A 57671-nucleotide genomic window follows, 5' to 3' on the forward strand; every position below is an offset into this window, starting at 1 on the left:
GCTTGGACTGTTGCATCATTCACTTTGAAATAATGCTTGAGCCCCTGCTCGGAGGTAATCATCTCCTTGTCCGTCGTAGCCGCTGCCCCACTACCGGAATAGGCTGGGTCCATGTATCCCGCTCCGAAGGGCGAAACTATACTTTGCTCCTTCAAAGGGAGTACACCGTCATTCTTCAACATGACGATGCCCTCATCGGTTACCCTCTGGGAGACGGCATCGCTTTTCGTCTTGGCCTCCTGCATAGAATTGGTGGCCTTGGCGTTGTAAGTGGTGTTCCAGGCTGAAGTTCCCGGGGCTTTCTTAACGACCACGTGGCCCCCACCCAGGTAACTGTCAAGCACACTGGCAAAAGAATTGCCAGCCACGGTCAAAGCCACAGCCAGAGCCAGGATGACCACGATAACGGTGATCCATATCCGCTTGAACGTCCGTCCGCTCATCTTCAGTTTCTTTGGTTTTTCCGATTCCACGATTTCTCCTTGCAGTCTCTTCATTGACACTTGGGGAAAGCACCGACGACGGTCATCAGCGATGAGGAATCGCCCAGTACGTTCCCTAACATCTCAGTTGTTTCGAACACGGTCAGAATATCCATCACTTTTCAAGCAATCTTCGGAAAAAGCACAACCTGTCGCTTTGACACCCTAATCTGCTGGCACCTATCGGGGATTCACATAACGATTCTGCCGGTGTAGTAGTTTCTTACAGCAAGCTTCCATGATTAGGCACGAAAACAAATATTGCGGTCTTAGAGCTTGTAATGAGCCGTATCGTAAACAATCAAAATCCGTATAGGGTTGGACTCCAAAAGCGAAGCATTCCCAGACAATACTGGCAACTCGCGTTCTTACTTAACCTGGTCAATGGTCGCTTGCAAATGGCTTGCTCAATTCCGAAACCCAATTACTCAAACAGTGCACGGGATTGCATGTCTGCGTACCTGGCAAAACCAGCAAAAACAGCTGAAAATTTCTCTCTATGGAACAGCATTTCATGTTGGAGAAGGCGCTGCCAACAACCATTTATGCGCTCAATCGAACAGGTTGGTCTCAAAGTGCTGCACATGGAGGTGTAAACACCGATAATACAAACGAAGCAGAACCGAGCCTTTACCAGAAAACTTCGGTGTTTTCTGAACCTGAAGAGAATTTCGACACGGGTCTTGACCTCTCTGGGAGACTGGCCGGTTAACCACCGAAGGAGTCGTGGAGAGAGGGAACACTATGGAAGTCAAGGATCTGACAGTTCTGGAACGGGCATCGCTGCTCTCCGGAAAATCCACCTGGGCGACCCGAGCCTTGAAGAGGGCAGGCATCCCGAGCATGGTCCTAAGCGACGGCCCGCACGGCCTGCGCCGCCAGACCGGATCAGGGGACAACCTGGGCATGGGCAAGTCCAAGCCCGCCACCTGCTTCCCCACAGCGGGCACCGTGGCCTGCTCATGGGACCCGGGGTTGGCAAAGACCATGGGCCAGGCGCTGGGTAGAGAGGCCAGAAGCCTAGGCGTCAACATGGTTCTGGGTCCGGGCATGAACATCAAACGCAACCCCCTGTGCGGCAGAAACTTTGAATACTATTCCGAAGACCCCCAGGTGGCCGGTCGTATGGCTGCAGGCCTGATCGAAGGCATCCAGTCCCAGGGCGTGGCCGCCACCCCCAAACACTTCGCCATGAACAGCCAGGAGCTGCGGCGCCAGGCATCCGATTCCGTGGTGGACGAGCGCACCATGCGCGAGCTCTATCTGACCGGATTCGAGATCGCCGTGCGCCAGGCCCATCCCTGGGCCATCATGACCTCATACAACATGGTCAACGGCACCTATGCCAACGAGAATCCCCACCTGCTCAAGGACATCCTGCGCAAGGAGTGGGGCTTCGACGGAATGGTGGTCTCGGATTGGGGCGGCTCCAACAGTGCGGTCGCCGCAGCCGCCAATGGCTCCTCCCTGGAGATGCCCCAGGCCGGATACGACTCCGTGCGACAGGTCGCCAAGGCCGTGCAGGAGGGCCGCCTGGACGAAGCCGACCTGAATGCCCGGGCCGAAGAGGTGGCACGGCTGGCCAAGCTGACCTACCACTCTGACATGGACCCCGATGGGAACCTGACCGCGGACCAGATACGGGACCACCATCAGGTGGCGAGGAGCATCGCCGAGGGATCCGCCGTCCTTCTGATCAATCGGAAGGGACGCCTGCCACTGGCCGCCGGCACCCGGGTCGCCCTGGTCGGGGATATGGCCGAAACCCCAAGATTCCAAGGATCCGGATCCTCAAAGGTCAACGCAGCCAAGCAGGAGAGCATGCTGGACCTGCTCAGGCAGGACAACGGCGATGGCCTGGAGCTGGCCTCCTACAGCCAGGGCTACGAACGCCATGGCGAGAAGAACCAATCTTTGATCGACCAGGCCGTGGCTGCGGCTGACCAGGCTGACGTGATCGTCGCCTGCGTGGGCCTGGATGAGCGCAGTGAATCCGAGGGCCTGGACCGTTCCCACATGGACATTCCCGGCAACCAGGTCGACCTGATCAAGGCCCTGGGCGCGACGGACAAGCCCCTGGTGGTCGTCCTGGTGGCGGGCTCCCCCGTCACCACCGACTGGATCGACCAGTGCGATGCCGTTCTCTATATAGGACTGTCCGGGCAGGCTGGGGCCTCAGCCACCCTGAACATCCTGACGGGCCGGGTCAACCCCTCCGGCCACCTTGCGGAAACCTGGCCCAAGTCCTATGCCGACTGCCCCAGCGCCGACTGGTACCCCGATCCAGCGCATGAGTCGATCTACCTGGAGGGTCCCTTCGTCGGCTACCGCTACTACCTGACCGCCGAGGTGGAGGAACGCTTCCCCTTCGGCTACGGCCTGTCTTACGCACACTTCGCCTACGCCGATCTGACCGTGGACGACAAGGGGGTCACCTTCACCCTGACTAATGATTCGGACAGGCAGGGGGCCACCGTTCCCCAGCTCTACGTCCAGGCGCCCAAGGGTGGCGTGCTCAGACCAGTCCGCGAGCTGAAGGGCTTCAAGAAGGTCAGCCTGGAGGCCGGCCAGTCAACCCAGGTCCGCATCGACTTCGACCAGACGACCTTCCGGCACTTCGATACGGCCAGCAACTCCTGGCAGGTCGAGTCCGGCGACTGGACCATCATGATCGGCTCCAACGCGCGCAAGATGGAACTAAGTGGACATCTGAGAGTCCAAGGCACCGTCGATCCGCAGGGTCCCGACCCTGCCCTCGGCGCCTATCTGACCGGCCGGGTCAAGGAGGTCGACGATGCCGCTGTGACAGCACTCTTCGGCCACCCGGTGGTCCGACAGGGCGCCGTCAGCACCTTCGGCGTCAACGATCCGCTCTCGTCCTGGAAGGACTCCAGAAGCGCCGTGGCCAGGTTCGTGGCCAACTTCCTGGCCAAGAGCGAGAGCCGCCACGAGGCCAAGACCGGCAACCCCGACCTGAACACCCTCTTCCTGCTCAACATGCCCCCCAGGGCCATGGCCAAGATGACCAACGGGCTGATCGACACGGCCATGGTCGAGGCCATCGTGCGCATCCCCAATGGCCACCTATGGCGGGGGCTGGGCGGATTCATCGCCGGATTCTTCAGGAACATGTCCGCCAACCGCAAGACCGGAAAGGAGCTCAATCATGAGTGATCAGCACAGCCAGCAGGCCGGACAGCCGGCCCAGGGGAAGGCGACGACGGCCTCGCAGTGGGCGATTGTCCGCTGGTGGCGGCGGTTCAGCGACCGGCACACCACCCTGGCCCAGTTCATCGTCTTCTTCATCCTGTCCAACGGGGTCACCGTACTGCAGCTGGTGCTCATGCCCGTGCTCAAGGCCATCTTCAACGGCACCTCCCTGGTCGGCACCAACTTCCAGATCTGGCGCATGGGGACCGTCGGCGGCAAGCCCTACTACCTGTTCGACTACGCGGCCGGATCCATCGGCCACGGCGGCGGGGGCGGCCTGGCCTACTTCCTCGCGGTGGAGATCACCCTGCTGATCGCCCAGGTCATCAACTTCTTCCTCCAGCGCAACATCACCTTCAAGTCCAACTCCTCGGTCTGGAAAGCGGCCTTCTGGTACCTGGTGGCCTATGTGATCATCACCATCATCGCGGCGGCGCTGCAGGGCTGGTACAAGGACCCCATCTACGGCTTCTTCCAGCACACCCTGAACTGGGGCAGCCTGGGGACCACCATTGCTGATCTGGTCACCATGATCATCAACTCGGCCATCTCCTTCTGGGTCTTCTTCCCCATCTTCAAGGTCATCTTCCGTCAGGAGCCCACCGAATCCGAGACGAGCGCCCAGTAAAATTCCGGCCCCACTCCCCCGGCTGTCAATGAACCGGCATGCATCGGCATCCAGAGGGGCGGGGCCTTTTCCTCAAACCCATCATGTACAGTGGTCGCATACAACGGCCGCCGACATACCCGCCGACCCATTCTTTTGCGAAGTGATCGTTCATGACAGCTGACCGCCCGGCCTCCACGAGCCCGCTCGTTCTCACTTTCATCGTCCCTGCCTATAACATGGCCCGGCATCTGCCGACCTGCCTGGATTCGCTTCTAAGCCGGGAGGGGGACGATCTGGAGGTCATCGTGGTCGATGACGGTTCCACCGATGACACAGCGCAGGTGGTGCGGTCATACCGGGAACGCCACCCGCACACTCTCCGTCTGATCAGCCAGACCAACAAGGGCCATGGCGGCGCAGTCAACACGGGTCTGGCAGCTGCCAGGGGCCGCTATGTCAAGGTGGTCGATGCCGACGACTGGGTGGACCCGACATCCCTGGGCCTGGTTCTGGATCAGTTGCGCGACCAGTCGCGACGTACGAATCCGGTGGACATGGTGGTCACCAACTACGTCTACGAGAAGGAAGGCCGCAAGCATAAGCGGGTCATCAACTTCCGCAGCGTCATGGATCCGGGGCGGGTGCTGGACTGGAACCACCTGCGGCGGTTCGGACTGGCCCAGTACATGATCATGCACGCCCTGATCCTGCGCACCGAGGTGCTCCGTCAGGCCCATACCCGCCTGCCCGAGCACACCTACTACGTGGACTTCATCTACTCCTATCAGCCCCTGCCCTGGGTACACACCCTGCTCTACCTGGACACGAATTTCTACCGCTATCACACCGGTCGACAGGGCCAGTCGGTGCAGACCTCGATCATGATCGCCCGTGTTTCACAACTGCTGCTGGTCAACGGGCTCATGGCGGATTCAACTCCTGACCCGGGGACGGTTCCCCGTGGACTCTATCGTTATATGATCCACTATTTGTCCATCAACTGCGTAGTGACCTCGGTCTTCCTGATCCTCTCTCGCAAACCCAGCAACTACCGGAACAAGGACATGCTCTGGCGAAGGCTGGAGCACCGCTCCCCCGTCATCGCTTCCGACGTGCGCTCCACCCTGCTCTGTCGGATAATCAACATGCCGGGCCGGCCGGGCCGCCTGGCCATCCGTCTGGGCTATAAGGTCGCCGATGCCGCCATGGGCTTCAACTGATCGCCCTCCCTCGGCAGGAGCACACAGAGGCTGAACCAGTGATGCTCGGTACGTAGGGTTATCTCGCCCTGGTAACGATGGGCTATGTGCCGGATGGACTTGACCCCGTATCCATGCAGGCCACCGTCTGTCCTGGTCTTGGTGGTGGCCAATTCGCCGTTGCCCTTCCAATTCAGAGGCGAGGCGAAATAGTTTTCGATGCGAATCACCACGAATTGTCCCCGGGCGTACAGAGCCACTTTGATTAGGCGGCGGTCGGGCTCCTTGACCTTCCTCAAAGCCTCGATGGCATTGTCCAAGGCGTTGCCGAAGAGGGTGGAGACATCCATGGGCGACATCCCCTCCAAGAGCGAGCCGTCGGCCACCATGGTCAGGGTGATCCCCTCTTCCGAGCAGATGCGCTCCTTGGTCGACATGACCACATCAAGGATGGGGTTGCCGGTATGCTGCTGCGACCCGTACCGCCCGACCGCAGCCTCCAGCTCCTCGAAGTCCTGGGACTTGCGCTCAGGGTCCATCTGCGAACGCAGGGCGGCAATCTGATGCTTGAGGTCGTGGGCAAGCCTGCCCATGGCCTCCAGATTCTCCTTGGAGCGCATATACTCCCGATGCTGGCTGTAGGCCCGGGCGTTGATTGAGGCCAGCTCGGCGCTGGCATGGCTCTCCCGCAGCTGCTCCTGCTGGGCGTAGAGCATGGCGAACCCACACAGGTCCACAAGGGTGCGGATGTAGAAAATCTCCAGGCCGACCCGACCCGAGAAGGGGGTGTTGGTGGAGACGAAGCTCAGATTGGACATGGCGAAGGTGACCACCGCAATGACCGCGGCCATGAAGACGCTGCGTCCAGGCACCGATGGCTGTGCATCGGCGAAGTTGCGCCGCTCCGCCACCCAGGCCAGCAGCCCTACGCCACCATAGATCAGCACCAACAGGATCAGGGAGGCCGGGTCGTACAGGCTGTGGCTGGCAGGCCGCATGAAAGAGTCCAGCTGCCAGTGCAGGGAGGCAACCAGTTCAGCCAGGACGAAGGCACGGGCCAGCAGATAAGCCCCATCCAACGCGCCCACCCCTGAAGCCAGCATGATGATGGCATACATGCAGGCCACGGCCAGGCACATGCTGATGATCCAGAAGGCGATAGGGAGGGTGCCGGCCCAGTATTGAACGACAACCAGCACGGCCAGACCAGGCAGAAGGACCGCCGCCATCCGAAGGCGGGAGATTCTCGGCCCGATGGCCAACAGATAGACCAGGCAACCCAGCCATTCGCTGATGGCCGTATAGAGCCGGGGTATGTCGGGCAGGGCGTTGAGGATGTGGGTGGTGGTCATGGCCGACCTGCCACGTAGGCGGTTAGAGCCGTCATAAAGGATTTCTTGCGGGGTCGGCTGACCCGCAGCCGCTGACCGGTGGACATAATGCAGTCCTGGTCCTCCATGCCCGTCACATGGGCCAGATTGACCAGGTAGCAGGAGTTGGATCGGAAGAATCCCCGCTGGTCCAGCTGGCCCTCCAGACTCTTCAAGGTGCTGTTCGTGGTCAGCGAGGAGCCCAAGGTATGGATGACGCTGCTGTGGCGGACGGATTCGATGAAGACGATGTCCTTGAGGGGAATCCGGGTGGATCGTGCGCCCTCGGTAATCAGGATGGACAGGTCCACGCGGCCGCGCACCTGGGCGATGGACCGGTCCAGCTCCTGGGAGAAGGCGAACCAGGGCAGGGGCTTGAGCAGGTAGGAGAGTGCGCCCACCTCATAGCCGTTGATGGCGTACTGGGGGGCGGAGGTGATGAAGACGATGACCACCGACTCATCATGGGCGCGCACTCTGCGGGCCACCTCAATCCCGTCCATGGGGGTCATCTGAATGTCCAGAAGAAGGATGTCATACACGGGTCGATAGCCGTCCGCAAAGGCCTTGCCATCGGTGAAGACGCTGACCGACAGCTCTTCCTGGCGTTCCTTGCGGTAGCGGCTCAGGTAATTGACCATGGTCCGGCAGCTGATGGAATCATCATCCACCACTGCGATTCTGATCATCCTGGCGCACACTCCTTACCCCGGCGGCCGAAGACCCATGGCCGTCGTTATCACCGTTCTTCCATGATATCGGAGATGTCCGCATGGCAGACTCCGCTTTCCCGAAGCCGAACTCGGACTCAGTGAGTCTCAACCACCCGTGCGGTCTTGTAGCGCTCGGCCCGGGTCAGAATCAGGAAGCAGATGATTCCCAGCAGGGCAGATACGGCAATAATGCCAAAGCCCACGTTCCAACCCGATTTGCCCACGAGCGCACCGATCCCGTAGGAGGCAGTGGCTTCGCCGAATATGTAGCCGAACAGGCCTACAAACCCGGTAGTACTGCCAATGGCAAAACGCGGCGCCAGATCGATGGTCAGAGCGGCGATCAGCATCTGCGGTCCGTAGACGAAGATGCCCATCAGGGCTATCTCCAGGTCAATGGCCCAAAGGTCACTGGAAGCCCAGTAGCCCAGGAAGACGACCCCCAACAGGGCCATCAGACCTGCGGCCATGCCGGCGCGCTTGCCGTGGAAAAAGTGGTCGCTCATCCAGCCGATCAGGATGGTCCCCGGGATGGCCGCATACTCGAAGAGCGCGAAGCTGGAGCGCGCCTGAGCAAGGGAGAACCCTTTGGCTTCGTTCAGGTAGATGGGAATCCAGTTGAGCACGCCATAGCGCAGAATGTAAACGAAGGCATTGGACAAGGCCAGGACCCAAATGTAGGGGTTGGAGGCCACATACCGTAGGAAAATCTGCACAATGGACAGGTCGGAATGGGTCTGAAGCTTGGCGGCATCAATATTCTCGTCCTCATATTCCTCGGCCTTGTACTCCTGGATGGGCGGCAGGCCTACCGACTCGGGGGTATCGGCTCCCAGCAGCACAACCAGCAGGGCCATAATAAGCGAGATGATCGAGGGGACGAAGAAGATGCTCTTCCACATGTGAGGCCCGAAGGCGGCCAGGGCTACGCCCACAATAGGCGCCACAGTGCCCGAGCCCAGATTGTGGGAGGTGTTCCACATAGACACGAAGGAGCCGCGCTCTTTCTCAGCCCACCAGTTGGACAGCGACTTGTGGGCAGCAGGCGCCCCCATGCCCTGGAAAATACCCAGCAGGACCATGAGCACCATCATGACCCCCTTGCTGGCCGTGGCCCCAAAAATCAGGTTGAGCAGGGCAGACAGGACCAGTCCGGTGGCGATGTAGTAACGAGGGTTGGATTTGTCGGATAGCATGCCCATGACGAACTTGCTGATGCCGTAGGAGACGGCCAGGCAGAGCGTAATCAGTCCGATGTCCGCCGTCGTGAAGCCATAGTTGCGCTTAAGGTAGGGGGAGGCCACAGAGAAGTTGGAGCGGATGATGTAGTACCCTGCATATCCTAGGTAGATGCTGAAGAATACCCGTATGCGATAGGAACGATAAGTCGCAGGAATCTTCTTTTCGGGAACCTTCACCTTGGCAGGAGGGGCTGGTTTGAGAAAAGCAAACATAGTTTGAACTACTCTCTCTCTTTCCTTTTGTAATCAATCGGTCTGCACGCCTATGTGCACAGACTTGACACTGGAACTGCTCAGTCCAGACGCCACATTCGCAGTATAGGACGCCTTGGTGGAACAAGTCGGCATAGGACTCGATAGTCGGATGCATACATGTCTTGCGAATCAATTCTCACTTGTGGACGGGAACGGTTAGAGTCGAAACATGTCTACCTCCGCACCCTCTTCGTCCTGGAAACCCTCCACCTGGCTGGCCCGCCTGATGCTGCTGATGGCCGCGGCCGCCTGGGGAGCCGGATACACCTTCGAAAAGGTTGCCATGGAGACCCTGACCGTGCGCTGGCTGATGGGCATTCGAATCCTGTGCGCCATCGTCATCATGACGCCTTTTCTGTTGCCTCGGCTGCGCAGGACCGGGGCCATACACACCCTGGTGCCGGGACTGATTCTTGGGGTCAGCTACTGGGCGGCCTTCAGCCTGCAGATGATGGGGCTGACCACCATTGCTCCGGGCCGCAACTCCTTCCTGACGGCCACCTACTGCATCTTTGTACCCTTCCTGGTCTGGATCATGGCCCGTCGACGGCCGGCCCTGCGCCACTTCGTCGCTGCCGGCATCTGCATCCTGGGCGTGGCTCTGATCTCGCTGCCGGCCCAAGGCGGGGGACAGGGGCTGTCCTTGAGCACCGGCGACCTGCTGACCCTGGCCGGTGCCCTACTCTACGGGGTCAACCTGGTCATCACCGGCTTCCTGACCAAGAAGTTCGATGCCCCCACGCTGACCTACCTGGAGCTGCTCTTCGGCGGCATCCTCTTCCTGGTCTGTGCGCTGATCTTCGATTCCTTCCCCACTGCGGCCGACTTCACGCCCTCAACCCTGGGCTCCATGATTTATCTGACGCTGATCTCGACCCTGATGGCCCAGAACTTCCAGAACATCGCCTTCTCCAGGGTCCCCGCCGCCCAGGGTTCGCTGATCCTGTGCTCAGAGAGCCTGTTCGGCATGATGGTCTCGGTCCTGGTCCTGCACGAGGAGCTGACGGCCACCCATCTGCTGGGCTTCGCCATCATCTTCGCCGCCATCATCCTGTCCGAGGTCAGGCTTCACCCCCGCCGGTCGTCGGGGGATTCCTCCGCACCTGTGTCCTCCTCCCGGTAGGCTGTCCCGGGCAGGAGGTCGTAGGGCATCTGCCGCTTGATCAGATAGAAGACCAGCAGGAGCAGGGCCAGGATACGCGTTGCAATCTGAACGTTGCCGGTCCAGGGGCCAAAAACGGCCAGGATGATTGCGGTCCGGAACAGATAGAAGAAGAAGCGGGACCAGCCATGCCGCTGCTTGGTCTCGATAGTCATGTGGGTGAAGGTGGCACCCAGCGTCCGTCCCCGGCGGGGCAGGGGAATAAGCAATTCGAAGATCAGCAGCATGACCAGGTCAACTACGGTCCCGAACACATCCAGAGCGGATGTGGCGATCAGCAGCCCGCCAAAGCGGTAGTGACCGTCCAGCTGATAGGTGCCCAAGCGATGGACCACATAGGTCACGCCCATCCCCAGAGACATGGACAGGATGGTGGCCAGGAGCAGATCCAAAGCCAGGGAGACGGCACGGTGTATGAACCCGGGGTTGGTGACCAACTGGGCGGCGTCAGCCTGACGGGTGGGAACGAGTTTGTTGGCCGCCATGGCCACCAGGTAGCCGATTATGGCGCCTGAGGTATTCCAGATCAGGTCGTCTACGTCGAAGAGGCGATAGGCGCAGCCCACGATGCCGAAGACCCCGGTCAGCTGGGCCGTCTCAATGAAGAGGGAGACCAGGATGGCGACCGGCAGGGCCAGGATGAAGCGCCAGCGGAAGACCCGCCCCATAATGAAGCCCAGGGGCAGGAAGAAAGCCACATTGAGCAGAATCTGCAGCATGGCCATCCGTCCGCCTGTGCTCAGGTCGGTTAGGAACTGCAGGGGGTTGAGCTGGGGAGTCAGATGATGGGTGGCACAGAAGGCGGCACGATCGTCGGGCATGGGCCAGAGGGTGAAGAAGACCAAGGCCAGCAGGTATAAGACGGTCAGGTAGGCCGCCATGGCTGCGGTCAGCCGCAGCCGGTGGTAGCGGTTGTAAATCAGGGCAAGGATGGGCAGGGTCAGAATCAGCGAGGCAAGGGGCCAAAAGACCAGAGATATGCCGAAGGAGCCGCTGAAATAGTCCAAGTACGTCGAGAGCATAATTCCAGTCTAAAACGCTCCCGGGTCTATCGGCCGATTGACTGCGCCCAGCAGGTGTTCAGTCGTCGCCCAAGGTCACGTGGATGCCGCCCACCAGGGAGCTGACCAGGTTGTACAGGAAGGCGAAAATGGTGACCAGAACCACTACTATGACAATCTCGAAAATGGAGAAGATGGTCACCGAACTCAGGACCGTCCCCAGACTCAGCACCTGGCCCAGATCGAAACCACCCGCGTCCAGACCTGTCTTGGAAATGACCTGGGTCAGGTTGTCGAAGAGCCCCATGGCGTTGAGCAGGAACCAGAGCAGGGCAGCGGCCACCACTTGTATGATGCCCCCGGCGATGGCCAGCAGGAAGGTGACCTTGGCCACCGACCAGGGCTCCAACCGGGTCAGGGACAGCTGCATGCGCCGGGCCCGAGGCACGTGGGGACGCGCCGCCGAAGCCGAAGCCACAGGCCGGACAGGACGGGATGAGGATACCTTGACCGGACCGGCAGCCGAGGCTGTGGTTCTTGCTGAACGTCCCGATGCCGTCCTGCCGGCTGCAGGAGCCGGGGGAGTGACCGATGATGACCGACGGGACTCGCCCTGTGCGGATTCATCAGCCTTGGTCTTCCCCTTTTGGGACTTACCAGCACCCTGCTTGCCGGCCTTGACCTGCTCCTGATCATCCTGGCTCATCGGCACTCCTTGATCCTTGCGTTCAATGGCCCGCGCATACCGCCGCTGGGCCTGCATGACTTCTTATGAGGCTACCAGTCTTGTCAGACTGGTAGCGGACCAACTCAGTCCTCCTGGGTCAGGCTCTGGCCGTCGCCGGTTCCGGTGGTGGCGATGGGCTGATCCTTGGCTGCCAGGGGAGCGGCGGGAGCCAGGTCACTCTGACCGGCGTCCCCTTCCTGGTCGTCACGTTCGGCATTACGGGCGATGGAGAGAATCTCGTCGCCCTTGTCGGGCTTGGCCAGGGTGACCCCCTGGGTGTTGCGACCGGTCCGCTTGACCTCGGCCACGTCGGAACGGATGACCTTGCCGGACTTCATGATGGCCATGATCTGGTCGTCCTCGTTCACCACCAGGGCGCCGACCAGGGATCCCCGGCCCTCCACCATGGCGATGGCCTTGACGCCGTAGCCGTTGCGGCCCTGCAGGCGGTACTCGCTCAGGGCGGTTCGCTTGGCAAAGCCCTCGTCGGTGACCACCAGCAGGTCATCCTCGGACTCACTGGCGATTACGTCCATGCTCAGCAACTCGTCGCCGGGGCGGAACCGCATGCCCTGGACACCGGCGGTCTGCCGACCCATGGGCCTCAGGGTGGAGTCATCGGCCGGGAAGCGCACACTCATGCCCTTGCGGGAAACCAGAATGATCTCGTCATCGGCATTGCAGAGGGCGGCACCCACCAGCTCGTCGCTCTGGGGCACCTCCTGTCCCTCCTCGTCGGTAACGGTACCCAGCTCCATCAGCCGCACGGCGATCAGACCACCCTGGCGGGGCGAATCATACTCAGCCAGGCGGGTCTTCTTGACCCGTCCGGTTCGGGTGGCCAGAACCAAATAGTCGGCATCGTCGTAGCCGTGTAGGGAAAGGACCTGTTCGATCCGCTCGCCCGGGCCCAGCTGGAGCAGATTGGCCACATGCTGCCCCTTGGAGTCGCGGGAACCCTCAGGCAGTTCATAGGCCTTGAGCCGGTACACCCGGCCCTTGTTGGTGAAGAAGAGCAGCCAGTTGTGGGTGCTGGTCAGGAAGAAGTGGTCCACCACATCGTCCTCGCGCAATCTGGCCCCGCGGATGCCCTTGCCGCCGCGGTGCTGGGCCCGGTACTCGTCGGCCTTGGTCCGCTTGACGAAGCCGGAGTGGGTGACGGTGACCACCACCTGCTCATCGGCGATCAGATCCTCCACGTTCATCTCGCCCGAGTAGGGGACGATCCGGGTACGACGCTCATCGCCGTACTTGTCGACGATCTCGTCCAGCTCGTCGCCCACGATGGTGCGCTGGCGCTCGGGATGGGCCAGGATGTCGTTGTAGTCGGCGATCTTGCGCATGAGATCCTCGTGCTCGTCCAGGATCTTCTGCCGTTCCAGGGCTGCCAGACGACGCAGCTGCATGGCCAGGATGGCATCGGCCTGGACCTCGTCCACGTCCAGCAGCTCCATCAGACCGGTACGGGCCGTCTCCACATCCTTGGAGGCGCGGATCAGGGCGATGACCTGGTCGATCATGTCCAAAGCCTTCAGATAACCCTGCAGGATGTGGTCTCGGTCCTCGGCCTCACGCTTCAGATAGCGGGTGCGCCGCTCGACCACGTCCAGCTGGTGGTCAACCCAGTGGCGGATGAAGGCGTCCAGGCTCAGGGTCCTGGGGACCCCGTCCACCAGAGCCAGCATGTTGGCCCCGAATGTCTGCTGAAGCTGGGTGTGCTTGTAGAGGTTGTTGAGGACCACCTTGGGCACGGCATCGCGCTTGAGCACCAGGACCAGACGCTGGCCGGTGCGGCCCGAGGTCTCGTCGCGCATATCGGCGATGCCCTGGATCTTGCCGTCGCGCACGGCCTCGCGGATGGAGGAGGCCAGCCGGTCGGGGTTGACCTGGTAGGGCAGCTCGGTGACCACCAGGCACATCCTCCCACGGATCTCCTCGGTGTTGACCACTGCCCGCATGGTGATGAGCCCGCGTCCGGTCCGGTAGGCCTGCTCGATGCCCTTGTGACCCAGAATGGTGGCGCCGGTGGGGAAGTCGGGCCCTTTGATGATGGCGATCAGGGCGTTGAGCAACTCCTCCTTGGAAGCCTCGGGATGCTCCAGGGCCCAGTGCACGCCCTTGGCCACCTCACGCAGGTTGTGCGGAGGGATGTTGGTGGCCATGCCCACGGCGATGCCTGCCGACCCGTTGACCAGCAGGTTGGGGAAGCGGGAGGGCAGAACCGTGGGCTCCTGGGTCTTGCCGTCGTAGTTGGGGATGAAGTCGACCGTGTCCTTGTCGATGTCTCGCACCATCTCCATGGCCAGGGGGGCCATGCGGCACTCGGTGTACCTCATGGCGGCCGCCGGGTCGTCGCCTGGAGAGCCGAAGTTGCCCTGGCCGTCCACCAGCGGATAGCGCATGGACCAGGACTGGGCCAGACGCACGATGGTGTCGTAGATGGCCGAATCGCCGTGGGGGTGGTACTTGCCCATGACGTCGCCCACCACGCGCGAGCACTTGTTGTAGCCGCGATCGGGCCGGTATCCGCCGTCGTACATGGCGTAGATGACCCTGCGGTGGACCGGCTTCATGCCGTCGCGGACATCGGGCAGGGCCCGCTCCACGATCACGGACAGGGCATAGGACAGGTAGGATTCCCGCATCTCCTGCTGGAGATCAATGGGCTGAATCCGTTCGCCCTTGAGGAGGCCGTAATCGGTGTTGTCCATCTCCTGGGGGCTGAGCGGCTCGCGAGACCCGTCGGGCAGGTTGAGGCCGTCCTGGTCCGGACTGTTGTCGTTGTTGTTATCGTCTGCCAAAATCGATCCTTAGCTCAAAATGGTGAAAAAGGGAGGCGTCCGTCTCAGGCGTCGATGAAGCGGGCGTCGTGGGCGTTGCGCTGGATGAACAGACGCCGGGGTTCGACCTCGTCGCCCATGAGCATGGTGAAGGTTTCGTCGGCCTGCTCGGCGTCATCGATACGGATCTTCTTGAGGATGCGGTGTTCCGGGTCCATGGTGGTCTCCCAGAGCTCCTGGTAGCTCATCTCGCCCAGACCCTTGTAGCGCTGGATGCCTTCGCCCTTGGGCAGCTGCCGGCCGGAGGCCTTGCCCTCGGCCAGGACCCTGTCGCGCTCGGCATCGGTGTAGACGAAGCTGTGGGGCCCCTTGGTCCACTTGAGCCGGTAGAGCGGTGGCATGGCCACGTAGACGTAGCCGGCCTCGATCATGGGCCGCATGTAGCGGAAGAAGAGGGTCAGATTCAGGGTGGCGATGTGGGCGCCGTCCACATCGGCGTCGGCCATGATGATGACCTTGTGGTAGCGCACCTTGTCGATGTTGAAGTCCTCGCCGTATCCGCCGCCCACGGCCGTGATCAGGGATTCGATGGTGTCGGACTTCATCATGCGGTCCAGGCTGGCCCGCTCTGTGTTGAGAATCTTGCCGCGCAGGGGCAGGATGGCCTGGGTCATGGGGTTGCGCCCCTGGATGGCCGAGCCGCCTGCGGAGTCGCCCTCCACGATGAACAGCTCGCACTCCTCGGGGTCGCTGGACTGGCAGTCCTTGAGCTTGTCGGGCATGCCGGCGGTCTCGAAGATGGACTTGCGACGGGTGTTCTCGCGGGCCTTCTTGGCTGCGATCCGGGCCCGGGAGGCCTCCATGGCCTTCTGGATGATGGACTTGGCCTCGCCTGGGTGGGCGTCGAACCAGTCGCTCAGCCTCTCGGTCATGACCCTCTGGACGAAGGTCTTGGCCTCGGAGTTGCCCAGCTTGGTCTTGGTCTGGCCCTCGAACTGGGGATTGGTCAGCTTGACGGAGACCACGGCGGTCAATCCCTCGCGCACGTCATCGCCAGAGAGGTTGTCATCCTTGTCCTTGAGGATGTTCTTGTCCCGGGCGTAGCGGTTGATCATGCTGGTCAGGGCCGCGCGGAACCCCTCTTCGTGGGTGCCGCCCTCGGTGGTCGCGATGGTGTTGGCGAAGGTGTGGACCGACTCCGAGTAGGCGGTGGTCCACTGCATGGCCACCTCGGCGGAGATGCCCAGCTTCAGGTCCTCGGCCTCGAAATCGATGACCTCGGCCTCCACAGGCGTGGCCTTCCTGACCTTGACCAGGTAGTCCACATAGTCCTTGATGCCGTTGGCATACTGGTAGCTGACGGACTGGCCCTTCTGCTCCGGGGTCTGCTCCTCGCCCGCCACCTCGTCGCCGGCCTGGTCATTGGGACGCAGGTCGGTCAGGGTGATCCGCAGGCCCTTGTTGAGGAAGGCCATCTGCTGGAAGCGGCTGCGCAGGGTCTCGAAGTCATAGACCGTGGTCTCGAAGATTTTGGGATCGGCCCAGAAGGTCACCGAGGTGCCGGTGCTCTCGTCCGGCCCCATGGCCTGGTCCCTGGACAGGGGAGCGGTGGGCTTCTGGTTGTGGAAGTTCTGATGCCAATGGTAACCCTGTCGACGCACCTGGACATCGATCCGGGTGGACAGGGCGTTGACCACGGAGATGCCCACGCCGTGCAGGCCGCCCGAGACCGCGTAGCCGCCGCCACCGAACTTTCCGCCGGCATGCAGCTTGGTCATCACCACCTCGACGCCGCTCTTGCCCTCGCCTGGCACCTCGTCCACAGGGATGCCGCGGCCGTTGTCGTCCACGCGGATGCCGTTGTCGGGCAGGATGGTGACTTCAATATGGTCGGCGTACCCGGCCAGGGCCTCGTCGACCGAGTTGTCGACGATCTCGTAGACCAGGTGATGCAGGCCCCTGGGGCCCGTCGAGCCGATGTACATGCCGGGACGGACGCGGACCGCCTCCAGCCCCTCCAGCACCTTCAGATCGCTGGCGTCATAATGCTCTGGGGAAAGCGAGTCATCCAGCTGCGCGTCGTCCAGCTGATCCTGGCCCGTCATACCGTCATCCTGAGGCTTGTCCTCCTCATGCTCCCGACCCTCTTGCGGGGTCCGGGACGGGTCAGTGTTGAGTTCTGCCACGGATAGTCCTTTCTGCACCCCCATCGTCGGCCACTGACGACAAAGCGGCTTCCGTTCGTAGTCGAGCGGGGGATCGAGTCATGGTCACCAGGTTCCAAATCGTCCATAAAGGGGCCTTGGAAGCGTTTGACCCTATAACCTATAGATTACCAGCGCTAGGGGACTTTAGGCTTACAGAAAGCTGGCAAAACGGTATTCGCAGATTATGGGTTCACCCGTAGGTGTCGCGTACGCCTCGGCCAGGCGGATCGAACCGTGAACGGCGGAAGCTGTAGTTGTGGGGGCCGGTCACCCGGATCTGCTTGACCGGCATGCCCAGCCGCCTGACAATGGTCGCCTTGAGCTGGGGAACCAGGTAGGTCAGCTGGGTGGCCCAGACCGTGGTCTGCGCCTGGATGATCAGCACGCCATCCCGGTAGGAAACCACCCTCGAATGGGCGGCGATGCCGGGTCCCACCACACTGTCCCACTGGTTGCGCAGCCGGGCCACCTTCAGATGGCTGGTCCACCCGTTTCCGGCAGCCAGGCTGGTCACCACGCCTCCAAGTTTGGCTGGGTCGCGGCCGGGCTTGCCAAATGCGTACCAGGCCTTGCGGGAATTGTCCTCCCGCTGCCGACGAGTGGCGGCCCGTCGGGTGCAACCCTCGAAGACCAGGGCCGGCAGCCGACGCTGATCCAGGTGCAGTGTCTCAACCATGGGCGCCTTCATGACAGGTCGTTCCCCTCCGCCTCATCCGACATACCCGAGTCGCCATTGGCCGTCCCTCTGGTTCGACGCAGGTCCTGCATGGCACTGGCGATGGCCGGATCCTGGGCGGCCGGATCGGATGGCTGCACAGGCTTCAGCCCGGACACATCCACCAGCCTGGCTCCCTGTAGGGAGGGAATATCGCTGTCGGCGGCCACGGTGATCAGCACCTGGTCCTGTTGGCGAGCAAAGTCCAGAATCTGGTCCCTGCGGCCCCGATCCAACTGGGCGAAGACATCATCCAGAATGACGATGGGCTCCAGAGAGCGACGATCCTTGACCACCTGCAGCAGAGCCAGCCTCAGAGCCAGGGCCAGGGTCCACATCTCACCGTTGGAGGCGAACTCCCTGGCAGGCATACCGTTAAGGGTGAAAGCCAGATCGTCGCGCTGGGGGCCGATCAGATTGGTGCCCCGGGCCACTTCCCCCGGGTATATCCGTTGAAAGTGACGACTGACGGCCTCGGCGACCTCGGGACCGGTCTGCCTATCGGGCCCGATCTCCTCCAGGGATGGCCGGTAGGTCAATCGGGCATCCTGATCGGGGCCTGCCAGCCGACCATACAAATCGCTGAAGGGCTGGTCCAGGGCCTCTACCAGAGCCGCTCGTCGTCGGCTCAGATCCAGCCCGGTGCGGATGAACTGCCCGGTCCATACCTCAAGGCCTGACAGGGCGGCTTCACGCCCATCACCTGAGGGGTCATGGCCCGCCTGGGAGAGCTGCTTGAGTAGGGCGGCACGCTGTCTGGCCACATGGCGAAAATCCTGCCGAACCTGGAAGTAGTCAGCATCGAGCTGACTGCCGGCCTGATCCAGCACGGCCCGCCTGGCTGCCGGCTCTCCGGAGACCATCAATTGATCCTCGGGGCTGAAGGTCACGCAGGGCACCTGACCTACCAGGTCACGCTGATAGAGGGACGGCCCGCCGTTGATTCTTCCGCGATTGGCTCCCTTGGCGGCAATGGTCAACTCATAGTCGATGGCGGTCCCGTCCTGCTCCAGCCTGGCTCTGATGGTGGCCTTGGACTGCCCACGCTCCACCAGGGGCAGAGAGGACGAGGTCCTATGGCTGCCGCCGGTGGACAGGACCTCGACGGCCTCGACCAGGTTGGTCTTGCCCAGGCCATTGCGCCCCTCCAGAATGGTCACCCCGGGCTCCAGATCGAGGACACAGTGCTCCCAGGAACGGAAGTGATCCAGAACCAGACGGGAGATGTGCACGGCGATTGTTCCTCGAACCTGCCCAGGCGTCAGTTGTTGAAGCGCATGGGCACCAGCAGGTAACGGTAGTCCATGGACTCCTCGGAATCCTGCTCCTGCTGACCGTTGAACTCCACGGCCTTGACCGCCGAGGTCATCTTGATGCGGACAAAGGGCTCAGCGATGGCGCCCAGCCCGTCAATCAGGTAGCTGGGATTGAAGGCCACCGTGATGTCCTCGCCGTCCAGATCCGCCTGCAGAACCTCGTGGGCCTGTGCTTCGTCAGCCGTGCCGGCGCTCAGGGTCACCTCGTTGCCGGAGAAGACCATACGAATGGGGGCATTGCGCTCGGCCACCAGGGCCACACGCTTGATGGCGTCGATCAGATCCTGCCGGGCGATGACCGCCTGGATGGGGTATTCGTCCGAAAAGAGACGATCCACGGCCGGAAATTCCCCGTCAATCAGCTGGGTAGTGGATATCTTGCCGGCGTTTTCCACACCCATGATAGTAGGGTTGTCGACCTCGTAATCCATGGTCACGTTCTGGTGCTCATCCAGGGACCGGGCGATGTCCCGCAACAGGGAGCCACGAATCAGCATGGAGGTGGAGAAGTCGGCATCGCGTGGAGTCCAGGTGAAGCTCGAACGGGACAGCCTGAAACGGTCGGTGGCGGTCATGACCACCTTGTCCCCAGTGATCTCGGTCTTGACGCTGGTCAGGACCGGACGGCTCTCTTCCCGGGAAACAGCGACGATGGATTGGGAGATGGACTGGATAAAGGTTTCGGCATCCACCTGGCCCATGGGCTCGGGCACGGCAGGGAGGTCGGGATATTCGCTGTCGGGCATCAGCTGCAGGGAAAAAGTGGATTTGCCCGAGGTGATGGTCATCTTGGATCCCTCGGTAGACAGGTAGGTCTTCTCTGATGGCAGGGATTTGGTGATGTCCGCCAGCAGTTTGCCCAGCACCAATGCCGTTCCTGATTCGTCAATGCCTGCCTCAATGTGGTTTCTTGCTGAAACCTCGTAGTCGAAGGCGGAAAGCTTCAATGTTCCGTCAGAGGCTTCCATCCTGATGCCTGCCAGAATCGGCGAAGCCGGTCGGGAGGGGATGATGCGCGTGGTCCAGGCCACTGCATCCGAGAGTGCGGATGAATTCACTTCTACTTTCATGGGAGCCTTCTTGTCGACGAATGAACTGGACTCATTCTATCGAATAGGCCGGGTGATGTGGTTGGAGTGAATGGATGTGCTTGAGTGTGAAGATGACTATTGCATAAATATACATAGAGTCATCGTAATAAGCTCGGTGGATGCTGTGGATAAGTTCTCGAATCCTTGCAACGAGGTGGATGGGCATTACCCGGGTGATGTGGATAAGTGGTGAGATTGATGTGAATAAAAGGTTAAGTTATCCACAAACGCGGATTCTCGGCTAGTTGTCCACAAATGTCTGGTGGTTATTCGCTACAAATTCACCACTTGTCCCCGAAAAATCGGTGGGTTATTCCCAGGGTTTGCCCACATCCGGGGATAAGTAGGTGGATATCTTTTTCTGTTAATCCACACAGGTATCTGCGTGTCGTATCAATTCTGAGGTTGCTTGAGCCGGACCGTCAGCTCCATGACGTAGTTGTAAATCTCCCGCTTTTCCTGCATCTCGTTGGATATGCGCGTATAGGCGTGCATGACTGTGGTGTGATCGCGGCCGCCGAAGACCTCGCCGATGTCTACCAAGGACATGCTGGTCATTTCCCGGGCCAGATACATGGCGATCTGCCGTGCCAGGGCGATGTTCTTGGTGCGGGTGCGGCCGACGATGTCATCGAAGGTCAGATGGAAGTACTTGGCCACCTGGGAGATGATGTCAGTGGGCTTAATCTCCACATCCGTGGAGAAAAAGTCCTGCAGTGTCTGTTCGGCCAGGGCCGTGGTAACCGGCTGATTATTGAGGCTGGCCACGGCGGTGACACGGGTCAGGGCACCCTCAAGCTCTCGGATGTTCTCAGTGAAGCGTTCCGCGATCAGATCCAGAACCTCGTTGGGGATGCTGACCCCGTTCATGGAAGCCATCATTCTGAGGATGGCCACCCGAGTCTCCCGGTCTGGCGGCTTGACGTCTACGGTCAGACCCGAGTCGAAGCGCGAAATCAGTCGTGATTCGAAGCCTTTCAGATTCTTGGGCGCCACGTCCGATGCGATGACGATACGCTTGTTGGCGTCATGCAGGGCATTAAAGGTGTGGAAGAACTGGTCCAGGGTGGCTTCCTTGCCCCCCAGAAACTGGATGTCATCGATAAGGAGCACATCCACCTGCCGGTAACGGCGATTGAATTCCGCGATCTGGCCTGATCCCTGGGTGGAGTTCTGCAGGGCATCGATGAACTCGTTGGTGAATTCCTCCGAGTTGACGTATCGGACCTTGAGCGAGGGATCCTTGACCAGGGCATAGTTGCCGATGGCGTTGAGCAGGTGGGTTTTGCCCAGGCCCGAGCTGCCGTAGATACACAAGGGGTTGAAGTCCTGGCCTGATCCTTCGGCCACAGCCAAGGCCACGGTCCGCGCAAAGCGGTTGGAGTCGCCTGGGACGAAGGTGTCGAAGGTGGCGTTCTTGTTCAGGTGGGTCTGCGGGTCGCGCTCCACCCGGTTCTGGCCCATGGGGAAGCGGGGCACGGTGAAGGTGGGCCGGGATGCGGGCCTCTCCTCACTCTGCTGGTCGGCATCGGCGCCCGCCGTTGGCCTCATGGCGGGGGAAGGTTCGGACAGTTCGGCCTGCATGTCCAGGGTCATGGGCACATAGGTACCCTCGTGGAAGTCATTGACGGAAACAATCGGGGACTTGGAGGTTCCAGCATTCTTGGTCCGCCAGCCCGAGCGGACCTCCGAGCTTGATGATCGGTCGGCACCGGCCTGACGCTGATAGTCGCCATAGGGATTCTGAGCTGGACTGGGAACCTGACGGAACTCGCCGCTGCCCGGGGCGGAACCAGCCATGGCTGATGCGTGTTGTTCGTTCGGCTGATCGGCAGCCTTCTGCTTGGCCATCTGCTCTGGGTAGACGATTTTGATGGCCGGGAACATTTCCTGGTTGGTGACCAGCTGCAATGCGTTGAGGAGGGGCTGGCTGAGCGGTCCCTGCACAGCCTCCTGGGTGGCCTTGGAGGAGACCCGCAGAACGATGGTGGTGCCGAAAACCGCCTCGGGGGTGATGTCCTCCAGCCAGCCCTTGTCTCTGGAGGTCAGTGAGCTGCTGTAGCGGAGCACCTGCAGGACCGAATCCCAGATTCTCTTGGCCTGGGCAGCGGCATCCAGCGGATCCTGCGCCATCAGTGTGCTCCTCTCTTCTCGACGACGGATTTCCCGGTCTTCCTGCTTCTCTCAAAGTAGACAGTAGCCCATTGTTACACCGACTTTGCGCGGTTATCCACAGGATAGCGTGTTGTATCTGCGATGAATGTGAATAACAGTGATGTAATTTGTGGATAAGTAAGGAGGCTCGTTCTCCCGCTATGACAGGGTTTGCACAGGGTATGGAGCGGTCCTCGCCAGCTGTATGGCGGAAGCCTGTTTGACTCAGTCCCGGCTCATGTGTACCGTGATATAGCTTGACTCATTACGAGCCGTACTCGAGTATGTCTACACACGGGAGCAACGAATTATGAAGAGGACATTCCAGCCCAACAATCGCCGTCGTCACATGAAGCACGGATTCCGCGCTCGCATGCGCACCCGCTCCGGTCGTGCCCTGATCAACCGCCGCCGGGCCAAGGGCCGTCGGACCCTCTCTGCCTGAGTCGGATCCCAATCCCTTTTCAGAAGGTGGAACGGCTGAGGAGCCACCGGGAGTTCACGGCGGTGCTCAGGCGACGCCATCGGGTCAGCAGCAGGGATCTGGTCATACATTATTCGATACCCGGATCTGACCGGACGGCGACCCCGCTGCCGGTGGCATCGGCTGTGCGCGAAGGGCGGCATGACATCCTGCCTGCAGGCAGACGCCGCATGGGGCTCGCTGTATCCAAAAATGTGGGTAAGGCCGTGACCAGGAACAAGGTCAAGCGGAGATTCAGGCAACTTGCCGGATACAAGGAGGACCTGCTGCCATCCTCCTGTGATTTGGTCATGCGCGCCAAACCCAGCGCTGCCAGAGCCACCTACAAGCAGCTGGAAGAGCAAGTGGACAGGCTCTTCCGCGACCTCATGCGCAAGAGCGGAAAGACTGCCAACGGTCTCGATGTACAGGGACAGTCGGAGTTGCAGCTCGCCGCGGGATCCAAGCGTCAACCGGTTCAACTGCCGGCAGTCAGGGAAGGATGCAGGGCATGAGCGGCCTGGCCTCGCGGGCTCTGCAGGGTGCAGTCCGCTGGTATCAGCGCCACATCTCGCCCCTTTCGCCGCCGAGATGCCGTTACTACCCGACCTGTTCCCAGTATGCTTTGACCGCTCTGAGGAGGTTCGGGGCCTTGCGTGGAACAATCCTGGCCGTTCTGCGGCTCTTGCGTTGCACGCCCTTCAACAATGGCGGGATCGATGACGTGCCCCAAAGATTTTCCATCTTCTATCGGTTCTCGTGGTCCAAGGCCCATGAGGAGGCCCGGCTGACCCCCATGGCCCCAGACAAGGAGACGGCCTGACAATGTTCCAGAACAACGACACCTTTACTTTCGATACGGGCATATACGGCTTCTTCTACAAGATTCTGTACCCCATCGAGTGGCTCATGACCTACATCATGACCTACTGCCACAAGTTCCTGACTCTGATCGGGTTCCATAAGGGTCCCGGCGTGGCCTGGGCGCTTTCGGTAGTGATGCTGGTGCTGGTCGTCAACCTGTGCGTGCTGCCGCTTTTCATCAAGCAGCTGCGATCCATGCAAAAGATGCAGGCCCTGCAGCCCAAGTTGATGAAAATCCAGAACAAGTATCGCAACAAAAAGGATCCGGCCAGCCGAGAGGCCATGAGCCGCGAGACCATGAAGGTCTATCAGGACAACCATGCCAACCCTATGGGGTCCTGTCTGCCCGCGCTGGTCCAGGGCCCGGTCTTCATGACCATGTTCTACGTGCTTTCGGCTGTGCCCTTCATTGCCCGGGGCAAGCGGGCACCTCTGGGAGCATTCAATCGACAGGTGGCACGAGAATTCGAGGAGACCACCTTCTTCGGTCTGAGGATTTCTGACAACTTCATGTCCGCCCAGGGTGCCGGCCGCATAGTCATTGTGGTCTTCATCGTGCTCATGTGCCTGGCCATGTTCTACTCGCAGTTCCACAACGTCCGGCGGAACATGCCCCGGTCGGCCATGCAGGGACAGCAGTACAAGATGCAACAGATGATGGCCTTCATCTTCCCGGTCATGTACATCTTCTCGGGTATCTACTTCCCCTTCGCCGTGCTGATTTACTGGTTGACCAACAACCTTTGGAACCTGGGCCGAACCCTCTTCCAGGTTCGCCATATGCCCACTCCCGGCTCGCCGGCTGCAGAGAGCAAGGAGGAGCGGGATCACCGCCATGAGAACGCTCGTCGCAAGCGCCAGGGGCTGCCCTCTTTGGAGGAGGAGCAGCTGATGGAGGCCAAGCGGTTGGAGGAGGAAGCCCGCAACAACAAGAACGTCTCCCACCAGCGTTCTCAGCCCCACCGCAAACGCCGCGGCCGTTGAGGCGGCTGCTGACAGTGGTGACCGGCGTGGTGACCCAACTTTCGGTCGGGTGGATACTGGAGTAGTCTGCAATCATCACGTCCGTGTATCCTCAATACTGGACACTCGATTGGTGACCAGGAATCCGACCAGGAATCCAGTGGACCTGAGGTTATGAATCGGATGTAAACGCGTGTAAGGAGAGCATAGATGTCTCAGTCTCTGGACCAGGGAAAGACCATCGAGCAACTCAATGAGGAGGCGGATGTCGCCGCCGATTATCTGGAGGGGTTGCTGGACATCGTCGATTACGAGGGTGATATTGAGATGGGGGTGCGCAACCACCGTCCAACCGTGCAGATTGTGGCTGACGACGACACGGATATCAAGCATCTGATCGGCAAGGATGGCGAGGTAGTCGACGCTCTTCAACAGTTGACACGGCTGGCCGTGCAACAGAAGATAGGGGAGCGCTCCCATCTGATCGTGGATGTGGACGGCTTCCTGCGGCGCAAGCGTGAACATCTTCGCGAGCAGGCCCTGGACGTGATTGACGAGGTCCGTGAGACTGGCGAACCAGTCAATATGAAGCCTATGAACTCCTTCGAGCGCAAGATCGTCCATGACATGGTTCGCGAGGAGGGGCTGAAGTCACGCTCCCATGGCGAGGAACCCCACCGTTATGTCACCGTCTACCTGAGGGCCAAGAGCGAAGACGAGGACCTGCCTGACGATGTTGAGGGTGAGCCAGTCGGGTATGAGGCCCCGCTGGAGGCGGATGAAACCGATCAGGTCGATGATGCGGCTGGCTACGCGGCTGATGACGATCCTGCGGATGCCGATAGGGAGTGACTGTAGAGCCACGCAGGGCTGTGCGCCGATGAAGTACTTATGATGTCGGCCTTTTAGATTGGTCCACTGTTTGATGCGGTCGTACTCCCAAGGCTGTTGTGCTATCTACCAAGGTTGTGCCATTTGGCGGGTCTATTGTGCCAGCTACCAGCTATGTCGAGTCGTCTTGTTCACGATGGTGGTTAGTTCGCCATGATGTTCAATCAGAAATGCCCATAGTTGTTGATTCTCTATCGGAGACTGTACCTATGCTGTTTTCGATAGGATACTGATATATGGCTCTCGACGCTCTTTTGCGGTTGAAGACCATATGTTGGTGGCAGTCTTAGGAATCCGAAGGTTTTCGATTCTGACAGTGTTAAGTCCCGCGGACACGAGACAGTATGACACTGTCGCAGTCTTTAGCTGTGACCAGACTGGGCGCCGAAGGTGAATGTAAGGAGTTGAAATGGCTGTTGTGGATGAAGAGCTGAACGATAGTCCCCTCTTGAGGCAGGTGCTCGGCGATGCTCTCTTGCCCATGCAGCGTTTTCATGACAAGCTCTTGCGCGAGGGTGTAGAGAGGGGCATCATTGGTCCTCGCGATGAAGACATTATTTGGGAGCGACACATTCTCAATTCAGCGGCTGTTGTACCTTTCGTGCGAGAGCGATTAACCACTGACAGTCAGACAGCAACGGTGGCGGATATTGGTTCCGGTGGGGGCTTCCCCGGTATTGTACTGGCAGCTTGCCTGCCGCAGTGCAATGTTGTTCTTGTCGAGCCAATGGAGCGGCGTGTGATTTGGTTGCAGGAAGTCGTTGATGAATTGCACTTGACTAATGCGGTTGTGCTTCGCAAACGTGCAGAGGATCTGGTCCGGAAATCATCCCATGCGTCAACGCGGCATAACAAAAAAGGTTTGCATGGCCGGCATCACGATCGCAAGCGAAATGCAGAACAATCTGTTTCCGTTTCCGGCAATGGTTCCTCAGCCTTTGCTACGGCAAGAAATGGTGACAGCCAACAAGATGCAGTTGTAAACAGTCATGACTCCTCGACGGTAACTGGTAGAGAAGGTCCAGTAAACGTCGACTTCTATCCTTCGGTTCGACAGAGTTTTGATGTCGTGACGTGCCGAGCTGTAGCCCCCATGACTAAGCTCTCAGGATGGACTCTACCTCTTTTGAGATCGGGAGGTCAGCTTATTGCTCTTAAGGGTCGTTCGGCACAGGCTGAGATCGAAAAGGCCGCCAAAGAGATAAAAAAATGTCATGGAGAAAATCCACGAGTTTGCCAAGCTCCAGTTGCTCCCGGTCTTGAGGATACTCACGTGGTTCTTGTGGACAAACGCTAAAGCACGACACCGATATGCATTAATGAATGACTGCGGTGTCAGAAACTCGGCTTGATGGCACGTAAGAATCGACTATACAAGATAAAACATTATCTCAATTCAAGATAAAACCATATAGAGTCATTGATCGGAGATTGACTGATTATGTCAGATCAGATTTAGTCGGTCTTTTCCGCGCATCAGCTTGACTGATGCTTAATCAAGATGGATGGATTGATGGATTATAAGGGAATGTAAATAGGCGGGTCATCTTTACTGTCTGCCACGGATGTCCTTTCAGTCTGAAACTTACTAGGTTTTTTGATGTTATAGATTGACCTCAGCATCACAAACCACAGTCCACGCGATATATCATTGCTATATTATTTGAAATATAGATGTTCTATCTCTTGGTTATTCCGAATCGGGCTGCGACTCTTTGGCTTTAGCCTGTCAGTATCATTCCATCCCGATCTAGTATTCCACACAATATTGCTCAAGTAGTATGATGTTTTATCTCGGACTTGGACGTACCGCTATCATTCTGACGTTGTATTTAAATTCTCTGGAGACGTCGTCCTTTAGCTGTTTAGTGATCCATCAATTGACTTGTTTCAATTATTAGACTTTTGTTGCTATGCTCGTCTTACTGTCCCTATATAGATGTTTCCTTCACATCAGGGGAGCCATTGCTTCTTGACCAGTGTGTTGATCTTTGTGCTTCCTCATTAACATTCATAGAGTCATGCAGTTCTAGCGTATGTGCGGAAATCATATGAACCATTGATTAATTAGCACAGAGAAGTCTTCGAATCAGTCCTCGGCATGTAATATTCCTGAGATGTCGGAGTACCGGGACAACTGAATTGAGCATCACGAATCCTATTCACCGGTATCAGATTAGTTCATTTGGTGATGTTTCACGTGAAACATCACCAAACAAATATTGGCTTTGATCCGTTTCAGGTAAACAGTACCCCATTGATTACTGGCTTGGTCGATCCAAATGGCTCAGTGGACCGTTGAAGGTAGGAATTTGCGTATGATTCTATTTTTGAGAAGCGCCATTCAAACCTATTAGATTTTGTAGCATCAACGCACAGAATTTCATACAGTGAGTGCCACTGCTTGTCGAGGGTTTCTAGATAGAGATCGGTTGGAATGTTTCACATGAAACAGTCACTTCAAATAGCAAGAATCTAGATCAAGGTTATTGGAGCATAGGGGAAAGAATATCGCATGCTATTTTAAGTATTAATAAGAAAAGTAGTTCATGGCCCTTTCTTTGGTAGTGATGCTTTAACCATAATCACACAAACTCAAATGAAACATTGATCGGTAAATGTCCTCCCTTTACATGGCGATATGAAAATCCACGCTAGGAATAACTGGTTTTAGTGGTGTTCACTAAAACCATAAGTAGTTAATGCTCTTGGATGAAAAGATGTGAAAATAAAACAGACAAACCAATGTCGCTGGACTGTGTAGAACTGATAATCAGCGGAGCAACTATATTTCTGGGGAAGCCTAGATGTTTCACGTGAAACAATATTCTGTTGTTTTAGTATTGGGCTTGTCGCACAAAGTTCAATCTGGGGATTGCCGCAGTATTTACGACGGCCATCCAATATGTGGATTGTTCATTGATTATAACCATGAATCTTGCTGCTAAAATTGACGACGTAAGCAATTTATCGACTCGCTCCACTCAAGTTATGCACAATTTAGACCCGGTGGTTGAATTATCCACATTATTGTCCGTGAACCATAGCAGGAGTTGTGAGGTGGCAGAATTGTCAATAATTGCAAGGCAAAACTAATAATCTAGAGTAAGGGTCCATTCCATAGGTGTTGATGAAACTATCCACACTTATCCACAGTTATGAACAGTGACGGTGTATAACTTGCGGCCGCTCTGACATGTCCAACGAGGACGGGAAAATTGAATGGTTATCAAAAGGAGGAAGGTTCGTGACCGCATCGAAGAAGGTGAAACCCGTTTCGAGAAATACCCCGGAAGTCGGTGAGCAACCCACGCCGAACACATCAGGTATGGAAACGGCAACGGATATTCTGAATCGAATATTCGCTGACGGGACCGGTTCGGTGTCCGGTGCGGAGATGGCAGATCTATCTGCGCGATATCAGGCCTTGCGTAAGGCAGAATTCCCTCACCCTACAAAAACTCGCTTTATTGCTATTGCAAATCAAAAAGGCGGGGTAGGGAAAACCACGACCACCGTTAATTTGGCATGTTCGTTTGCTGAATTTGATCAACGTGTGTTGGTCATCGATATGGATCCCCAAGGCAACGCATCCACTGCACTGGGTGTGGCTCACGAATCCGGGACGCCGTCAACATATGATGTGCTTGAGGGTCGTCTTGGTATCGACGACGTTAAGGTGGTTTCCCCTGAATTCCCCAACCTTGAGGTCGTCCCATCTTCGATTGATTTAAGTGGTGCTGAGCTCGAAGTTGCGGATATGCCCAACCGCAATCAACTCATGAAAAAAGCAGTTGCCGACTATCTCAAAGTTTGCCATCAGCATTATGACTATGTTCTTGTTGATTGCCCGCCTAGCCTTGGATTGCTGGTTCTGAATGCTATGTGTTCAGTCAATGAGGTATTGATTCCAGTGCAAGCTGAATACTATGCTCTCGAAGGACTGCAACAGTTGCTGCATACCATAGGGCTTGTTCAGCAGAGCTATAATCCTTATCTCGTAATCTCGACCATGTTGTTGACTATGTATGACAGACGGACACTGCTCAGCAAAGAAGTGTTTGATCAGGTCAAGGAACATTATCCAGAGATAGTGCTTAATACGACCATCCCGCGTTCAGTCAAAATCTCTGAAGCTCCCAGCTTCCGACAAAGCGTTGTCACCTACGACCCTAAGGGAGCAGGTGCTATCGCATATGAAGAGGCAGCGTTAGAAATCGCCCAGAGGTCCGAGCAAGTGCTAGAACACATAGCCAATAGAAGACAGGGGGAGTGAGGACATGACAAGCCGTTCACGGTTGGGCAAGGGCTTGGGGGCTCTATTCCCCGCCCTGCCAGGTGAAGATGACGAAACCAATGTTGAAAAAAGTCGACAACAAGATGACAAAGTACCGAATTCAGGTAACGAGCAGCCTACCCTTCAAGGCTTGTCTACGCAATCGGCCGGACAACAGGGCCCACTGACGGATGCCTCAGAAAAAGAAGGAGCCAAAAGAGAACGCAAGACAATGCATTCAGGTCGTGCAAGCTCTCAACTTGCTGCAACGGCAACTTCTTCCAAGAGCGGTCGCAAACGTTCCAAGACGGGACAAGGACGTGTCAGCATTTCTGAGTCTCTCGGCGAGGATGTTTCACGTGAAACATCCACTTTGAAGAGGACTACCAAGCGTCGGTCTGTCCCGTCCATCAGCAGCCTGGAACACCCAAGTGATCTGTTCTTTGGACCTACGACGACAAATGTTTCACGTGAAACATCGTCCATGATGGAATCGGGCGAGAGTGTCGACCGTCAGGCAAACGAGACTCGGCAAAGCACCAACCGTGCAGGTGCTGTTCGCAATGATAGCGAGCCGAATAAGACGGAGGGCAACAGCCAAGAGCTGTTGAAACCTGTCCAGGGTGGGTACTTGGCCGAAGTGCGTGTGGATGATATCAGGCCTAACGCCCAGCAACCACGGCATATCTTCGATGAAGACGAGCTGTTGGAGCTATCCCGCTCCATCAAGGAAGTCGGTGTATTGCAGCCTATAGTAGTGCGTAGGTCGACTCTTGCTGACGGCCCACGGACAATCGAGGATAAGACCACCTCGGTTGGCGATGGGAGAAGTAAATCCAAAGCAATTGATGCTGAGACCGGTGAGGAACGATCGAGTCAGCTTCCAAATCAGAAAGAGGCGAATCTGCGGCAAACAACTCATTATGAAATCATAATGGGTGAGCGTCGTTGGCGAGCTACCCGATTGGCTGGTCTGGATACCATACCTGCAATTGTGAAAACTACGAGCGATGACACCATGCTGCGCGATGCCTTGCTCGAGAATCTTCATAGAGTGGCTCTTAACCCCTTGGAAGAAGCAGCCGCTTATCAGCAGATGATTGATGAGTTTGGCTTGACTCAGGACGGTTTGTCCAAGTCAATCTCTAAGTCCAGACCACAGATCACCAACACACTTCGATTGTTGAAATTGCCCCCGAGTGTGCAGAAAAAGGTTAGCTCAGGCGTGCTGTCAGCCGGACATGCCCGTGCCCTGCTAACTTTGCCGGATGAAAAGTCAATGGCTGCCCTGGCAGACAAGATCATTGCTGAAGGTTTGTCGGTAAGATCTACCGAAGAACTTGTCGCGTTGCAGACAGGGTCGGCGAAGAAGAAAGCAAAAAAGCCTAGAGTAAATGCCTGGGCGGATAGTCCTGTGCGCCAGGATTTGGAAAGTCACTTTGATACCAAGGTGGCTATTAAGGGCACGAAAAAGCACGGGAAGATAGAAATCGTATTTTCTTCACCTGAAGACATGGACCGCATCGTCGCCATTCTCTTGGAGAAGAATCAAACCGCAAGCAATGACGGTCATTCGGGCGATAAAGGCTGGATCTGATCCCGTAGTTTGGTACGATTCTTAAAAAGCGACTGCGGGGGTTGCTCAACCAAACCCCACCGCTCCTGCAAGCGATTGCTTCGTAGCTTAGTCTGGTTTTGTCTGAGCTGTAAGCAATCGCTGCCTTTCTCTTATTTGTCTTAGTGTCGGAATGATTGGGCAGTTATCAGCATGTGCTACTCAAAGAACTCTGTGTTTGTACTGAAAGATAGTGTGCAATACACATATTGCTGGCAAACTGTAGACTGTGACAACCTGCTGACGAACAAGCCTGGTCATTTTGGGAGGTAACTACTCCTGAGTGGATTGTTATCTCCAATCCTCGGTATCTCAAATGCATAGCTGTCGATAAACGGATGGGTATGTTCAAGAAAAAGATATGCAGTGAGGCGTTGACTGGTTGACTAATTGGCTGGTTGGGCATTATCGGATAGTTGCTTAGGTATGTGTCAGATAGCCATAAAAGTCCATATAGCTTGTATACGACTTTTGAGGGAGGATAGCTCTGGCACAAAAGGGAGTTAGCAAACCTCGACAGGCGAGGTTTGTAGGGTTTGCGATGTGTCGATGGGGGAGGGCTGGTCGTGGGGTGCTGTCTCGGCGGAGAGGGGCTTATATGTCAGCGGGGAACGATTGGAGCAGCTTTAGGATTTGTCGTTTTCCTGTTGGGTAGAGGGTCCGGTTGTGGTCAATGAATAACTAAAGGAAACTTGATAGGCAGCTGTGCGTAATCAATAAACAAAGTGCCTGGCATTTACAAACTGCCAGGCACGTAAATTCTTGTTTGTGAAGGCGTATCAAGCCTTATCGGTTATCCAAACTCGTAAGATATTCCTGAGCATCGAGTGCAGCACGGCAACCCATGCCAGCAGCGGAAATGGCCTGACGATAAATCTTGTCGGTGACATCACCAGCGGCAAAGACTCCAGGTACAGAAGTCTTCGTTGACCCACCCTCGACCAGGATATAGCCGTCCTGATCCAGGTCAACTTGGCCATTAAGGAAAGCGGTCTGAGGGGTGAATCCAATGGCGACGAAGACTCCGTTAACTGGAATGGTGGATTGCCGGCCTGTGGCTGTATTGCGTACGTCCAAGGAGGTAACGCCACTATCGTCGCCGTTGATCCGCGTGACGACCGAATCAAGAAGGAAGTTGATCTTGTCATTGGCCTTGGCACGGTCCACCATGATTTTTGAAGCGCGGAAGCCTTGGCGGCGATGGATCAGTGTGACAGAAGAGCCGAAACGGGTCAGGAAGTCCGCGTCACCCATAGCAGAGTCACCGCCGCCAACAACTACGATCGGCTTGTCTTTGAAGAAGAAGCCGTCGCATGTGGCGCAGTAGGATACCCCTCGTCCTGAGAACTCGCGCTCGCCAGGAATGTCCAATTTACGATACTGCGAACCAGTGGTGATGACGACGGATCGAGCTTGGTATTCTTGGCCGCCATCGGTGGTGATCCGCTTGATGTCTCCGTGCAAGTCGACTGAGACGACATCATCGTATTCGATCTGAGCACCAAAATGTTCGGCCTGATCGCGCATCTGATCCATCAAATCGGGACCGAGCACTGCTTTAGGGAATCCTGGGAAGTTTTCAACTTCCGTCGTGTTCATAAGCTGACCGCCGGGCGTTAGAGCTCCAGCAATAACGAGTGGAGCATATCCAGCTCTGCCAAGATAAATGGCGGCGGTGTATCCTGCGGGTCCGGACCCTATAACAATGGCATCATGAACAGTTTGCTTCATAACGCTACTGTATCCATTTAGGATGACTGGGTCACACGCGGTGGGCGAAAAGGGCGCTTGTATCTCAAGGTCACTCGGGTTCAGACAGGAGCAGGCTATCCTTGAACCATGGAGAAAACCGTGATAGTAGCCATTGTAACCAATATTGGGACGATTCTGGTGCTGATTTGGTTTATGCTCCGAGTTAATCGGTTGCTGCGGGAGCACCCCAGCCACCAAATAGAGGACAAGAGTGAGGATGACAGCTGGCATAGCTGGCGTTTTTGGAATCCTCCGAGTCCCGATGAAAATGACGACGACTTGGATGCTGATTCTCCGATAACAGACAAAAGCCTTGATGCTGATGAAGATGTGACTGCTAGGACTACCGACCAGTATGTACCCTCAGCTCAGGACAGACCTGGTGAAAATTCTTCGCACGTATCGGACAAGGGCGAGGGAAGCAGCAGGGACAAGTAAGACATATATAGCCAGGCAGTAACATAGACGGTTCAAACACGGTGGGGCACAGTTTCAACTGATAATTCGAGCCTGCGAAAGTACGGTCTTTCGATAAGCACGGATGCGCCTGGATATGTGTATATGTACCCTCTGATTTGCAGGGGATTGATTGTCTTGATCTATGGACTTTTATTGATAGGCTTTGCAGCGGGCGCGTAGGAGCAAACCGCGTAAGCAATATGACCCGATGGATTAATCCTGATATGAAGATCGCACTCTCAACGATGAGGATGAGCGATTCGACGAATGAATTGGTGCATCAATACTGGTGACAGAATAGCAATTTACTGATGCGGACTCAGCTCTCATTCGAAGTCTTGGTGGCAAGTAAAGAGGCTTCGATTCTTGAAGACACTAAAGCGGCGATGCCTATATATCGATATATGTAGTCACGTCCGCTTGACCAATAACAAGGTAAAACATCCTGTGCTGAATGACGCAGAACTCATGGTGGTTGCGATTCCATGAAGGTTGTGTTCATTTTCATCCGTCCCATATCTTTATTCGACTCGCACTGTTGACGAGCGGGAATCGCTGTCAATCACAGGCGCTGTATCAGTGGGACCTTCGCTGGAGTTGATGAAGTAAGTTGCTATTCCCGGGATGTTTCACGTGAAACATTTGATGCCGGCCACGATTGCATGCAAGGGTATGAAGCGATACAGCTGTCTATTGTGAGTTGAGTCCTGGAGAGTGAACAGCCATTCCGGCATTGGTAATTTATTAGCCTGCATTGCTTCTGCACGTTAGCCTTGTCAACAATACAAAAACCGACACTGAACATCCCTTTGGATCAATCTTGGCTTTGGCTGAGCAGTAAAGATGAGGTGGGGTAGTAAAGGAGAAGCGAGTTAGTAAAGGAAGGTAGTGAAGGAGGGGAGTAAAGGAGGGGAGTAAGTGGAAACGGAGCATAAAGGGGAAACGAAGAGTCGAGCTTGACGCATGGAGGGAGGAAGGAAATAACCGACGAGGGGTGGTGGATGGTGAATGACTGGCATTTGATTGCCGGAGAAGAATGATGATGAGAATTAAGAATAATAAACGCAGAATAATAAACGCAGAATAGAGCATCGGGTTTAATGAATACGAACTGTTAAACCTTACTGTGCCAAACTGTTTATCCGTACTGTGTGTAGGGTACCAGCCATGCGTATTATATGCTCTGCCTGTATTTGCAGGCTACGGCTATTGCAGGTCCGCACGATGTATATCGCGCAAATTGCACACCATACATCGGGCGGATCTTGCTTATGAAAACCGAATGACAGGCAGAACCAGACGGGCCTTGAAGCTTCAGTTAGTCCGTTTTTGATTCAAAACTGATTGAACCAATGCAGTGTATAGCTCCGGTAGCTTGTAGCCGGCAGCCAAGGCTGATTGTGGCAGAAGCGAGGTGTCCGTCATGCCGGGCGCCACGTTGGACTCCAGGAATTGTGGCTGTCCTTGGGCATCAACGATGAAGTCGGTGCGTGAGATGTCGCGGAGCCCCAGAGCCCGGTGGGCGGTCAGCGCGGCATCGTTCACAGCCTGTGTGGTCTTGGCATCCAGTCGGGCTGGAACATAGAACTCCGTCGGGCCGGGTGTAGAACGAGCCTCAAAGTCGTAGGTGCCTGAGGGGGTCCAGATTTCAAGCGGAGGCAGAACCAGGGGGTGTCCGTCGAATTCGAGGATGGACACGGAGACCTCGGTGCCAGTGACGGCCTGTTCGATCAGGGCCACATCACCATAGGCGAAGCAGTTGATCAACGCCTGAGTGAGCTGGCTCTGTTCAGTCACCATGGTGCAGCCCATGGCTGAGCCGCCCATGGTGGGCTTGATGAAGAGCGGGAGTCCCAGCGAACCCAGAAGCATATCGATAACGGGTTCGACCCCCAGCTCGCGGAACATGGATTCGGGCAAGGTCACGGAATGCGGAGTGTGCAAGCCGGCCATGCGGACAACGTTCTTGGCGATGGGTTTGCTCCAGGCGGTCCGAGAGGCCTTGGCCCGGGATCCGATGTAAGGCAGTTCCGCCATCTCCAAGACATCACGAATGGAGCCGTCTTCGCCGTTGGCACCGTGCAGCAGAGGCCAGACCAGATCAGGACGGGTCTTCTCATCTGTCAGGTAGGGCAGGAGCGAGCCATCCATGTCGTGGACATGGACCGTCCATCCGGCCTCCTCCAGGAATCCCTGGACTCGATGTCCCGAGCTGATGGAGACATCGCGCTCATGGCTGAGGCCGCCGCAGATAACCAGGAGGGACTTATCAGCACGCTTGGTGGCCTCGCTCGCCAGGGAGATGACATCGTCCATGGTGAACGGCGTGGCCTCACGGGTGGAGCGATGCGAGGTCCGTCTGGCTCTTTTTGTCACTTCGCCAGCACCCATGGCCGTGGTGTTGTCCGGGCCGGCGACTGTGGTCGCCGTCGCACTCGCGGTTGTCTTGGCCTTGCCGGTTGCCGGGGTTTTGCCGCCGGTCTGCTGCCGTGGTGTCTTGCTGTGCTTGGCCGCCATGATTCAGCCCCTTTCCTTGCCGCTGTCGGGCTCGAACAGCCGGACGGTGGCGAGTTCGTTCTCGATGACCGTGGACAGTCTGCGTATTCCCTCTCGGATCCGATCAGGAGTGGGGTAACAGAAGGACAGGCGCATATGGTCCGCACCCTCCCCGTTATCGTAGAAGGCTGTGCCTGACACGTAAGCCACCTTGGCGGTGATCGCCCTGGGCAGCATGTCCTTGGCGTTGAGCCCCTGGGGTATCTGCAGCCAGATGTAGAAGCCACCCTTGGGCTTGAGCCATGAACAGTAGGGCAGGTATTCCTTCAAAGCCTCGTCCATGGCATCGCAACGTTCCTTGTACATCCCCCGGTAGTCGTTGATCTGTGACTTCCAGTCGAAGTTGTCCAGATAGGTGGTGATGGTCATCTGGCTCATGTTGGAGGGGCAGAGAATGGCCGACTCGTTGGCCAGAACCAGCTTCTGTCGGATGCCGGGAGGCGCAACCATCCAGGCCACGCGCATACCCGGAGCGATGATCTTGGAGAAGCTGCTCAGGTAGACAATGCCCTCGGAGTCGTAAGAGCGCAGGGCCGGATAGGTCTGGCCGTCGAAGGCCAGTAGTCCATAAGGATTGTCCTCCACAATGAGCACATGGTATTTTCTGGCGATCTCGATGATTCGCGGCCTCCGCTCGACGCTCATGGTGGCGCCGGCAGGATTGTGGAAGTTGGGCACGGTGTAGAGGAACTTGACCGCCTTGCCCTGGCGGCGCTGCTCCAGAATGGTCTCCTCCAGAGCCTCGGGGATCAGTCCGTCTCCGTCCATGGCCACGTTGACCACATCGACCTGGAAGGATTGGAAGACCCCCAGGGCACCCACATAGTTGGGTGCTTCGGCCAGCACTACATCGCCGGGGTCGCACATAATTCTGGTAATCAGGTCCAGTCCCGACTGGGAACCGTTGACGATGACCACATCATCCGGCTGGACGTCCTTGATGCCTTCCAGCTCCATAATGGGCAGCACGTCTTCGCGCAGGTGGGGATCGCCCTGTGCCGATCCATACTGCCAGGCCACCTGGCCCTTGCTCCGCAGCATGTCGCCAAGCTGGTCGGCCAACTTGTCGAAGGGCATCCGCCCCAGGTAGGGCATGCCACCCGCCAGGGAGACCACCTCGGGTCGGTTGGCCACGGCGAAGAGGGCACGGATCTCGGAGGCGCGCATCTGCTCGGCTCGAGTTGCATAGGAGCTGTACCAAGGATCGTTCTTGATGACCTTGGACGCGATATTGGGATCATCCGCCATAACTGACTTCCGCCTTCCTGCCGCCGTTGTCTAAGGAAACTGTATTACCTGTAGGCACTATGTAGGAGGAAAAATCCAACACATTACCATTTCGGTACACCCATAGTATCGGCATGTGGATGGGTGGGTGGTCATGTCTGCTGATGGGTCCATGGGGCTTGCAGGCAATTTGCGGCTGACAGATGGTCTATGGGTCGATGTCAGAATGATTCGCCTTTGTTGTCGTCGACCCACAGTCATGCTCAGAAGGCCTGAACGGAGGTGAAGCGCAGGCTGTTTCCCGGCATGCCGTCCATGGGCACCCAGACGACCAGGTCCTGAGTCCTCACCGGCTCGCGCAGGGTGACCTGGGTGGTGCCCGAGGCATCGAAGCTGAAGTCGGCCAGCGGCTGTCCCTGGTTGGGCTGAGCCGCCGTGGAATTCACATAGACCTGGGCATGACCGCCGCTCTGAGGCGCGACGATGGTCAGGCGGGAGACCTCTTCCGGCTGGGTCAGGTGCATATACCATCCATAGCCCTGCAGGCCGGCAGGCTTGTTGAGGAAGAGCTGGCGACTGGTCTTATAGGCCGTGGTGTTCTTGGGCTTGGGCGGATCGGGAACCTTACCGGCCTCCTTGTCAGCGTGGCTGACCTTGTCTGCATCAGCATCCGCGCCAGCCTGAGCCTGATCGTTGTCATCGCCATTGCCATTGCTGGAGGGGGATGCCTCCTCGTCCCCATTGGTCTTGCCGGGGAAGGGCACGTTGGACATGACCGGCCAGCCACCCTCACTTTTGCCGACCTTGGATCGGGATCCGGTAATGGTCGAGAGGGCCCAGACCAGGGCCACCACAACGATTACAGCCGCTATGGCGATGACCACCGAGCGAGTCGTGAAGCGGCCGAACAGACGAGTGTCAGCCATATCGGCCTCGTCGTCCAGATCCTTATCCTGCTCATCGTCGGGAAGTACCGAGTAAGTCACCGGCACAGGCATGGAGTGGATTTCAGGCGTGAAGCTGGGGGGCAGCGGCTCCATGACCGTGGTCTGCTGCTCCTCCTCGTCGAAATCAGGGCTCTTGGAGGATCGGGCTGTCTGGTCAGGTGCCTTGCCGGGCGCCTTGGTCTTGTCCGAAGCAGCGGCGGAAGAGGAGTGTTCATTCCGGGCTGCAGGTTCTCCACTGCCTCCGACAAGAGGTTCGGCGGCCTCAGCTCCTGTTTGGCGCGCACGCGAATCGACGTTGCCTTGTGGAGCGCTCAGGTTGGATGTTGCCTTGGCGGCCTGGCTGCTGCCGTTCGCCGCACCATTCTCCTGGCCGCTGGACTTGTGGAAGTCCCACTGGGAGAAGCCTCGCTCCACGGGGTTGTTGGCAGTCACGCCGTTGCCGCTGAGAGCCTCGGACGGTTTGCGCTGATCGTCTTTGACGGTCGGCATCCGTCCGGTCACAGCCTTGGACTCTTCCTCATTCACGGCTGCGGGTCTGGCCGCCGTAGCTCTGAGTGCGCTCACATCCATGGCTGCGGTCTTGCGGGAGGAGCTGTTCAGCGAACGCAGCCGCTGGCGCTCGTCAAAGAGCGAGAAGAGGTCGGTATCCGTATCCTCCGGATTGAGCATTTCGATCTCGCTGCGGCCGGGGAAGAGCAGTTGGTTGGTCTTCCAGTGCGGCTCATGGTGGGATACGGTCTGCCTGGCAGGCAGGGCCGAGGAGGTCAGCCCCTCGGGAAGCGGGAGTACGTTCTTGGGGTCCACTGGACGCAGGGCGACGGACTCGATGGAGGCACGGCCGTCCAGTCCGGGCCAGATCAGATCGCTGTCGGTCAGCTCCTCGGGCGGGACCCAGGGGCTGAGCAGGGCCGAGAGCTCCGCCAGGGTGACCAGCGGAACCGGTACGGTTCCCTGCTCATTCGCCAGGCCCAGCCCGCGCATGCAGATGATTTTGAACTCTTCCGGGGCCTGCTTGGGCAGCTCCTGCAGACTGGGCTGCCGTCCGTCCTGGTCGGGTCGGCGCGTCAGCATGGCATAGAGCACGCCGGCCAGCTCTCGTATGGCATACTCCTCGTTCGTCAACCCCGTCTCAGTTGAGACTGACGGGTGCTCGAGCATAGGCGATATGGGTGCATCTGCCAGGGTGATCGAGGCCGGGGCCAGCCTGATGGTGCTCGTGGAGACCGCATAGTCGATCATGCCTGCGGCATGCAGGGTCCGCATGGCCTCCGTGACCTCTCCCATGATGGTGCCGATGGCCCGGTCGCTGAGTGTTTCCCCGGCGGGTCCGTGCATGTAGTCCTTCAGGGACATGCCGGCATCGGGGGCGGTGACGATCAGGGAGACCTTGTCACGAGTGTGCAGCTGATAGACCGGGGTGAAACGGCGATCCTTGCTCAGCGCCAGGCTTGAGGCGTTGATGTTGATCCGGTCCATGCAGGTGGAATCCCCCGCGATGAAGAGCTGGCAATCCCTGTCCAGGACCTTGTCCTTGGCCCGCCAGGCGCTCAGACCGTTCGCGCGGCGGAGCAGGGTGACCAGGGTGTATCTGCCGAGGATGGTGTCTCCGATATGCGCGTTCATAGTTGCCGAGCTCTCATCAGAAGTGGGGCGCCGCCTGTAGTCGGCGACACCGTGGTGGACCTTGCTGTTCCTAGGTACAATCCTAACGGGTTGCGGGGTCGGGGGAGCCGGTGGAGGTCCGGCTATCGCGGATTCTCCATCAGCGTCGGACTCGCGGGCCTCCTCGAAGTTCTCCAGCGCTGCGTCCATGCCGGGCAGAGCGGAGTCGGGGGAGGAGGAGTGCACCACCCTGACCGAGCGGTCGGCCAGCCGGGAGGGTCGCTCCTGCAGTGCGTCCAGGCTGCGGACGGGGTGCCGGGCTGTCCTGCCCAGCCGGCGGGCCAGATCAACCAGGAGCTGGATGAATTCCTCAGTGCGCAGGGCTACCAGGGTCACGACGTAGATGACCGCCGTCAACAGGGTGATGACCACGCAGATGAAGAGTGCCTGCACCCAGCTCATGTGACCCTGCCGGCCCTGAATCCAGGCTCCGACCAGATGGGTCACCGGGGTTTTGACCGTCAGGGCGGCCGCCAGGGCCAATCCCGCAGCCAGGAAAGCCTTGGTGTAGGTGATAAGAATCCGCCGCTCGTCCAGATTTCCCTGGAAGGGGCTGCGCAGCATGTGAGCCAGGACAGGGAAGCTGAGGAGGCTGCTCAGGGACAGGCTCAGCCCTACCATCGCCGCCCAGTAACGGGGAGGCAACAGGCGTATGGATACCAGAAGCACTGCCACCTGGATAGTGTTGGAGACGGCAGCGAAGATGAAAGGATGCCGGCCATCCTCGAAGGCGTAGAAGGTGCGCTGAATGAGCAGGAAGGCGCTCGTGGGAACCAGCCCCAGGGAAAGCGTTATCAGCGGTCCTGAGATAAGGACAGACTCGTGGACGCTTACCGAGGGCAGCAGGGCTCGGGTGATGGGCACTGGAATGGCCAGCAGGACTGCGGCGAAGAAGAACATGACCAGTCCGACGTTGCGCAGGGCCTGGCTCAGATCATTGCGGGCATCCCCGATGCGGCCGTCAGAAACCGCCTTGGACAGCTTGGGGAAGAGGGCCGTGCTGACCGAGACTGCCACCAGCGAATAGGGCAGGATGAAGATGGTGTAGGCGTTCTGATAGGAGCCGTTGCCGGCGATGTCAAATGGGTTGCCCTCCAGGGGGGCGCCGTTGTTGACGCGGGCATTGACCACGTTGGCCAGCTGGTTGATGACGACCACGCACATGCTCCAGGCCGCCACCGAGCCCATGGATCGCAGGCCGATTCCGCGCAGGCCCCAGCGAGGACGATAGCGGAAGCCGCTCATGATCAGGGGGATGAAGAGGACCAGCGCCTGGAAGGCCACCCCCAGGGTCCAGGCTCCGGCGGTCAGGGCCACCTTGCCGTTGTCCCAGAAGCCGACCGGCTGATTGCGGGCGTTGCCGAACAGGAAGATGAAGGCCAGGAAGCCCAGGCAGCTGATAACGTTGGCACCCACCGAGCTCCAGGCGTATGCGGTGAACCGGCCCTTGGCGGCCAGGATCTGCCCCAGGACCGTGTAGAGCCCGTAGAAGAAGACCTGGGGCATGCACCAGAGCGTGAAGGAGTTGGCCAGGGCCCGCTGTGCCGGGTTCCACTTGGAGTTCAGATAGATGGTGGTCAGCACCGGAGTGCCCAGCATCAGCAGCAGGGTCAGCAGGGCCAGGAGGACCATGGCGACCGTGATCAGCTTGTTCAGCCGGTCTGCTGCGTCCCGCTCCTTGAGGGTGCGCACAATCTGCGGGACCAGGACGGCGTTGAAGATGCCGCCCGAGATCAGGGTGAACATGACCTGAGGGATCATAGCGCCGGTCTGGTAGGCGTCGGCCGCGATTCCGGTGGTCCCTATGGCGGCTGCCAGCAGGATGGTGCGGATCTGCCCGGTCACGCGGGAGGCCGCGGTGCCCGTGGCCATGATGGCGGAATTGCGCCCTACGGAACTCATTCGTCCGGGTCCTTCGTACGGTGGAACTGCCGCCAGAGCCCCAGGAGTCCCAGGAGCACGGCGATGACAATGATGATCAGGCCGCTCATGTCACTCAATCGCAGATTGCTGGTGATCTGAGCCCGGCGCACCTGGCCGAAGGGACGGCCCTGGCTGTCCAGCAGACCGATGTCCACGTTGGCTCTGCCGGCTGCGGCCACTCTGACCTTGAAGGTCACCTGGGCCTCGGACCGGGCGGGAATGACCGCCTCCGCCATACGGGAGGTGACGATCTCCATGGAATCGGTTCGGGCGCTGATGCGGGCGTGGACGGGATAGGGGTGGCTGTTGCTGACGGTGACGGGCATGGAGGCCGTTTCGCTGACGACGTTCAAAGACTCGCTGGGTGTGATGCTGATGCCGTCCAGGAGCCGGTGGGATATGGCCTCGGCCTGATCGGCCAGACCAGAGGCGGCTGCAGTTCCGCCCAGGGATTTCAGGGCCAGATCGTCGTGGGCGGCGGTCAGCTGGTTCAGCCACTGATGCGGATCCTTGGGCTGGCGGGCGGTGGTGTCGGCATCCTGGCGGGCCAGGGCCTGGCTGTCGGTCTTGCCTGCTGAGGCGCTGGCGGTGGGTTGGGAATCCTGCTTGTCGTCAGCCAGGATGGAGGTGGCGAATCGGTCGATGTCAGCACGGCTGGCGATCAGGGAGTCCAGGGTGCCTGTCGGGCCATCGCCGTGTTTGGCGCTGCCCTTGGCGTTGCCGAGCTCCAGGGCCTTGAGCAGACCCGAAGATCCGCCGGTAAAGTCGGGCGCCTGCATCAGGTTGTCCATGGAGACCAGTTTGATCCATGGGGCATGCTCCAGTTCGGTCATGATCCTGTCTGCCTGTTGGGTGTCCTGATCGGCGTCGAAGCAGACCAGGAGGGAGCGTTCGGCGTAGGGTTGTTCCATCTGATAGAAGGCGCTCTGGGCTATGAACCGGGCCGTCTGCCCGGCCTGGGTCTGCTCACCGGTGGCACGTGTGGAGCTTGGGTGACCTCTGGCCAGGTTGCTGAGTTCGCGCTGGGCCGACAGGACGGTTACCTTTCCGGCCTTGGTCTCGATGGTGTACTTGCCGGTGTGGGCGGAGGTGCCGGCGCCGACCTCGAAGCCCTGGGGGGCGATGACCGTCTGATATCCGGCACGGCGGGCCGCAGCGATGGACTCCATGGTCCACTCCTGTCGGCCCTGCCAGGCGTACGCACCAGGCGCTGTGTCAGCATAGAGCTTGGCCGCGGTCTGGGCGCTCCAGGAGTCGGGGGTGACTCCAGCCTGGGTGTAACGGTCCTGGTTCTGGGATGCATACCCGGTGATGTCGAAGTCGGCCGGCTGAATCAGCCCTTGTATCTGGGGACGGTTGGCGAAGGCGGACAGGTAGACCGGGTCGCCCAGGGCTTGCAGGGACCCGTGTTTGGACAGCAGCTGGCTCTGGTCCTCCTGGCGGCGGGTCCCCTGGCGGGTCAGTGTCACGCTCCGGTTTTTATCGTTGCCCGGGCCTGACGCGGATTCGGCATTGGACTGGGTCATCAGCGCTGTCATGGCTTTGTCGTCAATGTTCCAGTCCGAGGAGGTCAGCGGCAGGACCATGGTCAGGGACAGGGCGGGGGTGCCTGCAGTGGGCAGGCCATCCCAGGTCCGCGTAAGAAAGGTGAATACGTCGCCCAGGATCCGGCCCTGATCGTCGCTTAGGGAGAGCCGGACGGGCTTGGGTCCCCAGCTGGTCATCTTCTTGATCGCGTCTTGATCAGCCGGTACGTTGACGGCAACCTCGGTGCTCTGCCCGGTCGGGATTGTCGGTACTGCCTGTGTACCCAGCACATCCGGGGTGGGGATGCGGGCGTGGCCTTCGGACCAGGCCTGCATGTCGGCCCGGGAGCTGAAGGAGTAGAGGGCGCTGGTGGATACGCTCAGATGGGCATTCTCCATGGGCTGGTTCGCGGTGTTGGTCACCGCAGCGCGCAGGGCGTAGCCGGACTTGTCGGTCACCACTGGCGTGGACCAGCGCAGGGCCACCTCGGCTGAGCTCTGATGACTGGTGGCAGCCAGGGCTGGTGTCGGATGCCAGGGAACCATCACCAAGGCCAGCAGAAGGATGGTCGCCAGCAGGACTCGGGTCCACCGGGTCCACCAATTGAAGGCATGAGTGTGCTGGCTGGTGCGCCCGCTCGGGCGCAGGGGGGTCTGGATCATGGCTGTCTTTTGTACTTCCTCGCGTAGAGCCAGGCTATTTTACGCTCATTGGGGTAACTGAGCACTGAGGTCAGGTCTGAGAAGTCCACCCAGATGGCATCTTCGGCCTCATGATCGGGGTCGCCCTCCACGCTCAGGGATCCGCCGATCATCCGCAGGACGAAATGATGGACCAGCTTGTGGACCCGCTGATTGGTCCCGGTGAACCAGTAGTCGATGGTGGCGATGGAGTCGGTCACCCTACCCAGTATCCCCGTCTCCTCGTGGACCTCGCGCACCGCAGTCTGCTCGGGTGTTTCCCCCTTCTCGATATGCCCCTTGGGCAGGCACCATTCCAGGTGGCCAGAGCGGGAGTGCCGGGCGATGATGGCCACCCGGTCATACCGGTCAAAAATCAGCCCACCCGCCGAATATTCGCGCACCACCGGCAGCTCCTGGGCATCCAGGGAGGCAAAGGTCGAAGGTCCCGAGGCATGCTTGTGCCGGGGCATGAGGGCAGGTGTGGGAGCGTCATCCTCGGTCTGTATGCGCTCGCGGATCTGCGGATCCAGACGTTCGCTTACAGTCTCCACCAGGTGGTCCCGACTCTGCTGGTCGCGGGCATGGGTATCCGCAGAATCGGCGCTATGTGCAAGCATGCGCGCCATGTCCGCGGGCGTAATCATACTCCAACTTTACGTAAGGTAATGTGCAGGTGGGGTAACGGTATGCTAGTAGGCGCATCAACTCCGTAGGAAAGGGTGAGCGTGGATTTCCAAGTCTGGCCGGAGGCCATCGAGCTCGGGCGCCTCTTCGCCGAGCAGGGTTTTGAACTGGCGTTGGTAGGGGGTCCTGTACGCGATCTGCTCCTGCACCGGCCCTCCCACGACCTGGACTTCTGCACCTCGGCCCGGCCCGAGCAGTTCGAGCCCATCCTGCGCCATTGGGGGTCGGGCTTCTGGGACATGGGGCGCAAATTCGGCACCCTGGGCGCGTTGCGGCGGCGTCCTGACGGTACCGAGGTCAAGGTGGAGGTGACCACCTACCGGAAAGACACCTACGATCCCGATTCCCGCAAGCCCGAGGTGGACTACGGGGACAGTCTTGAGGGCGATCTTTCACGGCGCGACTTCACCGTCAATGCCATGGCCCTGCGGGTGCCCGACTTGGTCTTCGTGGACCCCTACCGGGGGGCTAACGACCTGGCCAAGCAGGTGCTGCGGACTCCAGTGGATCCCCGCCAATCCTTCGACGACGACCCCCTGCGGATGATGCGGGCCGTGCGGTTCGTGGCCCAGCTGGGATTCACCATCGCCCCGGAGACCGCAGAGGCCATCACCCGCATGACCGATCGAATCAGCATCGTCTCGGCCGAGCGGATTCGCGACGAGCTGACCAAGCTCATGCTGTCCGACCACCCCGTCCAGGGCATTGAGGCTCTGGTGCAGTCCGGCCTGGCTGACATCGTTCTGCCCGAGGTGCCGGCTCTGCAGCTGGAGATAGACGAGCATCACCGGCACAAGGATGTCTTCGAGCACACCCTGATGGTGGTAGACCGGGCCATCGCCCTGGAGACAGGACCTGACGGACCGGTACCCGCCCCGGACCTGACCCTGCGCCTTGCCGCTCTGCTGCACGACATCGGCAAGCCCGCCACCAGACGCTTTGAGCCCGGTGGTAAGGTCAGCTTCCATCACCATGATGCAGTCGGAGCCCGGTTGGCCCGCAAGCGCCTCAAGGCCCTGCGCTTCGACCACCACCTGATCGCCGACGTCTGCGACCTGATCTCCATGCACCTGCGATTCCATGGCTATGTGGACGAGCGGTGGACCGATGCGGCCGTACGCCGCTATGCCCGGGAGACCGGCCCGCTTTATGAGCGGCTCAATCGCCTTACCCGGGCCGATGCGACCACCCGCAACAAGCGCAAGGCCCAGGTCTTCTCCTCCGCCATGGACGAGCTGGAGGACAGGGTGGCTCAGTTGCGTCGGCAAGAGGACCTGGATGCCATCCGGCCCGACTTGGATGGACGGCAGATCATGCAGATCCTGGACCTTAAACCCGGACCGCAGGTGGGACGTGCCTATCAGCATATGCTGGACTACCGCCTGGATCAGGGCCCGGTCGACCGGCAGACAGCCGAACAGGAGCTGCGGGACTGGTGGCAAAGAGAAGGCGCCGACCAAGCCTGACCTAGGTCAAGCCTTTCCTGGATGCCCTTGTCAGGAGACTGCGGAAATTGGTGACGGTTATTGTGGTCGCGTCGTGTTGAATACGGCAGTATGCCGGATTGGCAGCGTCAGGTCTTGGGAGCCTTGGGAAGGTTCTTCATGGAGGAGGGGTCGGCCTGGCAACCCTTGATGGCTTCGATCTTGCGGCCTACGACAGAGTTGCTGTCCTCGTCGTCCAGATCGGTAAAGGTGGCCCCGATGACCACGTCGATCAGATCGTCGTTGCGGTCGTCCATGATCAGAACCGCATCATTGAATTGGGATCCCACTGTGTAGCCGCGGTCAATGGCTGAGGCCCCGAAGCGTATCTGGGTGCGGGCGGTCTCGGTCTTGCCTGGGTAGTCCGCCACATCCTGCATGTTGAATCCCCGATTGCGCAGGGCCGAGGCCAGGGCTGTGGCCAGTCCGGACTTGTTGGTTCCGTTGAGCACGCGCACGCGGATGTCGGGGTGGTTGACCAGCTTGGCATTGTCGGGTGGGCAGGGCACAGCGACCCCGTAGTTGGGCTTGGCGATGGTGGCGTGTTCGGCGGTATGCCCGATGGACCCGAAGATGATCAGTCCGCAGATGATCAGGATGGCCACTAGTGCGCTGACGACTATGGTGAAGACCATCTTCTGCCGCCGTCGCACGAACTGCCTGCGGGCCTCGCGCTCGTCGAGTGGTTCGGGATTCGTCATGTTGCCTACTCTACTGTCCATGGGTGACTCGCAGGGGGATTATCCTGGGCAGGACTGGCGAGTCAGCCTCGATGATCCTGTCTACGGCATTCTGCTCCCGCCAGAGCCTTATCAGTGTGCTTGCCTGCTCGGGGCGAGGGGCCATGACCACCACAGAGGGGCCCGATCCGGAGACGAAGGCCGGACCGGTGCCTGCCCGCCGGGCGAGGTCCAGGGCCTGGCGCGAGCGCGGGTGCAGGGTGCAGGCGGTCTCCTGCAGGTCGTTCAAGTCGTCGGAGCCGGGTCCGATCAAATCGAAGGCCTTGTAGACCTGGGCGGTGCTCAGCTGGTCCTCGTAGGCCCCGATCAGGAGGTGCCCGGTCAGCCCGGCCCGGGACAGCCGCTGGGCTTGCAGACCTTCCGGTTCCAGGGGTTCCAGAATCTGGCCGAAGCCCGTGCCCCTGCTGAGCCCTCCATGCAGGCAGAAGGGCAGGTCCGCGCCCAGCCCGGCGGCGATACGATCCAGCTCGGCGGCAGGCATCCCCAGATTCCAGAGCCGGTTCAGCCCCAGCATGGTTCCGGCGGCATCCGCTGACCCGCCGGCCAGTCCGGCACCCACCGGTATCCGTTTGACGATGTGGATGGCCACATCAGGCTGGTGTCCGGTGGCCTTGGCCATGGCCAGGAGGGCCTTGACGGCCAGGTTGGCATGTGGATCGGCATCACGGCGGTTCAGGTCGCCCAGGTGATCGCCCTCCAGGCTCAGGCGGAATCCGCTGCCTGGTTCTCTCCGGCGAAGTTCGACTTTGTCCCAGATTCCCACGGCACTGTATATGGTGTCCAGGCGGTGTCGCCCTCCAAGGTCGGCTCGTGTCGGTCCGACGCGGAGTCTCAGATTGATCTTGGCGGGACAGTAAAGGGCAACGCCCTCCCTCCTGGCTGCCGGGCTCACGCAGCCACCTCGCGGCGGGCTTGCTCCAGGGCGACGAACTCCTCGATGGTCATGGTTTCCCCCCGGCGTGCAGGGTCGATGCCTGCGGCCTGGAAGGCTTCGGCGGTCACCAGGCTCTTAAGTGCGGCGTGCAGGGTCTTGCGGCGCTGTCCGAAGGCGGCATCGATCAGAGAGAAGACCTGGGTCCTCGTGCTTTCGTCCCCGAGCCCGCGTCCATTCTTGTACCGAGTGAAGGAGACCAAAGCTGAGTCCACGTTGGGGGCTGGCCAGAAGACATGGCGCCCGATCCTGCCCGCCTGGGCGGCATGCCCATACCAGGCCAGCTTCAGACTGGGGGCGCCGTAGACCTTGGAGCCCGGGGCGGCCGTCAGCCGGTCCGCCACCTCCTTCTGGACCATGACCAGGAACCGGCTCAGATTGGCGAACCGGGCCAGGAGGGTCAGAATGATCGGAGTGGCAACGTTATATGGCAGGTTGGCCACCATGGCCAGGTCGGTGGCCTTGCCCGCGTCGCCTGCCAGCTGAGGGGTCAGGGTCAGGGCATCCCGGTTGATTACGGTCAGCCGGTCCAGGCTCTCCGGCATGCGCTCGCTGACGGTCTGCGGCAGCTGTCGGGCCAGAACGGGATCGATCTCGTCGGCGGTCACCGGGCAGCCCGCCTCCAACAATCCAAGAGTCAGGGATCCCAGACCAGGACCCACCTCCAGAACGGGCTGGCCAGATTCCACCTTGGCCAGACGGACAATCCTGCGGACAGTCCCTGGATCGATGACGAAGTTCTGCCCCAGCCGTTTGGTGGGGTGGATGCCGATCTGGTCGGCGAGGCGTCGGATGTCGGCTGCTCCCAGGAGGCGGTCACTCTCGGTTTTAGTGTCCATTTCTGTTCGTTGCTCGTAGATGTGGTTAGGGGATCAGTACCAGTTGTAGCGCTCCGAGTGGCGCCAGGCTGTACTCGGATTACCGTAATTATTGTTGATGTACCAGAGGCCCCAGTCGATTTGAATGGCGGCATCGTCACGCCAGTTATCTCCAAATTTTGCCATTTTAGAGCCCGGCAGAGATTGGGGGATGCCGTAGGCGTCGGAGTTAGGATTCTTCTTATACCACCGCCATTCTGACTCCTTGTTCCAGAGTTTCACCAAGTCATCGAATTGCGAACCCGTCCATCCGCGCTGGGCGGCAGCGCCCCCGGCATAGGCTTGAGCTATATCGGGTTCTGCATGCCAAAGACCGTCACGAGATGGACTCGGCGCTGGCGCTGGCGCTGGCGACGGGGCTGGTTTGTTCTCGGGCTTGGTTGGAGCTGGTGTGCTCGGCTGTGTCGGCTGCGTGGTCTGCGGCGGCTTGATCTGTGTTGGCGTAGGGGCCGGTGTCGTTGCCGACTGCGAATCCTTGCTGGGCGAGGGGCTCGGAGATGGTGTCTTCTGCGCCTGTTGGGAATCCTTGCCTGTGTCCTTGGACTGCTGCCCGCTGTTCTGTCCCTCCTTCGGCTTGTCGGGACCGACGGCCACCACCTGATCCACCGGTATGGCCACGGTCTCCTCCTTGATCACCTGCTCCGATTCGGCCTGTCCGTCCACGTAGGTGACCTGGATGGTCTGCAGGCGTCGACCTGCTACGCCTGCCTGCCGCATCTGGGTCTGACCGGGCGCCAGGCTCGGGTCGACCACGGTCCTCGTAGCGAAGGGTATGGGGATTGTTTTTTGAGTGTTTCCGTGGGTAACCCGTTGGACCCGCAGCACGGTGGTGCCCTGGTCATGCTCCACGCTGACCCGGTCCTCCTTGCCCAGCACGATGCCCTTGGAGTCCAGGATGGAGGCGGCTGGAAGCTTGCCGTCAGGGGCTACCGAGGTCTTCCCGTCAGCTATGACCGTGACCGGCCCTGCCTGGTTGATGACCAGACCGCCGGTCAGTTGGTTATAGACGTTGTCCACATCCACGGTGACCTTCATGGCCTGCCTGCGGTTCTCCTCGAAGAATCCCAGCAGCTGGTCCATGCTGGTGGCCGTGGTCCAGAAAGGCACCCGCTGGCCCTGGATGACGATGGTGGTCTGGTAGGCGGAACGCACGGTGACCGCCGCATGGTTGCGCAGCTGGCCTCCTGAAGTGGAATCGACCAGGTCGTGGGTCTTGACCTTGATCCCTTGCTCGCGCAGCAGACCGTCCACGCTGTAGGCGTAGGTGGTCACCATTTTGGTCTGCCCGTTTACGCTCAGCGCCACGCTCTTGCGCGCGGCAATGCCGAAGGTCAGGACCGTGGCCAGAACGACCAGGAGGGCGCAGGAGACCACGCGGATTCTTCTGAGCACGACGAAACGCCGCGGTGTCCAGCGTCTGGCCATGTGCTCGCCTCCCTGTTCCTGCCTTGTCTGTACCCGGCAATTCTAACGGGGCGGGCATGGAGCGAGGCCGCACAATTCGCAAGGTCGGGCAAACATCCACATTTGTCGCGGACGGGTGGCAATAAAAAAGCCGACCTGGCCGTCATCGGTCAGTCGGCTTTTCAAGACCCGGGCCCTGGGCCGGCGGATCAACGTCAAGAGGACGGGAATGAAGGGGAATGCTCCCGTCCTCGAATACGAACGGAGATGGTTGGGGAAAAGCTCCGTTCGTACTTCGGAGAACGAGCCTCCGAAATGACTTACTCGAGGGAAGTATTTGCAATTATCCAGGTAATGTCCATTATTATAGCCTGCCCGGAGACAAAGCCGGATAGTCGGATTTAATGGTTCGTTCCTGGCGTAGAGCCTCCTGTCAGAGTCGAACTGACGACCTGCCGCTTACAAGGCGGCTGCTCTGGCCAACTGAGCTAAGGAGGCGGTCCCGGTGGTCCATTACAGCATTCCGGGCCGCGGTACGGAATGATATCGTACCATCACCGTGCCCCCAAGGGGACGCTGGGCGCGTAATTTCTCTCGACCTGCCCGGTTCAGCTCAGCGAGCGCGGTTGGCCGGAGGCGCCGATGGCCGGCATGGCGCCCTTGACGCCCACCTTTGACTGGTCCAGGCCCAGAGCCTTGAGCAGGCCCGAACTGTAGTCCAAGCCCGCCCGGGACAGGTTGCCCAGCTCCCAGTAATTGCCGTTGATGCGGACCGTGGGCGTGGTCATCTGCCCCTTGTTGGACCCGCTGGGATTCCAGAGCTCCTTGCGCAGGGGGGTGTAGGTGTCCATGGCCTTGATCCAGGCCCGGTAGTGGCCCTTGACCGCCTGGTCGGCGACCTTGGGATCAACCCCGGCCTTTATGGCCTGCTGACGGATCTTGTCGTTGCTGACGGGGTGGTAGTCGGACTCGTCCGGTTGGAAGTCCTTGGCGTAGAGATTGGCGATGAAGGGCAGCAGATGGTCGGGGTCGTGCTGGGCCACGTAGATGGTGGCCGTGCCCGTCCTGGTCGAATAGTTGTCGGTGGAGAGCCGGTCCATGAAGCTCATGGGGTAGATGACCAGGTTGATCTGTCCGGCATCCACCAGACCGGTCAGGGTGGAGTCCAGCCCGCGGTGCAAAGCGCCACAGCCTGGGCACATGAAGTCCATGTAGATCTCCACGGTCGGAGCCTTGGCCACCGGCTTGCCCAGCCCCCTGGAACTGATCAGGAAGCCGCCCTGGTCATTGGCGGTCGAGGGCTTTTCCTTGACCTTTGCGACGGCCTGACGAGCCTGCTCCAGGTCCTGGGTCTTGACAGGGCGATGGCTGCGCCAGTACAAGAATCCGCCCAGAGCGATCAGGGTGATGAGCACCACGGTGACGATGACGCCGATCATGGTCTGCTGGCGGCGCTCCTTGGCCTCCTGGAGCCGTCGGGCCTCTTCCTGGGCCTTGAGCGCGGCCTTGCGGTTCTGCTTGCCCTTGGACATGACCTGGATCCTTTCCTTGGCGTACTGAGCATAGTGTAGCCGCCAGGGGTGAAGCGCGACCTTAGGCGCGCAGGAGGTGGATGGGGGCCCAGTCCATGGAGGGTTGGGCTATCAGCCCGGCCAGGAGGACGGCAATGATCAGCAGCCAGATCAGGAGCAGAATCCACCTGCGGCGGGGGCTGCCCGGCACCTCGGGGTCCTGGCGGCCCAGGGGAATACGGCCTGCCGCCAGACGCAGGACCATGTTGCCGCTGTCGGCCTTGGGGGTTGATCGGTCCTGCGTGGGCAAGGTCGTCAACAGCCAGCCGACCAGCGTCGCCAGGGCCATGGCCAGTCCGCCGGCGGACAGGGGCCTGGCCGCCGGGAGGGGGAGGGCCAGCAGGTGTTCGCCCAGGGTCAGGCCTGCGCGAACGGTGGTGAGGGTGCCGGCCCAGGTCAGCGGCAGGGCCACCAAGGCTTGGACAAGGATTATGCCCGGCAGGCGGAGCAGGGCGGCCGCCAGGCCCTTGAGCAGGTGCCAGGGGAGGGCGGCCACGTTCAGCAGACGGTCGGTGCCCCGCCTAGGGCCGTTGCGGCGCAGCTCCCGTTCGATCTGGGCTTTTATGCTCCATCCTGCGGTGCTCAGGACCCACAGGAGGATTCCGGCGACGACCAGTGCCGAGACCGGGGCCAGGGCTGTCAGCAGGGCGGGAAAAAATCCCAGCATGACCAGGCAGGGGGTTCCGGCTTTCAAGTAACGCAGACGTCGCATCTGTGCGGGGGGCTGATCTCCCAACCAGTGGGCGTTCGCCTCGTTGCGGTATCCGCTGGGCAGGGGCTGTGCCGGTGGCAGCGGGTCCTGAACAGTGGTGGCCTGCAGATCTTGGCGGTCGGCCAGGGGTTGTTGATCCTGCCAGGTCTGGGTCTGCTCCTGCTGCTCCTGGACAGCGGGAAGGGGGTTCAAGAGGCTGGTGGGTTGCTCCGAGTCGGGCAGGAGGGTCGTCTGTCCATCGGCTTCGTCCTCGGTCGGAGGTCGTGACCAGGCCGTCCGTGGACTGTCTGGATCAGCCTGTCTGATTGGTGGCATAGGCATGGTGGCCGGTTCAACGACCATGGTGGGCGAGTCGGCCTGCCCCTCAGCCCCCGAAGAGCCGGCGCCAAAAGGGCGCATCGTCTCCTGACTGCCCGTATCCTGGTCGTCTTGCTCCCCCTGCCAGGCCTGAGGATCCATGGCATCCCGGCTGATGGCCTCCAAGAGCTCCTGGGGTGTGCAACGCGCGCCTCGGTCGGGGGAGAGGGCCGAGCGCAAGGCTCTCATGGTGCCGGTGGGTAGCCCGGACAGGTCGGCATTGCCTGAGGCCTCCCGCTCCAGGACCGCCATCATGGGTTTGTCGCCGAAGACCGCCCGTCCGGTGGCCGCGTAGGCCAGAACGGCGGCCGTGCTCCACCAGTCGGTTCCCTGATCGGCCTCGGCTCCGTCGATGATCTCCGGGGCGATGAAGCCGGGGGTCCCCATGACCAGCCCGGTCCTGGTCACATGGCTCTGCCCCTGACCCATGGCGATGCCGAAGTCCACCAGCACCGGCCCCGAGACCGAAATCATGACATTGGTGGGTTTGATGTCCCTGTGGACGATGCCCGCCTGGTGGACGGCTGCGACGGCATCGGTCAGCTTGCGTGCCAGCCGCTCCAGGTCGTCTCCACGATAGGGGCCGTTGACCGCCACATCGTCGCGCAGGTTGCGCCCCTCGATCAGCTCTGTCACGATGAATGCCAAGGCATCATCAAGTTCCATATCCACGATCCGGCAGACTCCTGGATGACGGATTCGCTGCAGGGCCAGAGCCTCGCGTCGCAGGCGCTCGCGGGCCGAGGCACGGTCACGTTCGTCAGGGCTCTCTGACGAGACCTGGTCCTCCTCCAGGGATTCCCGCAGAATCTTCATGGCGTAGTCCTGGCCTCCGCCATCCCGTGCACGCCAGACGGACCCCATGGCGCCGCCGCCCAGGGGCTCGATCAGGGTGTAGCCCCCGACCAGCCGTCCCGGCCTTAGGTCCAAACCCTCAAGATCGCTCATATCTCCATTGTGCCCCGACTGGTTGAAAAGCACCTGATTGCGGCCCCGGCTGTTTCGCCGCGTCCGAGGCCGCCAGCGGCATAATGAGCAAACAGGCGTTGATACAATATTCTCGGCGGGAAAATATGCAAAACAACAGAAAGAAGGGGCTTCCATGGAAGCTTCGCGCTTTGAAAAGGGATCCGAGGCCTTGGCCGCTATTGACGGCAAGGGAGGCCAGGCTGTCATCGATTCGCTTCAGGATATAGCGCCGGACCTTGGCCGTTGGATTGTCGAATTCGCCTTTGGCGACATATACACCCGGAAAGGACTCGATCTCCAGCAGCGTGAGCTGGTCACCATAGGCAGCCTGGTGACGCAGGGTGACACGGCCCCGCAGCTGGCCGTTCATATACAGGGGGCCCTGAATGTCGGGCTGAGCAGGGCGGCCGTGGTCGAAGCCATACTCCAATGTGCTCCCTACGTGGGATTCCCCAGGGTCATCAATGCGATCAACGTGGCCAGGACGGTCTTCGAGCGCGATTCCGAAGATTCCGACAAGTCCAAGGATTGAGTAGACAAGGGTTCGCACGTCGAATTCGGACCTTGGTGTATAGTGGGCACTGGCTCAAGGGAGAGTTTCTCTTAACCACAAAATAGAAAACCGTCGCATGGCCATGCCGATGTCGGTGTTGACCCCGGGACGGAAACCACAGTGAAAAACAACCCTTCACTACGGATCGTTCGGCACGTACCTGCCGATGAAAGGATGAACAATGGCAGAAGTGGTATTCGACCACGTCACTCGTATCTACCCGGGCAACGATGAGCCCTCGGTCAGTGACCTCAGTCTGGACATCAGAGACGGTGAATTCCTTGTTCTGGTTGGGCCTTCCGGTTGCGGAAAGTCCACAACCCTGCGCATGCTGGCCGGCTTGGAAGAGGTCAACAAGGGGCGCATCATGATTGGCGACAAGGACGTGACGACCATGCAGCCCAAGGACCGCGACATCGCCATGGTCTTCCAGAACTACGCCCTTTACCCCCACATGACCGTGGCCGACAACATGGGCTTCGCCCTGAAGATCGCCGGCACCCCCAAGGACGAGATCCGCCAGCGGGTGGAGAAGGCCGCCGAGGTGCTGGATCTGACCGAGTACCTGGACCGCAAGCCCAAGGCTCTGTCCGGTGGTCAGCGCCAGCGTGTGGCCATGGGCCGCGCTATTGTGCGTCAGCCCAAGGTCTTCCTGATGGATGAGCCTCTGTCCAACTTGGACGCCAAGCTGCGTGTCCAGACCCGTACCCAGATCGCCGCCCTGCAGCGTCAGCTCAACGTCACCACCCTGTACGTGACCCACGATCAGACCGAGGCTCTGACCATGGGCGACAGGATCGCCGTCATCAAGCTGGGCGTCCTGCAGCAGGTGGGTGCGCCTACCGAGCTTTACGATCGGCCCGAGAACGTCTTCGTGGCCGGCTTCATCGGCTCGCCCTCCATGAACATCAACATCCACCCCGTGGTCAACGGCCAGGCCAAGATCGGTGAGGACACCATCAGCCTGCCTCGCGAGGCCGTCGACAAGCTGACCCCCGAGGACCAGGGCAAGATCGTCGTGGGCTTCCGTCCCGAGAATGCTTCTCTGGCCGGTGCCGACGAGCCGGATGCCTTCTCCCTGAAGGTGGCCAACGTGGAGGATCTGGGGTCCGACGGCTACATCTATGGCAACATTCTGACCGACAACAGCGTGGCTGAACAGGCCATCGTCATGTCCGACCAGAACAAGCTGACCACCATCCGTGTCAACCCGCGTGACCTGCCCAAGGTGGGCGACGTGGTCAAGATCCACATCGATCCTGAAAAGATGCACCTGTTCTCCCCGGCCAGCGAGCTGCGGCTGAACTGAGCGTTCCTGTGACCCTGTGGTTCGGCCACGGTTTCCCGCCGGGCCGCAGGGCCCGTATTGATCATTGATATCATCTCCTTTCCTTGTTGACCGGGTGACCAGGAGCCCCGCGCGGCGCATCCGTGCGGGGCTCTTCCCGTATAGGATGGGCGGCGATGGGATGGATGAAGCATGACTAGCGTGAACATCAACCGGGCGACGGCCTCCTCTCTGGACCCTCGTGCCCTGAAAGCCACCTCGATAAAGACCACGACCGATCCCTCCTCCGAGCAGGAGCCGGCCGCTCTGCACATCACGGCCACCAGCTCCAACCCCAGGATGTTCACCCTGCCCTGGGAGCGGCCACTGGCCACCTGGCCCCGGGATTTGCTGGCCAACCTGCCCAGGGGCATCTCCCGGCACGTGGTTCGCTTCGTTCACGTGGGCGACGATGTCTACGCCATGAAGGAGATCACCCAGCGTGTGGCCGAGCGTGAGTATGAGCTTCTGCGCAAACTGAAAAAACTGGAGCTGCCCACGGTCAACCCCATCGCCGTGGTCACCGGTCGGCACACCCGTGAGGGCGAGCCGCTTGAGGCCATGCTGGTCACCCAGCACCTGAAGTTCTCACTGCCCTACCGTGCCCTCTTCGCCCGTAATCTGCGTCCGGATACTGCCGAGCGCCTGATTGATGCCCTGGCGGTCCTTCTGGTTCGGCTCCATCTGGCCGGCTTCTACTGGGGTGATGTCTCCCTGTCCAACGTGCTCTTCCTGCGTGATGCGGACGCCTTCTCGGCCTTCCTGGTCGATGCCGAGACCGGCGATCTGCATCCCAGCCTGACTGATGGCCAGCGAGAGTATGACATCGACCTGGCTAGGACCAACATCATCGGCGAGCTTATGGATCTGGATTCCGGCAACCTGCTGTCCGGCGAGGTGGACGAGGTCGGCGTAGGCAACCGGCTGGTGGACCGCTATCACTCCCTCTGGAGCGCCCTGACGGACGTGGACAGCTTCGATCCGGATGAGATGTGGAAGATTGAGCGCCGAGTCAACCGGCTCAACGATCTGGGTTTTGACGTGGACGAGCTGGAGATGAAGACCGAGGAGGACGGCAACCGGGTGCTGGTGCGCCCCAGGGTGGTCGATGCCGGCTACGCTTCCCGCAAGCTGCTGAGGCTGACAGGTCTGGATGTGCAGGAGAATCAGGCCCGGCGGCTGCTCAACGATTTGGATGCATACCGGGCATCCACCTGGCGTCAGGGCGAGGACCTGGAGATTGTGGCCACCGACTGGATGCGCGAGGTTTTCGAGCCCACCGTGCGCATGATCCCGCCGGAATACCGCTCGCAGATCGAACCGGCCCAGTTCTTCCATGAGGTGCTGACCCACCGCTGGCTGATGGCCGAGAAGGCCGGTCACGACGTGCCCATGGCCGAGGCTGTGCAGAGCTACATCAGCGAATCCCTGCCCGAGTACCGGCTGGACTCCGAGGACATGAAGACCATCAACGAAGAGGCCGATGCCGGCGTGGTCGACGACGAGATGAACTGGCAGGGCGGCCGTGCCCCGGCTGGTCAGGGTAAACAAGCCACCCGCGATCAGGCCGACAAGGACGCAGATGGCCATGAAACAGTTGACAATGGCGTGAACGTCCGAGCCGATGCTGGCGGCCGGACCGGGGCAGAAACTCAGGCTGACCGTGACCGGGCGGGCGGGAAGGTGCCGTCACAGCCGGCCTTTGAGGATGCGAATGGCGGACGAAGCTCGCTGAGGTCGGTCTATGCCCCCGGCAGCCTGGATGCGGCTGCCGACCAGGACGATCAGGATGATGCGGTCTGGGCCTCCAGCTGATTGATTGGTTTGTGCGGCATGGGGCTGTTGCATGCTGGTTGCTGCGCGCAGGCTGTTGCCGCTGCCAGCCTGGGGCTATTCGGCTTGGCTGGCGGACCGTCGGCGTGCCATGGCTACGGCGTAGAGGCTGATGCCGGCCGCGACCGAGGCGTTCAGGGATTCCACCGAGCTGGAGATGGGGATGGAGGCCAGGGTGTCGCAGTTT

General features: G+C 59.6%; 42 protein-coding genes, 1 tRNA gene and 1 pseudogene (2 of these 44 running past the window's edge). 18 read left to right on the forward strand and 26 right to left on the reverse strand.

Annotated features, from left to right (window positions below):
* Positions 1-368: the 5' portion of a glycoside hydrolase family 3 C-terminal domain-containing protein gene (locus tag H3V04_RS06770; RefSeq protein WP_198219638.1), read on the reverse strand. Its footprint begins 2650 nt before the window's first position; 368 of the gene's 3018 nt are visible here — the first part of the coding sequence; its start codon is at positions 366-368; its stop codon lies off the left edge, out of view.
* Positions 369-981: 613 nt separating this feature from the next.
* Between H3V04_RS06770 and H3V04_RS06775 the strand changes: the two genes are divergently transcribed.
* The 4 genes from H3V04_RS06775 to H3V04_RS06790 all read left to right on the forward strand — a co-directional run bounded on the left by H3V04_RS06775 (position 982) and on the right by H3V04_RS06790 (position 5522).
* Positions 982-1194, forward strand: a complete 213-nt coding sequence (locus H3V04_RS06775; protein WP_198187675.1) for a hypothetical protein — start codon at positions 982-984, stop codon at positions 1192-1194.
* 32 nt (positions 1195-1226) lie between these two features.
* A complete protein-coding gene (locus H3V04_RS06780; RefSeq protein ID WP_198187677.1) occupies positions 1227-3656 on the forward strand; it encodes a glycoside hydrolase family 3 C-terminal domain-containing protein in 2430 nt (809 codons plus the stop codon).
* Positions 3649-4320 (forward strand): hypothetical protein, encoded by a 672-nt coding sequence (locus H3V04_RS06785; protein WP_198187679.1) that lies wholly within the window; start codon positions 3649-3651, stop codon positions 4318-4320. The genes H3V04_RS06780 and H3V04_RS06785 overlap by 8 nt, the downstream gene beginning before the upstream one ends.
* 152 nt (positions 4321-4472) lie before the next feature.
* Complete coding sequence (locus H3V04_RS06790) at positions 4473-5522, forward strand: glycosyltransferase family A protein (RefSeq protein WP_198187681.1); 1050 nt, start codon at positions 4473-4475, stop codon at positions 5520-5522.
* Here the strand turns inward: H3V04_RS06790 and H3V04_RS06795 are convergent.
* The 3 genes from H3V04_RS06795 to H3V04_RS06805 all read right to left on the reverse strand — a co-directional run bounded on the left by H3V04_RS06795 (position 5486) and on the right by H3V04_RS06805 (position 9038).
* Positions 5486-6853, reverse strand: a complete 1368-nt coding sequence (locus H3V04_RS06795) for a sensor histidine kinase (protein WP_198187683.1) — start codon at positions 6851-6853, stop codon at positions 5486-5488. The genes H3V04_RS06790 and H3V04_RS06795 overlap by 37 nt on opposite strands.
* The gene (locus H3V04_RS06800; protein WP_198187685.1) at positions 6850-7560 is read right to left on the reverse strand and encodes a LytTR family DNA-binding domain-containing protein; all 711 of its coding nucleotides are present in this window, start codon (positions 7558-7560) and stop codon (positions 6850-6852) included. Before H3V04_RS06800 ends, H3V04_RS06795 begins: the two co-directional genes overlap by 4 nt.
* A gap of 119 nt (positions 7561-7679) precedes the next feature.
* Entirely contained in the window at positions 7680-9038 is a 1359-nt protein-coding gene (locus tag H3V04_RS06805) for an MFS transporter (protein ID WP_029678391.1), read from the reverse strand.
* Between the two features lie 211 nt (positions 9039-9249).
* On the opposite strand from H3V04_RS06805, the gene H3V04_RS06810 reads away from it, so the two are divergent.
* Positions 9250-10203, forward strand: coding sequence for a DMT family transporter (locus tag H3V04_RS06810; RefSeq protein ID WP_198187687.1), 954 nt, complete (start codon positions 9250-9252; stop codon positions 10201-10203).
* On the opposite strand, the gene H3V04_RS06815 is transcribed toward H3V04_RS06810, so the two are convergent.
* The 8 genes from H3V04_RS06815 to dnaA all read right to left on the reverse strand — a co-directional run bounded on the left by H3V04_RS06815 (position 10149) and on the right by dnaA (position 22212).
* Positions 10149-11264, reverse strand: a complete 1116-nt coding sequence (locus H3V04_RS06815; protein WP_198187689.1) for a VanZ family protein — start codon at positions 11262-11264, stop codon at positions 10149-10151. The genes H3V04_RS06810 and H3V04_RS06815 overlap by 55 nt on opposite strands.
* A 58-nt stretch (positions 11265-11322) precedes the next feature.
* A complete protein-coding gene (locus H3V04_RS06820) occupies positions 11323-11949 on the reverse strand; it encodes a DUF3566 domain-containing protein (RefSeq protein ID WP_198178471.1) in 627 nt (208 codons plus the stop codon).
* Positions 11950-12053: 104 nt separating this feature from the next.
* On the reverse strand, positions 12054-14681 hold the full coding sequence (gene gyrA / locus H3V04_RS06825; RefSeq protein ID WP_373564712.1) for a DNA gyrase subunit A: 2628 nt from the start codon (positions 14679-14681) through the stop codon (positions 12054-12056).
* A gap of 134 nt (positions 14682-14815) precedes the next feature.
* Positions 14816-16855 (reverse strand): DNA topoisomerase (ATP-hydrolyzing) subunit B, encoded by a 2040-nt coding sequence (gene gyrB / locus H3V04_RS06830; protein ID WP_232342641.1) that lies wholly within the window; start codon positions 16853-16855, stop codon positions 14816-14818.
* Positions 16856-17147: 292 nt separating this feature from the next.
* Complete coding sequence (locus tag H3V04_RS06835; protein WP_198177078.1) at positions 17148-17645, reverse strand: DUF721 domain-containing protein; 498 nt, start codon at positions 17643-17645, stop codon at positions 17148-17150.
* Entirely contained in the window at positions 17642-18904 is a 1263-nt protein-coding gene (locus H3V04_RS06840) for a DNA replication and repair protein RecF (protein ID WP_198187691.1), read from the reverse strand. The genes H3V04_RS06835 and H3V04_RS06840 overlap by 4 nt, the downstream gene beginning before the upstream one ends.
* Before the next feature lie 29 nt (positions 18905-18933).
* On the reverse strand, positions 18934-20058 hold the full coding sequence (gene dnaN, locus H3V04_RS06845; protein WP_198187693.1) for a DNA polymerase III subunit beta: 1125 nt from the start codon (positions 20056-20058) through the stop codon (positions 18934-18936).
* A gap of 414 nt (positions 20059-20472) precedes the next feature.
* The gene (gene dnaA / locus H3V04_RS06850) at positions 20473-22212 is read right to left on the reverse strand and encodes a chromosomal replication initiator protein DnaA (protein WP_198187695.1); all 1740 of its coding nucleotides are present in this window, start codon (positions 22210-22212) and stop codon (positions 20473-20475) included.
* Between the two features lie 331 nt (positions 22213-22543).
* On the opposite strand from dnaA, the gene rpmH reads away from it, so the two are divergent.
* From rpmH to H3V04_RS06890, 8 genes and pseudogenes are all read left to right on the forward strand, one after another.
* Complete coding sequence (gene rpmH / locus H3V04_RS06855; RefSeq protein ID WP_015022700.1) at positions 22544-22678, forward strand: 50S ribosomal protein L34; 135 nt, start codon at positions 22544-22546, stop codon at positions 22676-22678.
* A 26-nt stretch (positions 22679-22704) separates the two neighbouring features.
* Positions 22705-23097: pseudogene (gene rnpA, locus H3V04_RS06860) on the forward strand (ribonuclease P protein component); the annotation flags it as partial.
* Between the two features lie 110 nt (positions 23098-23207).
* Positions 23208-23519 carry a membrane protein insertion efficiency factor YidD gene (yidD, locus tag H3V04_RS06865; protein ID WP_198177083.1) on the forward strand — a complete coding sequence of 104 codons (312 nt, stop codon included), beginning with the start codon at positions 23208-23210 and terminating at the stop codon, positions 23517-23519.
* Positions 23520-23521: 2 nt separating this feature from the next.
* The gene (gene yidC / locus H3V04_RS06870) at positions 23522-24544 is read left to right on the forward strand and encodes a membrane protein insertase YidC (protein WP_024627111.1); all 1023 of its coding nucleotides are present in this window, start codon (positions 23522-23524) and stop codon (positions 24542-24544) included.
* Between the two features lie 189 nt (positions 24545-24733).
* Positions 24734-25375 (forward strand): R3H domain-containing nucleic acid-binding protein, encoded by a 642-nt coding sequence (locus H3V04_RS06875; RefSeq protein ID WP_198187699.1) that lies wholly within the window; start codon positions 24734-24736, stop codon positions 25373-25375.
* A 448-nt stretch (positions 25376-25823) separates the two neighbouring features.
* Positions 25824-26711 (forward strand): 16S rRNA (guanine(527)-N(7))-methyltransferase RsmG, encoded by an 888-nt coding sequence (locus H3V04_RS06880; RefSeq protein ID WP_198187701.1) that lies wholly within the window; start codon positions 25824-25826, stop codon positions 26709-26711.
* Between the two features lie 2031 nt (positions 26712-28742).
* Positions 28743-29690 carry a ParA family protein gene (locus H3V04_RS06885; RefSeq protein ID WP_198183439.1) on the forward strand — a complete coding sequence of 316 codons (948 nt, stop codon included), beginning with the start codon at positions 28743-28745 and terminating at the stop codon, positions 29688-29690.
* Positions 29691-29694: 4 nt separating this feature from the next.
* Positions 29695-31287: a ParB/RepB/Spo0J family partition protein gene (locus H3V04_RS06890; RefSeq protein WP_198187703.1), complete on the forward strand. Its 1593-nt coding sequence runs from the start codon at positions 29695-29697 to the stop codon at positions 31285-31287.
* 804 nt (positions 31288-32091) lie between these two features.
* On the opposite strand, the gene trxB is transcribed toward H3V04_RS06890, so the two are convergent.
* Entirely contained in the window at positions 32092-33036 is a 945-nt protein-coding gene (trxB, locus tag H3V04_RS06895; protein WP_198187704.1) for a thioredoxin-disulfide reductase, read from the reverse strand.
* Positions 33037-33144: 108 nt separating this feature from the next.
* Between trxB and H3V04_RS06900 the strand changes: the two genes are divergently transcribed.
* Entirely contained in the window at positions 33145-33495 is a 351-nt protein-coding gene (locus tag H3V04_RS06900; RefSeq protein WP_198187706.1) for a hypothetical protein, read from the forward strand.
* 1335 nt (positions 33496-34830) lie between these two features.
* Here the strand turns inward: H3V04_RS06900 and H3V04_RS06905 are convergent.
* From H3V04_RS06905 to H3V04_RS06925, 5 genes are all read right to left on the reverse strand, one after another.
* Positions 34831-36033: a D-alanine--D-alanine ligase gene (locus tag H3V04_RS06905; protein ID WP_198187708.1), complete on the reverse strand. Its 1203-nt coding sequence runs from the start codon at positions 36031-36033 to the stop codon at positions 34831-34833.
* A 3-nt stretch (positions 36034-36036) separates the two neighbouring features.
* Complete coding sequence (locus H3V04_RS06910; RefSeq protein ID WP_198177090.1) at positions 36037-37320, reverse strand: PLP-dependent aminotransferase family protein; 1284 nt, start codon at positions 37318-37320, stop codon at positions 36037-36039.
* A gap of 242 nt (positions 37321-37562) precedes the next feature.
* Positions 37563-41810, reverse strand: coding sequence for a murein biosynthesis integral membrane protein MurJ (locus tag H3V04_RS06915; protein WP_198187709.1), 4248 nt, complete (start codon positions 41808-41810; stop codon positions 37563-37565).
* Positions 41807-44020 (reverse strand): DUF6049 family protein, encoded by a 2214-nt coding sequence (locus tag H3V04_RS06920; RefSeq protein ID WP_198187711.1) that lies wholly within the window; start codon positions 44018-44020, stop codon positions 41807-41809. Before H3V04_RS06920 ends, H3V04_RS06915 begins: the two co-directional genes overlap by 4 nt.
* Positions 44017-44685 (reverse strand): NUDIX hydrolase, encoded by a 669-nt coding sequence (locus tag H3V04_RS06925; protein WP_198187713.1) that lies wholly within the window; start codon positions 44683-44685, stop codon positions 44017-44019. The genes H3V04_RS06920 and H3V04_RS06925 overlap by 4 nt, the downstream gene beginning before the upstream one ends.
* An 81-nt stretch (positions 44686-44766) precedes the next feature.
* Between H3V04_RS06925 and H3V04_RS06930 the strand changes: the two genes are divergently transcribed.
* Positions 44767-46191: a CCA tRNA nucleotidyltransferase gene (locus H3V04_RS06930; protein WP_198188016.1), complete on the forward strand. Its 1425-nt coding sequence runs from the start codon at positions 44767-44769 to the stop codon at positions 46189-46191.
* Between the two features lie 107 nt (positions 46192-46298).
* Here the strand turns inward: H3V04_RS06930 and H3V04_RS06935 are convergent, their stop codons facing one another.
* From H3V04_RS06935 to H3V04_RS06965, 7 genes are all read right to left on the reverse strand, one after another.
* Entirely contained in the window at positions 46299-46910 is a 612-nt protein-coding gene (locus tag H3V04_RS06935; protein ID WP_198187715.1) for a LytR C-terminal domain-containing protein, read from the reverse strand.
* A gap of 10 nt (positions 46911-46920) precedes the next feature.
* Complete coding sequence (locus tag H3V04_RS06940; RefSeq protein WP_198187717.1) at positions 46921-47841, reverse strand: 4-(cytidine 5'-diphospho)-2-C-methyl-D-erythritol kinase; 921 nt, start codon at positions 47839-47841, stop codon at positions 46921-46923.
* A complete protein-coding gene (gene rsmA, locus H3V04_RS06945; RefSeq protein ID WP_198187719.1) occupies positions 47838-48719 on the reverse strand; it encodes a 16S rRNA (adenine(1518)-N(6)/adenine(1519)-N(6))-dimethyltransferase RsmA in 882 nt (293 codons plus the stop codon). Before rsmA ends, H3V04_RS06940 begins: the two co-directional genes overlap by 4 nt.
* Positions 48720-48752: 33 nt before the next feature.
* Positions 48753-50183 carry a G5 domain-containing protein gene (locus tag H3V04_RS06950; RefSeq protein WP_198187721.1) on the reverse strand — a complete coding sequence of 477 codons (1431 nt, stop codon included), beginning with the start codon at positions 50181-50183 and terminating at the stop codon, positions 48753-48755.
* A gap of 403 nt (positions 50184-50586) precedes the next feature.
* Positions 50587-50660: transfer RNA gene (locus tag H3V04_RS06955), tRNA-Thr, on the reverse strand.
* A gap of 110 nt (positions 50661-50770) precedes the next feature.
* A complete protein-coding gene (locus tag H3V04_RS06960; RefSeq protein ID WP_198187723.1) occupies positions 50771-51694 on the reverse strand; it encodes a thioredoxin domain-containing protein in 924 nt (307 codons plus the stop codon).
* Between the two features lie 61 nt (positions 51695-51755).
* Complete coding sequence (locus H3V04_RS06965; RefSeq protein WP_198187725.1) at positions 51756-53750, reverse strand: serine/threonine-protein kinase; 1995 nt, start codon at positions 53748-53750, stop codon at positions 51756-51758.
* 154 nt (positions 53751-53904) lie between these two features.
* On the opposite strand from H3V04_RS06965, the gene H3V04_RS06970 reads away from it, so the two are divergent.
* From H3V04_RS06970 to H3V04_RS06980, 3 genes are all read left to right on the forward strand, one after another.
* On the forward strand, positions 53905-54303 hold the full coding sequence (locus tag H3V04_RS06970) for a carboxymuconolactone decarboxylase family protein (RefSeq protein ID WP_198177101.1): 399 nt from the start codon (positions 53905-53907) through the stop codon (positions 54301-54303).
* Positions 54304-54505: 202 nt separating this feature from the next.
* Entirely contained in the window at positions 54506-55633 is a 1128-nt protein-coding gene (locus H3V04_RS06975; RefSeq protein ID WP_045935944.1) for an ABC transporter ATP-binding protein, read from the forward strand.
* Between the two features lie 171 nt (positions 55634-55804).
* Positions 55805-57466: a DUF4032 domain-containing protein gene (locus H3V04_RS06980; protein WP_198187727.1), complete on the forward strand. Its 1662-nt coding sequence runs from the start codon at positions 55805-55807 to the stop codon at positions 57464-57466.
* Positions 57467-57541: 75 nt separating this feature from the next.
* Here the strand turns inward: H3V04_RS06980 and rlmB are convergent, their stop codons facing one another.
* Positions 57542-57671 carry the final stretch of a 23S rRNA (guanosine(2251)-2'-O)-methyltransferase RlmB gene (gene rlmB / locus H3V04_RS06985; RefSeq protein WP_198187729.1) on the reverse strand. 863 nt of this gene lie beyond the right edge of the window, so the window shows 130 of its 993 coding nt (coding positions 864-993); its start codon lies off the right edge, out of view; the stop codon is at positions 57542-57544.

Origin of the sequence: Bifidobacterium sp. M0353 (genome assembly GCF_016100645.1) — a bacterium.
Classification (GTDB): Bacteria; Actinomycetota; Actinomycetes; order Actinomycetales; family Bifidobacteriaceae; genus Bombiscardovia; species Bombiscardovia choladohabitans.

Coding starts and splice junctions, on each gene's coding strand:
- H3V04_RS06805 (WP_029678391.1), bottom strand. CDS start 9,038: ATGTTTGCTTTTCTCAAACCAGCCCCTCCTGCCAAGGTGAAGGTTCCC.
- H3V04_RS06885 (WP_198183439.1), top strand. CDS start 28,743: ATGGAAACGGCAACGGATATTCTGAATCGAATATTCGCTGACGGGACC.
- gyrB (WP_232342641.1), bottom strand. CDS start 16,855: ATGACGGGCCAGGATCAGCTGGACGACGCGCAGCTGGATGACTCGCTT.
- H3V04_RS06810 (WP_198187687.1), top strand. CDS start 9,250: ATGTCTACCTCCGCACCCTCTTCGTCCTGGAAACCCTCCACCTGGCTG.
- rpmH (WP_015022700.1), top strand. CDS start 22,544: ATGAAGAGGACATTCCAGCCCAACAATCGCCGTCGTCACATGAAGCAC.
- H3V04_RS06920 (WP_198187711.1), bottom strand. CDS start 44,020: ATGATCCAGACCCCCCTGCGCCCGAGCGGGCGCACCAGCCAGCACACT.
- H3V04_RS06800 (WP_198187685.1), bottom strand. CDS start 7,560: ATGATCAGAATCGCAGTGGTGGATGATGATTCCATCAGCTGCCGGACC.
- H3V04_RS06880 (WP_198187701.1), top strand. CDS start 25,824: ATGGCTGTTGTGGATGAAGAGCTGAACGATAGTCCCCTCTTGAGGCAG.
- H3V04_RS06925 (WP_198187713.1), bottom strand. CDS start 44,685: ATGATTACGCCCGCGGACATGGCGCGCATGCTTGCACATAGCGCCGAT.
- H3V04_RS06980 (WP_198187727.1), top strand. CDS start 55,805: ATGACTAGCGTGAACATCAACCGGGCGACGGCCTCCTCTCTGGACCCT.
- H3V04_RS06835 (WP_198177078.1), bottom strand. CDS start 17,645: ATGAAGGCGCCCATGGTTGAGACACTGCACCTGGATCAGCGTCGGCTG.
- H3V04_RS06890 (WP_198187703.1), top strand. CDS start 29,695: ATGACAAGCCGTTCACGGTTGGGCAAGGGCTTGGGGGCTCTATTCCCC.
- H3V04_RS06875 (WP_198187699.1), top strand. CDS start 24,734: ATGTCTCAGTCTCTGGACCAGGGAAAGACCATCGAGCAACTCAATGAG.
- yidC (WP_024627111.1), top strand. CDS start 23,522: ATGTTCCAGAACAACGACACCTTTACTTTCGATACGGGCATATACGGC.
- H3V04_RS06795 (WP_198187683.1), bottom strand. CDS start 6,853: ATGACCACCACCCACATCCTCAACGCCCTGCCCGACATACCCCGGCTC.
- dnaN (WP_198187693.1), bottom strand. CDS start 20,058: ATGAAAGTAGAAGTGAATTCATCCGCACTCTCGGATGCAGTGGCCTGG.
- trxB (WP_198187704.1), bottom strand. CDS start 33,036: ATGAAGCAAACTGTTCATGATGCCATTGTTATAGGGTCCGGACCCGCA.
- H3V04_RS06820 (WP_198178471.1), bottom strand. CDS start 11,949: ATGAGCCAGGATGATCAGGAGCAGGTCAAGGCCGGCAAGCAGGGTGCT.
- H3V04_RS06910 (WP_198177090.1), bottom strand. CDS start 37,320: ATGGCGGATGATCCCAATATCGCGTCCAAGGTCATCAAGAACGATCCT.
- H3V04_RS06785 (WP_198187679.1), top strand. CDS start 3,649: ATGAGTGATCAGCACAGCCAGCAGGCCGGACAGCCGGCCCAGGGGAAG.
- H3V04_RS06970 (WP_198177101.1), top strand. CDS start 53,905: ATGGAAGCTTCGCGCTTTGAAAAGGGATCCGAGGCCTTGGCCGCTATT.
- rsmA (WP_198187719.1), bottom strand. CDS start 48,719: ATGGACACTAAAACCGAGAGTGACCGCCTCCTGGGAGCAGCCGACATC.
- H3V04_RS06790 (WP_198187681.1), top strand. CDS start 4,473: ATGACAGCTGACCGCCCGGCCTCCACGAGCCCGCTCGTTCTCACTTTC.
- H3V04_RS06775 (WP_198187675.1), top strand. CDS start 982: ATGGAACAGCATTTCATGTTGGAGAAGGCGCTGCCAACAACCATTTAT.
- H3V04_RS06905 (WP_198187708.1), bottom strand. CDS start 36,033: ATGGCGGCCAAGCACAGCAAGACACCACGGCAGCAGACCGGCGGCAAA.
- H3V04_RS06965 (WP_198187725.1), bottom strand. CDS start 53,750: ATGAGCGATCTTGAGGGTTTGGACCTAAGGCCGGGACGGCTGGTCGGG.
- H3V04_RS06975 (WP_045935944.1), top strand. CDS start 54,506: ATGGCAGAAGTGGTATTCGACCACGTCACTCGTATCTACCCGGGCAAC.
- gyrA (WP_373564712.1), bottom strand. CDS start 14,681: ATGGACAACACCGATTACGGCCTCCTCAAGGGCGAACGGATTCAGCCC.
- H3V04_RS06815 (WP_198187689.1), bottom strand. CDS start 11,264: ATGCTCTCGACGTACTTGGACTATTTCAGCGGCTCCTTCGGCATATCT.
- yidD (WP_198177083.1), top strand. CDS start 23,208: ATGAGCGGCCTGGCCTCGCGGGCTCTGCAGGGTGCAGTCCGCTGGTAT.
- H3V04_RS06900 (WP_198187706.1), top strand. CDS start 33,145: ATGGAGAAAACCGTGATAGTAGCCATTGTAACCAATATTGGGACGATT.
- H3V04_RS06780 (WP_198187677.1), top strand. CDS start 1,227: ATGGAAGTCAAGGATCTGACAGTTCTGGAACGGGCATCGCTGCTCTCC.
- H3V04_RS06935 (WP_198187715.1), bottom strand. CDS start 46,910: ATGACGAATCCCGAACCACTCGACGAGCGCGAGGCCCGCAGGCAGTTC.
- H3V04_RS06960 (WP_198187723.1), bottom strand. CDS start 51,694: ATGTCCAAGGGCAAGCAGAACCGCAAGGCCGCGCTCAAGGCCCAGGAA.
- dnaA (WP_198187695.1), bottom strand. CDS start 22,212: ATGGCGCAGGATCCGCTGGATGCCGCTGCCCAGGCCAAGAGAATCTGG.
- H3V04_RS06915 (WP_198187709.1), bottom strand. CDS start 41,810: ATGAGTTCCGTAGGGCGCAATTCCGCCATCATGGCCACGGGCACCGCG.
- H3V04_RS06950 (WP_198187721.1), bottom strand. CDS start 50,183: ATGGCCAGACGCTGGACACCGCGGCGTTTCGTCGTGCTCAGAAGAATC.